The 56,788-nt window shown below is 45.9% G+C and carries 66 protein-coding genes and 1 other annotated feature (2 of these 67 only partly in view); of the genes, 63 read left to right on the forward strand and 3 right to left on the reverse strand.

The genetic code is table 11. From position 1 onward, the window contains the following. The 7 genes from MNQ98_RS10905 to MNQ98_RS10935 all read left to right on the forward strand — a co-directional run. On the forward strand, positions 1-2 hold a 2-nt sliver of the coding sequence (locus MNQ98_RS10905) for an N-acetylmuramoyl-L-alanine amidase (protein ID WP_241933186.1). It extends 343 nt beyond the left edge of the window; a 2-nt sliver of its 345-nt coding sequence is all that appears in the window; its start codon lies beyond the left edge, outside the window; its stop codon straddles the left edge of the window (only 2 of its three bases are visible, at positions 1-2). A gap of 20 nt (positions 3-22) precedes the next feature. Further along, positions 23-778: a pseudouridine synthase gene (locus tag MNQ98_RS10910; RefSeq protein WP_208914582.1), complete on the forward strand. Its 756-nt coding sequence runs from the start codon at positions 23-25 to the stop codon at positions 776-778. Between the two features lie 127 nt (positions 779-905). Further along, positions 906-1,433 carry a redoxin domain-containing protein gene (locus tag MNQ98_RS10915; protein ID WP_241933187.1) on the forward strand — a complete coding sequence of 176 codons (528 nt, stop codon included), beginning with the start codon at positions 906-908 and terminating at the stop codon, positions 1,431-1,433. Further along, the gene (locus MNQ98_RS10920) at positions 1,430-3,124 is read left to right on the forward strand and encodes a cytochrome c biogenesis protein ResB (protein ID WP_241933188.1); all 1,695 of its coding nucleotides are present in this window, start codon (positions 1,430-1,432) and stop codon (positions 3,122-3,124) included. Before MNQ98_RS10915 ends, MNQ98_RS10920 begins: the two co-directional genes overlap by 4 nt. Next, entirely contained in the window at positions 3,121-4,374 is a 1,254-nt protein-coding gene (gene ccsB / locus MNQ98_RS10925; protein ID WP_241933189.1) for a c-type cytochrome biogenesis protein CcsB, read from the forward strand. The genes MNQ98_RS10920 and ccsB overlap by 4 nt, the downstream gene beginning before the upstream one ends. Positions 4,375-4,479: 105 nt before the next feature. Then, positions 4,480-5,196: a response regulator transcription factor gene (locus tag MNQ98_RS10930; RefSeq protein WP_241933190.1), complete on the forward strand. Its 717-nt coding sequence runs from the start codon at positions 4,480-4,482 to the stop codon at positions 5,194-5,196. Continuing rightward, the gene (locus MNQ98_RS10935) at positions 5,197-6,627 is read left to right on the forward strand and encodes an ATP-binding protein (RefSeq protein ID WP_241933191.1); all 1,431 of its coding nucleotides are present in this window, start codon (positions 5,197-5,199) and stop codon (positions 6,625-6,627) included. A gap of 190 nt (positions 6,628-6,817) precedes the next feature. Here the strand turns inward: MNQ98_RS10935 and serA are convergent, their stop codons facing one another. Beyond that, on the reverse strand, positions 6,818-8,410 hold the full coding sequence (gene serA / locus MNQ98_RS10940; RefSeq protein WP_241933192.1) for a phosphoglycerate dehydrogenase: 1,593 nt from the start codon (positions 8,408-8,410) through the stop codon (positions 6,818-6,820). A 163-nt stretch (positions 8,411-8,573) separates the two neighbouring features. Next, positions 8,574-8,800: a binding site (T-box leader), on the reverse strand. Positions 8,801-9,030: 230 nt separating this feature from the next. On the opposite strand from serA, the gene MNQ98_RS10945 reads away from it, so the two are divergent. Genes MNQ98_RS10945 through MNQ98_RS10955 form a run of 3 tightly spaced genes read left to right on the forward strand, consistent with a single transcriptional unit; the run spans position 9,031 to position 10,779 of the window. Beyond that, positions 9,031-9,630, forward strand: a complete 600-nt coding sequence (locus MNQ98_RS10945) for a CPBP family intramembrane glutamic endopeptidase (RefSeq protein ID WP_241933193.1) — start codon at positions 9,031-9,033, stop codon at positions 9,628-9,630. After that, a complete protein-coding gene (locus MNQ98_RS10950) occupies positions 9,617-9,967 on the forward strand; it encodes a hypothetical protein (protein ID WP_241933194.1) in 351 nt (116 codons plus the stop codon). Before MNQ98_RS10945 ends, MNQ98_RS10950 begins: the two co-directional genes overlap by 14 nt. Further along, positions 9,964-10,779: a metallophosphoesterase gene (locus tag MNQ98_RS10955; protein ID WP_241933195.1), complete on the forward strand. Its 816-nt coding sequence runs from the start codon at positions 9,964-9,966 to the stop codon at positions 10,777-10,779. The genes MNQ98_RS10950 and MNQ98_RS10955 overlap by 4 nt, the downstream gene beginning before the upstream one ends. Before the next feature lie 54 nt (positions 10,780-10,833). Here MNQ98_RS10955 and MNQ98_RS10960 read toward each other — a convergent pair whose 3' ends face one another. Next, a complete protein-coding gene (locus MNQ98_RS10960) occupies positions 10,834-11,739 on the reverse strand; it encodes a polysaccharide deacetylase family protein (protein ID WP_241933196.1) in 906 nt (301 codons plus the stop codon). 93 nt (positions 11,740-11,832) lie between these two features. On the opposite strand from MNQ98_RS10960, the gene MNQ98_RS10965 reads away from it, so the two are divergent. From MNQ98_RS10965 to mtrB, 20 genes are all read left to right on the forward strand, one after another. Beyond that, positions 11,833-12,210: a hypothetical protein gene (locus MNQ98_RS10965; RefSeq protein WP_241933197.1), complete on the forward strand. Its 378-nt coding sequence runs from the start codon at positions 11,833-11,835 to the stop codon at positions 12,208-12,210. A gap of 194 nt (positions 12,211-12,404) precedes the next feature. Further along, positions 12,405-13,016: a genetic competence negative regulator gene (locus MNQ98_RS10970; RefSeq protein ID WP_241933198.1), complete on the forward strand. Its 612-nt coding sequence runs from the start codon at positions 12,405-12,407 to the stop codon at positions 13,014-13,016. A gap of 61 nt (positions 13,017-13,077) precedes the next feature. Then, positions 13,078-13,773: a glutamic-type intramembrane protease PrsW gene (gene prsW / locus MNQ98_RS10975; protein ID WP_241933199.1), complete on the forward strand. Its 696-nt coding sequence runs from the start codon at positions 13,078-13,080 to the stop codon at positions 13,771-13,773. Between the two features lie 314 nt (positions 13,774-14,087). Continuing rightward, positions 14,088-15,440 carry a germination protein YpeB gene (gene ypeB / locus MNQ98_RS10980; RefSeq protein ID WP_241933200.1) on the forward strand — a complete coding sequence of 451 codons (1,353 nt, stop codon included), beginning with the start codon at positions 14,088-14,090 and terminating at the stop codon, positions 15,438-15,440. 153 nt (positions 15,441-15,593) lie between these two features. After that, positions 15,594-16,247, forward strand: coding sequence for a flagellar brake protein (locus MNQ98_RS10985; RefSeq protein WP_241933201.1), 654 nt, complete (start codon positions 15,594-15,596; stop codon positions 16,245-16,247). 58 nt (positions 16,248-16,305) lie between these two features. Further along, a complete protein-coding gene (locus tag MNQ98_RS10990) occupies positions 16,306-16,563 on the forward strand; it encodes a hypothetical protein (RefSeq protein WP_241933202.1) in 258 nt (85 codons plus the stop codon). 79 nt (positions 16,564-16,642) lie between these two features. Then, a complete protein-coding gene (gene cmk, locus MNQ98_RS10995; RefSeq protein WP_241933898.1) occupies positions 16,643-17,338 on the forward strand; it encodes a (d)CMP kinase in 696 nt (231 codons plus the stop codon). 3 nt (positions 17,339-17,341) lie between these two features. Beyond that, the gene (locus tag MNQ98_RS11000) at positions 17,342-17,932 is read left to right on the forward strand and encodes a lysophospholipid acyltransferase family protein (protein ID WP_241933203.1); all 591 of its coding nucleotides are present in this window, start codon (positions 17,342-17,344) and stop codon (positions 17,930-17,932) included. Positions 17,933-18,056: 124 nt separating this feature from the next. Continuing rightward, positions 18,057-19,280: a 30S ribosomal protein S1 gene (rpsA, locus tag MNQ98_RS11005; protein ID WP_241933204.1), complete on the forward strand. Its 1,224-nt coding sequence runs from the start codon at positions 18,057-18,059 to the stop codon at positions 19,278-19,280. A gap of 206 nt (positions 19,281-19,486) precedes the next feature. Then, positions 19,487-20,809, forward strand: a complete 1,323-nt coding sequence (gene der / locus MNQ98_RS11010) for a ribosome biogenesis GTPase Der (protein WP_208914565.1) — start codon at positions 19,487-19,489, stop codon at positions 20,807-20,809. Positions 20,810-20,820: 11 nt separating this feature from the next. Beyond that, positions 20,821-21,444, forward strand: a complete 624-nt coding sequence (gene plsY, locus MNQ98_RS11015) for a glycerol-3-phosphate 1-O-acyltransferase PlsY (protein ID WP_241933205.1) — start codon at positions 20,821-20,823, stop codon at positions 21,442-21,444. Next, a complete protein-coding gene (locus tag MNQ98_RS11020; RefSeq protein ID WP_241933206.1) occupies positions 21,437-22,477 on the forward strand; it encodes an NAD(P)H-dependent glycerol-3-phosphate dehydrogenase in 1,041 nt (346 codons plus the stop codon). The genes plsY and MNQ98_RS11020 overlap by 8 nt, the downstream gene beginning before the upstream one ends. 65 nt (positions 22,478-22,542) lie before the next feature. Next, positions 22,543-22,818 carry a stage VI sporulation protein F gene (locus MNQ98_RS11025; RefSeq protein WP_241933207.1) on the forward strand — a complete coding sequence of 92 codons (276 nt, stop codon included), beginning with the start codon at positions 22,543-22,545 and terminating at the stop codon, positions 22,816-22,818. A gap of 146 nt (positions 22,819-22,964) precedes the next feature. After that, complete coding sequence (locus tag MNQ98_RS11030) at positions 22,965-23,144, forward strand: DUF2768 family protein (protein WP_241933208.1); 180 nt, start codon at positions 22,965-22,967, stop codon at positions 23,142-23,144. A gap of 51 nt (positions 23,145-23,195) precedes the next feature. Further along, a complete protein-coding gene (locus tag MNQ98_RS11035) occupies positions 23,196-23,786 on the forward strand; it encodes a hypothetical protein (protein ID WP_241933209.1) in 591 nt (196 codons plus the stop codon). A gap of 33 nt (positions 23,787-23,819) precedes the next feature. Beyond that, positions 23,820-24,176: a 2Fe-2S iron-sulfur cluster-binding protein gene (locus MNQ98_RS11040; RefSeq protein WP_241933210.1), complete on the forward strand. Its 357-nt coding sequence runs from the start codon at positions 23,820-23,822 to the stop codon at positions 24,174-24,176. Between the two features lie 21 nt (positions 24,177-24,197). Beyond that, positions 24,198-24,956: a DUF3939 domain-containing protein gene (locus tag MNQ98_RS11045; protein ID WP_241933211.1), complete on the forward strand. Its 759-nt coding sequence runs from the start codon at positions 24,198-24,200 to the stop codon at positions 24,954-24,956. Between the two features lie 672 nt (positions 24,957-25,628). After that, positions 25,629-27,107 carry a stage IV sporulation protein A gene (gene spoIVA / locus MNQ98_RS11050; protein ID WP_241933212.1) on the forward strand — a complete coding sequence of 493 codons (1,479 nt, stop codon included), beginning with the start codon at positions 25,629-25,631 and terminating at the stop codon, positions 27,105-27,107. A 252-nt stretch (positions 27,108-27,359) separates the two neighbouring features. Then, positions 27,360-27,632: an HU family DNA-binding protein gene (locus MNQ98_RS11055; RefSeq protein ID WP_208914557.1), complete on the forward strand. Its 273-nt coding sequence runs from the start codon at positions 27,360-27,362 to the stop codon at positions 27,630-27,632. An 87-nt stretch (positions 27,633-27,719) separates the two neighbouring features. Beyond that, positions 27,720-27,944: a trp RNA-binding attenuation protein MtrB gene (gene mtrB, locus MNQ98_RS11060; protein ID WP_208914556.1), complete on the forward strand. Its 225-nt coding sequence runs from the start codon at positions 27,720-27,722 to the stop codon at positions 27,942-27,944. A 111-nt stretch (positions 27,945-28,055) separates the two neighbouring features. Here mtrB and MNQ98_RS11065 read toward each other — a convergent pair whose 3' ends face one another. After that, a complete protein-coding gene (locus tag MNQ98_RS11065; protein ID WP_241933213.1) occupies positions 28,056-29,417 on the reverse strand; it encodes a dipeptidase in 1,362 nt (453 codons plus the stop codon). Between the two features lie 231 nt (positions 29,418-29,648). On the opposite strand from MNQ98_RS11065, the gene MNQ98_RS11070 reads away from it, so the two are divergent. The 33 genes from MNQ98_RS11070 to MNQ98_RS11230 form a co-directional block, all read left to right on the forward strand. After that, entirely contained in the window at positions 29,649-30,197 is a 549-nt protein-coding gene (locus MNQ98_RS11070) for a hypothetical protein (protein ID WP_241933214.1), read from the forward strand. Positions 30,198-30,308: 111 nt separating this feature from the next. After that, the gene (locus MNQ98_RS11075) at positions 30,309-31,178 is read left to right on the forward strand and encodes a heptaprenyl diphosphate synthase component 1 (RefSeq protein ID WP_241933215.1); all 870 of its coding nucleotides are present in this window, start codon (positions 30,309-30,311) and stop codon (positions 31,176-31,178) included. Positions 31,179-31,187: 9 nt separating this feature from the next. Then, on the forward strand, positions 31,188-31,946 hold the full coding sequence (locus MNQ98_RS11080) for a demethylmenaquinone methyltransferase (RefSeq protein WP_277883740.1): 759 nt from the start codon (positions 31,188-31,190) through the stop codon (positions 31,944-31,946). After that, positions 31,939-32,811, forward strand: coding sequence for a UbiA-like polyprenyltransferase (locus MNQ98_RS11085; RefSeq protein WP_241933216.1), 873 nt, complete (start codon positions 31,939-31,941; stop codon positions 32,809-32,811). Before MNQ98_RS11080 ends, MNQ98_RS11085 begins: the two co-directional genes overlap by 8 nt. Then, on the forward strand, positions 32,811-33,413 hold the full coding sequence (locus MNQ98_RS11090; RefSeq protein ID WP_241933217.1) for a UbiX family flavin prenyltransferase: 603 nt from the start codon (positions 32,811-32,813) through the stop codon (positions 33,411-33,413). The genes MNQ98_RS11085 and MNQ98_RS11090 overlap by 1 nt, the downstream gene beginning before the upstream one ends. Before the next feature lies 1 nt (position 33,414). Next, positions 33,415-34,278 carry a menaquinone biosynthesis protein gene (locus MNQ98_RS11095; protein WP_241933218.1) on the forward strand — a complete coding sequence of 288 codons (864 nt, stop codon included), beginning with the start codon at positions 33,415-33,417 and terminating at the stop codon, positions 34,276-34,278. After that, positions 34,275-35,249 (forward strand): polyprenyl synthetase family protein, encoded by a 975-nt coding sequence (locus MNQ98_RS11100; RefSeq protein ID WP_241933900.1) that lies wholly within the window; start codon positions 34,275-34,277, stop codon positions 35,247-35,249. Before MNQ98_RS11095 ends, MNQ98_RS11100 begins: the two co-directional genes overlap by 4 nt. Positions 35,250-35,333: 84 nt before the next feature. Continuing rightward, complete coding sequence (gene ndk, locus MNQ98_RS11105) at positions 35,334-35,777, forward strand: nucleoside-diphosphate kinase (protein ID WP_241933219.1); 444 nt, start codon at positions 35,334-35,336, stop codon at positions 35,775-35,777. Positions 35,778-35,805: 28 nt separating this feature from the next. Further along, complete coding sequence (locus MNQ98_RS11110) at positions 35,806-36,612, forward strand: CheR family methyltransferase (protein WP_241933220.1); 807 nt, start codon at positions 35,806-35,808, stop codon at positions 36,610-36,612. A 76-nt stretch (positions 36,613-36,688) separates the two neighbouring features. After that, positions 36,689-36,853 (forward strand): hypothetical protein, encoded by a 165-nt coding sequence (locus MNQ98_RS11115; protein WP_241933221.1) that lies wholly within the window; start codon positions 36,689-36,691, stop codon positions 36,851-36,853. Between the two features lie 146 nt (positions 36,854-36,999). Then, positions 37,000-38,169, forward strand: a complete 1,170-nt coding sequence (gene aroC / locus MNQ98_RS11120) for a chorismate synthase (protein WP_241933222.1) — start codon at positions 37,000-37,002, stop codon at positions 38,167-38,169. A gap of 2 nt (positions 38,170-38,171) precedes the next feature. Beyond that, positions 38,172-39,257, forward strand: coding sequence for a 3-dehydroquinate synthase (gene aroB / locus MNQ98_RS11125; RefSeq protein WP_241933223.1), 1,086 nt, complete (start codon positions 38,172-38,174; stop codon positions 39,255-39,257). 11 nt (positions 39,258-39,268) lie between these two features. Beyond that, on the forward strand, positions 39,269-39,646 hold the full coding sequence (aroH, locus tag MNQ98_RS11130; RefSeq protein WP_241933224.1) for a chorismate mutase: 378 nt from the start codon (positions 39,269-39,271) through the stop codon (positions 39,644-39,646). A 471-nt stretch (positions 39,647-40,117) separates the two neighbouring features. Then, positions 40,118-41,671 carry an anthranilate synthase component I gene (trpE, locus tag MNQ98_RS11135; RefSeq protein WP_241933225.1) on the forward strand — a complete coding sequence of 518 codons (1,554 nt, stop codon included), beginning with the start codon at positions 40,118-40,120 and terminating at the stop codon, positions 41,669-41,671. A gap of 24 nt (positions 41,672-41,695) precedes the next feature. Continuing rightward, positions 41,696-42,736, forward strand: coding sequence for an anthranilate phosphoribosyltransferase (trpD, locus tag MNQ98_RS11140; RefSeq protein ID WP_241933226.1), 1,041 nt, complete (start codon positions 41,696-41,698; stop codon positions 42,734-42,736). Then, on the forward strand, positions 42,726-43,547 hold the full coding sequence (trpC, locus tag MNQ98_RS11145) for an indole-3-glycerol phosphate synthase TrpC (protein WP_241933227.1): 822 nt from the start codon (positions 42,726-42,728) through the stop codon (positions 43,545-43,547). Before trpD ends, trpC begins: the two co-directional genes overlap by 11 nt. A 1-nt stretch (position 43,548) precedes the next feature. Beyond that, complete coding sequence (locus MNQ98_RS11150) at positions 43,549-44,223, forward strand: phosphoribosylanthranilate isomerase (RefSeq protein WP_241933228.1); 675 nt, start codon at positions 43,549-43,551, stop codon at positions 44,221-44,223. Next, positions 44,220-45,416, forward strand: coding sequence for a tryptophan synthase subunit beta (gene trpB / locus MNQ98_RS11155; RefSeq protein ID WP_241933229.1), 1,197 nt, complete (start codon positions 44,220-44,222; stop codon positions 45,414-45,416). The genes MNQ98_RS11150 and trpB overlap by 4 nt, the downstream gene beginning before the upstream one ends. Then, on the forward strand, positions 45,413-46,225 hold the full coding sequence (gene trpA, locus MNQ98_RS11160) for a tryptophan synthase subunit alpha (protein ID WP_241933230.1): 813 nt from the start codon (positions 45,413-45,415) through the stop codon (positions 46,223-46,225). Before trpB ends, trpA begins: the two co-directional genes overlap by 4 nt. Before the next feature lie 21 nt (positions 46,226-46,246). Then, a complete protein-coding gene (hisC, locus tag MNQ98_RS11165; RefSeq protein WP_241933901.1) occupies positions 46,247-47,344 on the forward strand; it encodes a histidinol-phosphate transaminase in 1,098 nt (365 codons plus the stop codon). A gap of 40 nt (positions 47,345-47,384) precedes the next feature. Then, positions 47,385-48,491: a prephenate dehydrogenase gene (locus tag MNQ98_RS11170; RefSeq protein ID WP_241933231.1), complete on the forward strand. Its 1,107-nt coding sequence runs from the start codon at positions 47,385-47,387 to the stop codon at positions 48,489-48,491. 418 nt (positions 48,492-48,909) lie between these two features. After that, on the forward strand, positions 48,910-49,503 hold the full coding sequence (locus MNQ98_RS11175; RefSeq protein WP_208914537.1) for an RNA polymerase sigma factor: 594 nt from the start codon (positions 48,910-48,912) through the stop codon (positions 49,501-49,503). Continuing rightward, positions 49,500-50,105 carry an anti-sigma factor gene (locus tag MNQ98_RS11180; RefSeq protein ID WP_241933232.1) on the forward strand — a complete coding sequence of 202 codons (606 nt, stop codon included), beginning with the start codon at positions 49,500-49,502 and terminating at the stop codon, positions 50,103-50,105. The genes MNQ98_RS11175 and MNQ98_RS11180 overlap by 4 nt, the downstream gene beginning before the upstream one ends. A gap of 43 nt (positions 50,106-50,148) precedes the next feature. After that, positions 50,149-50,736, forward strand: a complete 588-nt coding sequence (locus MNQ98_RS11185; RefSeq protein WP_241933233.1) for a histidine phosphatase family protein — start codon at positions 50,149-50,151, stop codon at positions 50,734-50,736. Between the two features lie 63 nt (positions 50,737-50,799). Further along, a complete protein-coding gene (locus MNQ98_RS11190) occupies positions 50,800-51,651 on the forward strand; it encodes an MBL fold metallo-hydrolase (RefSeq protein ID WP_241933234.1) in 852 nt (283 codons plus the stop codon). A 280-nt stretch (positions 51,652-51,931) separates the two neighbouring features. Further along, positions 51,932-53,062: a hypothetical protein gene (locus tag MNQ98_RS11195; protein ID WP_241933235.1), complete on the forward strand. Its 1,131-nt coding sequence runs from the start codon at positions 51,932-51,934 to the stop codon at positions 53,060-53,062. 57 nt (positions 53,063-53,119) lie between these two features. After that, on the forward strand, positions 53,120-53,626 hold the full coding sequence (locus MNQ98_RS11200) for a gamma carbonic anhydrase family protein (RefSeq protein ID WP_241933236.1): 507 nt from the start codon (positions 53,120-53,122) through the stop codon (positions 53,624-53,626). A gap of 23 nt (positions 53,627-53,649) precedes the next feature. Then, entirely contained in the window at positions 53,650-53,829 is a 180-nt protein-coding gene (locus MNQ98_RS11205; protein ID WP_208914531.1) for an IDEAL domain-containing protein, read from the forward strand. Positions 53,830-53,927: 98 nt separating this feature from the next. Next, positions 53,928-54,359: a DUF2487 family protein gene (locus MNQ98_RS11210; RefSeq protein ID WP_241933237.1), complete on the forward strand. Its 432-nt coding sequence runs from the start codon at positions 53,928-53,930 to the stop codon at positions 54,357-54,359. Positions 54,360-54,534: 175 nt separating this feature from the next. Continuing rightward, on the forward strand, positions 54,535-55,080 hold the full coding sequence (locus MNQ98_RS11215; RefSeq protein ID WP_241933238.1) for a QcrA and Rieske domain-containing protein: 546 nt from the start codon (positions 54,535-54,537) through the stop codon (positions 55,078-55,080). 15 nt (positions 55,081-55,095) lie between these two features. Continuing rightward, the gene (gene qcrB, locus MNQ98_RS11220; RefSeq protein WP_208914528.1) at positions 55,096-55,767 is read left to right on the forward strand and encodes a menaquinol-cytochrome c reductase cytochrome b subunit; all 672 of its coding nucleotides are present in this window, start codon (positions 55,096-55,098) and stop codon (positions 55,765-55,767) included. 19 nt (positions 55,768-55,786) lie between these two features. Continuing rightward, positions 55,787-56,668, forward strand: a complete 882-nt coding sequence (locus MNQ98_RS11225) for a menaquinol-cytochrome c reductase cytochrome b/c subunit (protein ID WP_241933239.1) — start codon at positions 55,787-55,789, stop codon at positions 56,666-56,668. 107 nt (positions 56,669-56,775) lie between these two features. Beyond that, positions 56,776-56,788, forward strand: the 5' end (the start) of a protein-coding gene (locus MNQ98_RS11230; protein ID WP_241933240.1) for a DUF1405 domain-containing protein. The gene runs 623 nt beyond the window's last position; the window shows 13 of its 636 coding nt (coding positions 1-13); it begins with the start codon at positions 56,776-56,778; its stop codon lies beyond the right edge, outside the window.

The raw sequence follows: 56,788 nt of genomic DNA on the forward strand, positions 1-56,788 counted from the left end.
AGAATGAGGTGACCTAACGAACATGGAGAGATTACAAAAAATTATGGCACAAGCAGGGATAGCATCCCGTCGCAAGTGCGAGGAATTGATTTTGCAAGGAAAGGTGCAGGTAAACGGGGAGACCGTAACCGCGCTCGGCACGAAAGCGGATCCCGATCAAGATATGATCACGGTAGCAGGCAAACCGATCAAGAATGAGAAAAAGGTTTATATCATGCTGAACAAACCAAAAGGTGTCATCACGAGCGCTTCCGATCCGGAAGGCCGCAAAATCGTGTCGGATTATCTTAAGGGCGTGAAAGAACGCGTGTATCCGATCGGGCGGCTAGACTATGATACGGAAGGCCTTTTGCTGCTTACGAACGATGGAGAATTTGCAAATTTGCTCAGCCATCCGAAGTATCATGTGCCTAAAACCTACTTGGCTACGGTCAAAGGGGTACCGCACGGAACTGAACTGGACAAGCTGCGTCAGGGAGTGATGTTGGAAGACGGCATGACGTCGCCCGCAGAGGTTGAGTATAAGGATGTTGATCCGGATAATAAACAGTCCGTCATTTCCATTACGATACATGAAGGGCGCAACCGTCAGGTACGCCGTATGTTCGAAGCGATATCACATCCGGTTATTCGTCTAAAACGGATTTCGTATGGCGACTTACTACTGCAAAACCTGAAGCGAGGCCTATACCGTCATCTGACAGCGGACGAAATCAACACGCTGCGGCAGATGGCAAAGTCGGCCAAACCGGAAGGAAGCCAGAGAAGAAAAAGTTAAAACCTGACACATAATATTCAAATTGGAATGCAGCATTTATGACAAATATCGTTATAATTGTTCATAGGATGTTCACACCTGTTGCGAACGATATGATGAATGTCATAGAAAGGATGCTGCTTCTCAAATGGGCGAATCAAAAAAAACGGTTCAAATCATCATACTGTTGGTTATTGTTCTTTTGGGTGCTTATGCTGTGGCTACCGTTGTTATGGGTAATGATGGAATTCCCAAGGAGGGCGACAAGGCTCCTAACTTTCAGCTGTTAGGACTCGATGGAAAAGTGCATACCTTGAAGGACTATGACGGCAAAGCTAAAGTCATTAACTTCTGGGGAACGTACTGTCCGCCTTGTGTGAGAGAAATGCCTGCCCTCCAGGCCCAGCGGGAAAAATGGTTGAGTCAGGGAGTCGAAGTTATAGGTATAAATGCTGGGGAAGACAAAATGACAGTGGAAAATTTTGTTAATCAAACCGGTGTGAAATTCCCCATACTGATGGATCCGAACCGTGAGGCCGTAGGGGACTATAAAGTTGGCGCTATGCCGGCAACTTATTTTGTGTCGTCTAAAGGCGAAATCGTTAACATTACGATCGGAGAGCTGGACTTGAGCACCCTTGATAAACAAATTGAACAGTTGGTGAATGCTAAATGAGCTTGGGATCAAAGCCTTTAATTACGAACACCAAATGTGAATGTGGACATCAGAATCCGCCAGGTACTGTGTTGTGCGAAGCCTGCGGAAAGCCGTTGACCGAGGAAGCGAATGCTCAACCGATTTTGGAAATGCGGTATGACGGTGTGGCGCGCCGTTCACAAAAGTCAAATCCGGGAGTCATAGACCGGGTCTGGAACTTTTTTTCGTCCGTCAAAGTTGCTATCTACTTGATTATTATGACGCTGGTCGGTTCCATGCTGGGTACAATCTATCCACAGGAAAGTTCGTTTCTGAACATCGACCCGTCTGTCTATTACAAGCAAGAGTATGGACAATTAGGACATATTTATTATTTGCTTGGTCTTTCCCATACATATACGTCTTGGTGGTTTGTGCTGCTGCTGGTGATGATCGGTGCTTCTCTCGTCATTTGCAGCATAGACCGGGTTTTGCCGCTTTATAAAGCACTGAGCCGGCAGAAGATACCGAAACATATGTCTTTCCTTACCCGTCAAAAGGTAACTTATCAGACACAGGTGTCCGGAGACGGAGCGGAATGGGTAGAGCGCGTTAAGCCTCTTATCCACAAAAGAGGGTACCGTGTCCGTACCGACGGAGGCACACTGCTGGCGGAGAAGCAGCGTTTCAGCCGTTGGGGACCGTACGTTCTTCATATCGGTCTGATTGTATTTCTTCTGGCTGTGCTTGCAAGAGGCTTGCCTGGAATGCATATGGACGTCCATATCGGGTTTCCTGAGGGCGAAGCGAAAAAAATTCCGGATACGAGCTATTATTTGAAAAATGATGATTTCTCCGTGGAATTTTATACAGAAGACGATATGCCTGATGAGTTCAAAGGGAAGGGCAAAGTGTTACCTAAGGAATTTGAAACGAAGGCCATTCTTTATATGTGTGAAACCGACTGTGATGATCTTACCAAAGAGCCTCAGCTGAAGGAAGTCGCCCGTCACACGATTCATGTAAACGATCCACTGAATTATAACGGACTCAGGGCATACCAGTATGACTATGACTTGACTCCGGTTCTTCGCTCCGTATCTCCAGTGCTTCTAAATACGAAGACGGGTGAAGAGTATGGAAAGTTTAATCTGAACATTAGAGATCCGGAGCGAGAATATAAGGTTGGACCGTATACACTCAAGCTAAAATATAAATATTCGGACTTCGGCTTGAACGACAAAGGTGAACCTGCAAATTTGTCATCCAATCCGAATGCCCCGGCGTTTTTGTTCCAGATTCATGGACCTGATCTGCCAGAGAGCGGAATTCAGTATTTTTACTTCCCGAAACAAATAGATAAAGAACGTTTCCAACAAGATGCACTTAATAGTCAGTTAGCTGGAGGAACGATGCCTCTCAACTTAGATGTGAAAAGCATGGAGGATGTCGATTTATCCGAATCCATCACCTACTTGAACGTACGTATTGATAGAGTGATGCCGTTTATCTGGATTGGAGCCGCAATAGGCATGCTAGGTCTGATCATGGGCTTCTATTTTCAGCATCGCCGGATATGGCTGCGTATCGATAACGGAGTACTGACCTTGGGAGCGCATACGAATAAGAACTGGTTCGTATTGCGTCGGGAAATATCGGCAGTACTCAAGCAAATGGACATCGAAGTGGATGAGAAGTCATTGGAGAATAACAGGGGGAGTAAACCATGAGTCTAGTGGATTTTAGCAGCGACGCTTTTATTGTTGCGTTTTTACTTTATTGTTTGTCGTTTACTTTTTACGGCATGGCCGTATTGGGAAAGCGTTTTAGAAAAAGAGATCCAGAGGCCCACGTAACGAAATGGGGCAAGATTGCGTTCGTTACAGCTTCCATAGGCCTGATTTGCCATCTGGTTTACTTCTTTACCCGTTGGGCGGGATCAGGTCATGTACCTGTGAGTAATATGTATGAATTCATGACGTTCCTATCGATGGCGATCATGATTGCATTTCTGGTATTGTTTTTTCTTTATAAAAAATCGATGCTCGGTTTGTTTGCACTGCCGCTCGTCATTCTGATTATGGCATATGCTGCCGTGTTTCCGCAGGAAGTGCAGCCGCTTATTCCTTCTTTGCAGTCCTATTGGCTGGGCATTCATGTTACTTTGGCTGCGCTCGGTGATGCATTCTTCGCTGTAGGTTTTGTTGCGGGTTTAATGTATCTGCTAAGAACGGTCAATTTTAACGAAAAGGACAAACAATCACGCCGAGAGCAGCGTTGGCTTGAATTGTGCATGTTTGCCATTGTTGTTCTGCTTGGCTTTATCGTATCGGTATACAGCTTCCGGGCTGCAGGTTATCATGCCGAGTTTAACCAGACAAATATTGACCCTGCGACAGAAACTAGTACAATAGTAAAAGTGGATTATGATATGCCTCCACTGGTTGCACCATACAACAGTGAGACGATTAGCATGCAGCCATTCCTTGGGATGAAATCCCCGCTGTTTGAAGCACCTTCATGGATGCACGGCATTAATGCGGGTCGTAAGTTTAATACTGTAGTGTGGTCGGTAGTTAGCGGGATTATCTTATACGGGCTGTTAAGGCTTGTCATTCGCAGACCAATTGCCAAGGTGATTCAACCGGTACTGAACAAGCTGGATCCGGATGATCTGGACGAAATCAGTTACCGTGCCATCGCAATCGGTTTCCCGATCTTTACTCTCGGCGGTCTTATATTTGCAATGATTTGGGCTGATATCGCGTGGGGACGTTTTTGGGGCTGGGATCCGAAAGAGGTATGGGCTCTCATTACGTGGCTCTTCTACAGTGTATATTTGCACCTGCGTCTCTCCAAAGGATGGCAGGGCAAGAAATCTTCGTGGCTTACCGTAATCGGCTTCATAGTTGTTATGTTTACACTGGTTGGCGTCAATTTGATTATTGCAGGCCTCCATTCCTATGCCGGAACGGATTAATATGTTAATGTAATACAGATTGTGATAATAATTCAGAAGGGTCCTCGATTGAGATGGATGAGGACCGTTCTGATTTTCCCTATGATGATGAAGGAGTTGTTACCGATGACAGAGCATGGAAATCGCATCTTGGTGGTAGACGATGAAGAACGTATTAGGCGCTTACTGAAAATGTATCTTGAAAAAGAAGGATATGAAATCGATGAAGCTGAGGATGGAGAAACAGCTCTTCGGAAGGCGACCAACGAAGATTACGGTCTGGTTCTGCTGGATGTCATGCTGCCCGGCATAGACGGCGTTGAGGTATGTTCTCGTCTGCGCCAGGTGAAATCCACCCCGATTCTGATGCTGACGGCAAAAGGCGAAGAAATCAATCGTGTTCAGGGCTTTGAAGTTGGAGCAGACGACTATGTTGTGAAACCATTCAGCCCTCGAGAGGTTATTTATCGGGTTAAAGCGATTTTGCGCCGTTCATCAGCGACAGCTTATTTGTCAAAAGAAACAAACCCAAGCAATAGCATCGTATTTCCTCATCTTGTGATTGAGCATGATGCCCATCGTGTTACTGCCGGGGGACAGGAAATTAGTTTGACGCCGAAAGAATATGAATTATTACATTATTTGGCTTCTTCGCCGGATAAGGTGTTTTCTCGTGAAGAATTGCTAAAGGATGTTTGGAATTATGAATTTTTTGGAGATCTCCGTACAGTAGACACTCACGTCAAGCGTCTGCGTGAGAAGCTTAACAAGGTATCAGCAGAAGCTGCAGCGATGATTACGACAGTATGGGGAGTAGGTTACAAACTGGAGGTTCCCAAGTAAGTGAACTTCTGGAGATCACTCGTCGGCAAGCTGTGGATTACGATTACATGTCTTGTTGCCTGTGTCCTGCTGACACTAGGACTGTTTCTGCTTCCTTATATTGATACCGTATTTACAAATTCCGAAGATATCAAAAGGTTATTTACGTATGCGTCGATTATCGGTTTTTCGATGACGACCTTCTTTGGGTTGTTTCTTCTTACTAAGATCACACAGCCGATGCAGAAGCTGATTCAGGCAGCTAATGCGATCCGTAAGGGTAAGTATGGAACGCGGCTGGATCTTGTCACCAGTGATGAGATTGGCGAACTGGCCAACACCTTCAATCACATGGCCGCTGAACTGGAAACAACGATTCGGAGTCTGAACCATGAAAAGGAGCATTTGGCTAGTGTGCTGCGCAGTATGAGCGATGCAGTGATTACTTTTGATAATAATGGTGATGTTATTTTGGTGAATCCACCCGGTCAGGATATCATGAAAACCTGGCAGGGTCTGCAATGGGATGAAGACCTAGAAGGGGGCGGATGGGCTGCCGATGTCATGCCTGAGCCGCTTAGCGCTTTGTTCTACAAAACCATGCAAGAAGGCAAAGACCAAAGTACAGACCTGCATGTAAAGCAAGGAGTTTGGGAAGCCCACATGGCACCTCTTTACTCGGATGATGTGATTCGTGGTGCTGTTGTAGTTCTGCGCAATATCACAGAGCAGGTGAAGCTGGAGAAGATGCGTACCGACTTTATCGCGAACGTCTCCCATGAAATCCGTACTCCGCTGTCGATGATGCAGGGTTACAGTGAAGCGCTCCTGGACGGTATGGCGACTTCTCCGGAGGAGAGTGAAGAACTGATTCAGGTTATTCATGAAGAGTCGCTTCGTATGGGAAGGTTAGTAAAAGACCTACTGGATCTAACGAGAATGGAGGCTGGTCATTCGGAGCTACTCTGTCGCCAAATGGATGCCGGTGATCTGTGTGAGCGAGTGTACCGGAAATTTGCGGTTCGGGCAAAAGAACGGGATATCGAGTTGCGTTTAGACAAATTGCACCCTGATCTGACTTTAGATTCTGCGGATGAAGACAAGCTGGAACAAGTGTTGACGAATCTGTTGGATAACGCTTTCCGTCACACACCAGAAGGCAAGGTTATCCGTATTACAGCAGACCGGGTGCATCTGCAGTCCGGCGTTGCTCTCAAAATCGTAATTTCCGATCAGGGGGTAGGGATACCTTCTGAAGATGTTCCATTTGTGTTTGACCGGTTTTATAAAGCAGATAAAGCCCGTGTACGTGGAGAATCTGTAGGTACTGGAATCGGACTTGCTATTGTAAAAAATATTGTAGAATCGCATAAAGGTGCGATATCCGTCAACAGTGTGGTTGGAGAAGGAACTGAATTTACCCTCTTTATTCCGGCGGAATTGGTAAAATAACATCATTTATTTACAAAAAACAAAAAACACTCTCGAATACGAGGGTGTTTTTTGTTGAACGATAAACATTAATCTTGTTCTACGTGGAACAAAGGACACACTTTGAGACTTGATGGAATAATCATATTAAAGCCCCCGTTACAGGCAATAAGCTGGTGTTAGTACCTGGTCCCGGGGGCCTTACAGTTCATTAAGTAAGTACGATTTCTTGTGCGGTATTCAGATCGTGAAGCCCAGTAAGTTTTACAAGAACGTCCTTTGGTACATCTTTATCAACAGTGATGAACATGATAGCTTCCCCGCCGATTACTTTACGGCCAACCTGCATAGAAGCGATATTGACGTTGTTTTCACCAAGGAGAGTACCAACTCGTCCGATAATACCTGGCTTATCATTGTGGGAAATCAAAATTTGATGTCCCTCCGGCGCAATATCAACTGGGAATTTATCAAGACGCACGATACGCTCGCCATAACCATGCAGCAATGTGCCGGCAACCAGGCGCTCGCCTCCGTTTTGCGTTTTCAACGTGACGGTCACCAGATTGGTGAAGCCTTTAGTTTTTGGTGTCTGAGATACGACAACGTGTAGATCGCGGCTCTTCGCAAGGTGCATTGCATTAACGATGTTTACTTCACTGCCGAGATGGCGTTCAAGCACGCCTTTTACGATGTAGCGGGTCAGAGCTTGATTGTCCACTTCGGCAAGTTCACCAGCGTAGTCCACATGAATTTCATTAACCGCATGCGCAGTAATCTGAGCAGCGGCGCTCCCAAGTTTTTCCCCGAGAGGGAAGTAAGGTTGCAGCTTGCTCATTACACTTGCTGCTACGAGAGGGAAGTTAACTGCATTTTTAAACGGTTCGTTCCGCAAGATATTCAGTACCTGTTCGGATACATCGATAGCCACGTTCTCCTGTGCTTCAACAGTGGACGCACCTAAATGAGGAGTAACAATGACTTTAGGATGTTTCAAGAACGGGTGATCTGGTTGTGGAGGCTCATGTTCGAATACATCGAATGCAGCACCAGCTACAATGCCCTCGTCAATGGCTTCAACAAGCGCCAGCTCGTTGATGATTCCACCACGTGCACAGTTCACGATACGCATACCTGGTTTCATGACTTCAAACTGCGGTCTTGCAATCATGTGTCTTGTTTCTGGAGTAAGTGGCGTATGGACGGTAATGAAATCCGCATTGCGGATAATGGCGTCAACGGATGCTAGTTTTACCTCCAATTTATCTGCACGCTCTTCAGTCAGAAACGGATCAAATGCAAGAATATTCATACCGAAAGCTTTGGCTCGTTTGGCAACTTCACTGCCGATACGTCCCATTCCCATTACACCGAGGGTCTTGTTACGAAGTTCTACCCCTAAGAATGATTTACGGTCCCATGTGCCGGATACAGTCTTGGCATAAGCCTGCGGAATATGACGGGCTAAAGCAATCATCATAGCGAAAGTATGTTCAGCTGTGGTGATCGTGTTGCCGTCAGGTGCATTGATGACTACAATACCGCGCTTAGTGGCAGCTTCCAAATCGATGTTATCCACCCCGACGCCGGCACGGCCTACTACTTTAAGTTTAGTGCCTGCATTCATAATTCGTTCTGTGACACGAGTCTGGCTTCTGACTAGAAGTCCGTCATACTCACCGATGATGGCAGTGAGCTCATCTTCCGTGAGCCCTGTTTTTTTGTCTACCTGCACATCGGGTGCATCCATCAGCTGCTGGATACCCAAGTCGCTAATCGGATCCGATACCAATACTTTAAACATGGTTTCTCTTCCTCCTCAGTACTCTCTAATGTAATGTGCTGCTAAATATGAATAAGGATTACGCAAAGTGCGTATATCCGTTAAACCCAGGCTCGTGCGACGCGGTGATGCAGCAAAGAAAAAAGTCCATAAAAAAACTCTCGATCCGCATACTACCTCCGTAGTAAGGGACGAGAGTTATTCGTGGTACCACCCTTATTCACTGCCATGACAGGCAGCCTCAAACGGCCTTTTCAGGCCATGATTGGTAACGGATATCATCCGATTACGCCTACTGAAATTCAGCGAAATATCTCAGGATCGCTCAAGCACACTTTTCGTCGCCGATTTGCACCTACCATCGGCTCTCTGGAGACGTATGAAGCGTCTTTTTTCCATCATCGGTTTTAGTCGATTAATTTTTTCATAATGTATCATGTGTCTTGAATCGTGTCAATAGGTATTTGTGAGTGCAACGAAAGGTATGATAAGTGTCCCTGAAAGGCTCGCGCCTTGTAATACGGGCGTTTTATTTGCTATGATGCTTATGCCCACCTAATTTTCGACTGCTCTATATATCTCGTATTTTCGACACACATGTTATTAATTATTTTAACAACAATAAAGATAGGCAGGCTATCATGAAAAAATTCAAAATCAAAATCAAAAAAATTGAGCCGCATCAATTAAACGATCGGCTGCTGCTGATTAATTTATATTTAACTCAGGGGTTAACACTTATCGTCGGCTTAATCTGGATATTGTTTCAGGACCGAAATCCTTTTCAATTGCTTGCTCTGCCTTCAAACGGTCAGTTTGCCCTGTGGGGTCTGGGGCTTGCATTGTCGATGTTTCTGATCGATATGGTTCTGTCCAGAATTGTGCCGGAAAACAGCATGGATGACGGTGGAATTAATGAAATGCTGTTTAGAAAAAGGCCAGTGTGGCATATCGTAATCATTGCTTTTATAGTATCTGTGTGTGAAGAGCTTCTGTTCCGTGGAGCGATTCAACATGCTTTTGGTCCTTACTGGACCAGTATTTTGTTTGCCCTCATACATGTACGTTACTTAAAACACTGGATTCCGACAGGTTGGGTGTTTTTGAGCAGTTATGGGCTAGGGTATATTTATATCGAATCAGGCACACTTTGGGCCCCGATTATTTGTCATTTTGCCATTGATTTAATATCAGGAATGGTGATTCGTTTTCGGAGGAAAGAAGATAATGAACGAGCTTAGCAGAATGGAACGACATCAGAGCCGACACAAAGGCCGGAAAAAAAATAAAGCGGCTGCAAGATCCCAACATAAAGCGGGAATGGAACACGCTCCCTACGCTTCCGAAGGAAGCGAGGAAATAGAGGGACTGAGCAGAACAAGATCAGCTAAATTAAGGGGTAATGATGCTTCTCCAGAGGAGGAAGTCCCACCTTCGAGAACAAGTACATACCCCTCACAACGGGTAAGAATGAGCAAGTGGTTTGTCAATACACTAATCGTACTTTTTATCCTATTGATGGCCGGTCTGCTCATCTGGGGGCTAATCGGTGCACCGCCGCTGGAGGAAATACTTTGATTGTATGGTTAAGTATAGCAGCAGGGGCTATTGCCCTTGGTACATTTGGCTGGATGAGCATAGAAGCTTACGGTTACAGAGTATGGAAAGAAACCGTGGGATCAGATATGCTTCCCGCTTCATTCCAAAACTACCGGATTTTGTTTATGTCCGATATTCACCGTCGAAAGCTTTCAGCGAAGAGGCTTCAAACACTGAATTTAAAACCTGACTGCATCTTACTAGGTGGAGATATTACGGAGAAGGGTGTTCCTTGGAACCGAGTCCGCCATAATCTTGAAGTTTTGTCCCGGATAGCGCCTGTTTATGCGGTTCTCGGTAATCATGATCTAAAGGCAGGAAGGCAGTCCATCGAAGAGCTGCTGAACGATACCGGTACCTCTTTATTGAAAGATAGGACCCTGATGCTGGATAAAAATGGTGAATCCATCGCATTGAGCGGTATAATGCAACCTGCAACACGTAAACATCCCTATAGCTCGTTTAAGGGGTGTCCGAAAAAAGGACAGTATCATATCATATTGGTCCATGATCCAATCTGGATTCAAGAAAAGACAAATATTTCTGCCAATTTGATCTTATCCGGACACACTCATGGCGGACAAATCATTCTTCCGCTGCTAGGAGCTGTACGTCTGGAAGGGTTTTACAAGAAATACAGTGCAGGCTGGTACAATTTTCCTTCTACAGCTTCTTCGCTTCATTCCAATGTACGGTTGCTGATCAGCCGGGGATTTGGCACTTCTCATATTCCTTTTCGTTTAGGATGTCCGTCCGAATTTCATCTTATCACACTGCAAAAAAAGCCTTGATCCTATGTGGGAGGATTCAAGGCTTATATTTTTATATAGACCGTCCGTATGAGATTACCTCATCTTTGGCTCAATGTTTCGTGGATCCACGAAGCTATAACCTTTTTTCTCCAGCTTGGTTAGAAGGGTATCCAGTGCTTCTACGGTCCAAGGAAGCTCATGCATGAGAATATTGCTTCCGGGATGAAGCTGTTCCATAACGTTATTAATGACCGCATCAGGGTTGTTTTTGCTTTTACTTTCCCAGTCCAGGGAACCGTTAGACCAGGTCATGAAGAGCAGGTTATTATCTTTTGCGATTTTTTTGACATCATCTCCACCGGAGCCGAATGGAGGTCGGAAAAATTTCGGTTTCTCTCCGATGGTCTTCATGACGATTTTTTGTACATCCTCAATTTGTTTTTTTGTTTCCTGAAAGTTCTGCTTTCTCAGATCGATATGGTCCCAACTATGATTGCCGATAATCTGACCTCGGTCATGTATCAGCTTCAAAAGCTCAGGATTTTGTTTTACACGATAGCCATTGACGAAAAAGATGGCTTTAGCATCATGCTTATCCAGAGTATCGATAAGATTATTAATCATCGTTTTATCCTTAGGTCCATCATCGAAAGTCAACAGAACAACCTTTTTCTCGGTTACCTCGTCATTAGGCACAATATTGTATACCTTGTTCATGTGATATTGAGGTTGTACAGGTGATTGCTCCTTCTGATTTTTATCAGTCTCACCTTCATTTTTGTCCGTTGGATCTGTTGTAGTTGCTTCGTTAGGGTTCGGATCCTTGTTCGGTGCCTCGACAGTATTCTGGCTTTCATTCGGAGTCTCATTACTTTGGTTCATTGTCGATTCGTTGCCGGCAGGCATCTTAGGAGGTTGATGATGATTTTCTTCTTTTGATCCACAAGCGCTAAGCAATAAGCTGGCTGCAAGTAGCAGCGCCGTTGTCTTTTTAACCATGATTCCATCTCACTTTCCTGTATTTATGCCGCATGAGTTTTTACCAATCCGTGAACACTAGTCATGAGTTTATCATAGAAGGAGGTAATATTTGTGAAGACTTCGTCATTTCTATACGGAGCTATTTTCGGTGCTGCAGCTTACCGTATGATCTCCCGTAATCGCAATATGTCATTCGCCTCAATGTTAAAGGGAGCAAATCTTAGCAATCTGGCTGGTACTGCGAAAGAAAAGATGATGAATTGTAATTCAAATCAGGGCAGTGGACGCCAAGAAAGCGTGCGTCCCAGTCCAGGCGGATCTGATTCATCCAGTTATTCCTCGGGAAATCAGCATGGGGTACAGGCATCGACTAATTCGAAGGCAACTAACCTGAAGCAGGTCAAAGACTTCATCCGTAGTAATCCTGACATCAAGCATGAAGTTGAACAAATTCTTAAAGAAACACATACGGTCATACCGGGTTTGTAAACAATACGGCCGAATTCGAATCATTCCGGGGAATGTGTGGTCCCTTGGAATGATTCTTTTTTTACAGGTACATATTTACGTGCATTTGTGGATATTAAATGATAAAATCAAAAGTATAAAACCATTTTTAGCACGTCATTATCCAAAAATCATAAGTTGTTATAACTTTTTGTTTCACAGAGGAGGATCCTGTCATGAAAATAGAGCGCTTGAGTCAAGATAAGATACGGATTTTCCTCACGTTTGACGATCTGAGTGAGCGTGGGATCCAGAAGGAAGAAATGTGGCAGGAAATACCCAAAGTGTATGACCTGTTTACTGAAATGATGGATCAAGCATACAGTGAGCTCGGATTTGATGCCACAGGCCCATTAGCCGTTGAAGTGTTCGCTCTGCCGGCTCAAGGGATGGTGGTTATTGTAACGAGAGGAAAGTACGATCATCATTTTGGCGGCTTGTCGGAAGATGAAATGCCTGATGAGATTTATGAAATGGAAGTAACTTTGGAACAAAGCGGCAGCATCGTATATGCTTTTAGCGATTTCGAGGTGCTTATTGAAGCCGCCCATATGTTGAAGGATTTAGTCGACGGGGCTGGCACGCTCTATCACTATTTGGATAAATGGTTTTTATGGATGGATCCCGAGCAGTTAAACAGTGAGAAACAGGCTGCAATTATCGCTTTGTTGGCCGAATTCGGGAATTCATCTCCGGTAACAGAAGCTGTGTTGGAGGAATATGGAAAAGTTGTTATGCCTCAGCAAGCGGTACAAACGATCTGCAACCATTTTCCGCGCAGCAAATAATGCAATGTGGGCATGCGAGACGGCCGGACTACAGGCCCGCAACTAACGGAGGGGAAATTCGGTGCTGGTGTTCTCGATCATAGCGTCTGCTTTGGCGCCGGGTCTCGCCTTGCTCACATATTTTTACCTGAAGGATAGGTATGATCAGGAACCGCTGCATATCGTCGTTAAAATATTTTTGCTCGGATTTCTAATCGTATTTCCCGTTATGATATTGCAGCGGGGAATGATATTATGGTTTGGCGATAACCCGGTGGTCAATTCTCTGATCATTTCAGCGGGTGTGGAAGAGTTTTTGAAATGGTTTGTGTTATATCATCTTATTTTTAACCATATAGAGTTTGATGAACCGTACGACGGCATTCTCTATGCGACAGCAATTTCATTGGGTTTTGCTACAGTGGAGAACGTCATGTATGCGTGGTACAGTCAGGCTGCTTTCGGTCCAATGATGATTCGTGCTTTGCTGCCGGTGTCAGGACATGCAATGTTTGGTGTCATAATGGGGTATTACATTGGACATGCAAAGTTCACCGATGGAAAGTCAAGTAGGGGTTTTCTGCTTCTTTCCCTGCTGCTACCTTGGATGTGGCATGGACTTTACGACTTAATCCTCAGTATGATGACTCATTACTGGTTATGGTTTATTATCCCATTAATGGTTCTTCTGTGGTACGGAGGAATGGGTAAAATATCACGGGCAAATAACCGATCACCTTTCCGCATGATTAAGCGGGATGAAGAGGTTAAAACCTAACAATTAAGGACACACTTCATCGTATGGCCTCCGGCTGTGAGCCGGGGAATGGACGATGGAGGTGTCTTTTTTGTTGCGTGTTAAAGTGAAAATTCGCTGCAAAGAGTGTGGAGAGAGATTTGTACTGCGGGGTAGGAAAGAGCATGGACGTATCGAGACGGGATTTAAACAATGCCTGTGCAATAATAAGAATCGGTTTGAGATCGAGGAAGATTTCTGAATTCGTAAGATTTATGTTTTATAGATAATGAATAAGACTTCTTACTTCTAGTCAAACTAACGGCAGTGAATAGAAGAAAGGAGACTTTAGCCACATGTATAAAAGAATAAGTGCCGTATTATTCCCTGTAGTTACAATTCTGCTTATCGGCTCACTAGTGTGGGGGAACCAGGTTAAGGGGGAACGTGATGCCATTGCGATTAATGCGGAGAACCAATATCAGCGGGCTTTCCATGATCTGTCTTTTCATATGGACCGTATTCATTCGGAAATCGGTAACACGTTGGCGGTTAACTCAGCTTCTCAGGGAATGCACCGTAAAGGGTTGATGAACGTATGGCGCATTACTAGTGAAGCTCAGAGCGAGATCAGCCAGCTGCCTCTTACGATGCTGCCATTCAGCAAGACGGATGAGTTTCTATCCAGAATTGCGAACTTCTCTTACAAAACGGGTGTCCGTGACATGACAAAAGAACCGCTTTCAGAGAATGAGGTGAAAACGTTAAAGACGCTTTACACCAATTCCGGTGAAATTACAAAGGATCTTCAGAAAGTGCAGAATTCCGTCATCGCGAAAAATCTACGTTGGTTGGACGTTGACACCGCCTTGTCAAAACAAAAGGGACATGCGGACCATACCATTATTGACGGGTTCAAAAGCGTTAACAAAAAGGTGGAAACATACCCTGAGCTTGATTGGGGTCCATCCGTAAGCAGTATGTATCAACAACGTTCTGTGAAAATGCTCTCTGGAATGCCTGTGACGGAGGAGGATATTACTCGAAAAGCACTTAAGTTTGCTGATGCAGGTAATAACGCGAGCTGTCAGGTAACCGAAAACGGTAAAGGAACGGATTGGGAGTCCTATACCGCAAAAGTACAATCTCCTAATGGGAAACCGCTGAGTATGGATTTCACGCGTAATGGCGGTCTGCTCACTTCCTACACAGACGAGCGCGAGGTTGGAGCGAAGAAAGTTTCAGTTGAGGATGCCATGAACAAGGCTGATCAATTTCTTGCAAATAAAGGATACCGGAATATGAAGGCAGTCTCCGCCGACCCTTACGATAATCTCGTGAACTTCACTTTTGTTCGTGAACAGGATGGAGTGCTAATTTATCCGGAAAAAATGACAGTTAGATCTGCTTTGGATAATGGCGAAGTTGTCGGTTTTCAAGCAAGTGATTTCGTCTATGAGCATAAAGATAACCGAGAAATACCAGAAGCAAAGATAGATCTTGCTGAAGCCAGAAAGACATTGAATACAGATTTCAAAGAGCTTTACAACCGCAAAGCTCTGATCAAAAATGATCGGAACGAGGATACACTTTGCTATGAGATTGGCGGAAGGATTAACGGATCTCAATATCGATTGTATATAAATGCGGATACCGGATTGGAAGAAACGGTGGAAGTTGTCAAAGATGCACAAGCTGGCATAAGTTAAATGGAGTTAAAAGAATCAGGCCATCCGAGAATCATTCTTGGTGGCCTGTTTGGTGTTTGGTTCGACCCCTTAAATTAAGAATTTATTCTTCACCGCCAATCGCACATGTTATAATAAATTTTGTTGATATTATCCAGGTAGAAGGTGAAAGGTTTGTATCCTAAAGTTAATGAAGTGCTGTACATTCAGATTGATACCGGGGACGAGAAAGAAGCCAGTCATGTGTACAAATCGAGAATTTCTGAAATTCATGATGACTTTATTTATATGGAGGTCCCATTACAGGAGAGAACAGGCCGTTTGAAAAAATTGTACATGGGGGACGAGTTGTCCATATACTTTTTGACTGAAGGTGGAGTGAAGAACTTTTTTAACTCCTATGTATTGGGTTTTCATGAGGATGTAATTCGTATGGTGCGAATCCGAAAACCTGATCCGGAAGAAATCACGAAAATTCAAAGACGCAGTTTCCTCCGGGTCCAGGCTGAGCTGGAGATTGCTGTAAGTTACAATGACGGCAGACGTTTTTTATCCAAAACCGAGGACGTTGGCGGTGGAGGCGTTTCATTTTATGTCGAATCTGATCAAAAGCTTAGAGAGGGCGACTTGTTATCCTGTTGGCTGCTTGTCCCGTACAAGAACGGTTTTTTGGAGCATGTGCCATTTGAAAGTGAAGTGGTTAGAGTGAAAAAACTTCCGAATACAAGAAGCCTGATTATGCTCAAGTTTAACAGTATTGTAGATATGGAAAGGCAGAAGCTAATACGCTTTTGCTTTGAAAGACAGTTTGATTTTAGAAATCGCTAGAATAAATTAGAACCCGTAGCGGCACGCTAACCTGAAAAAGGTAAAGGTGGTGCCCAAAATGACGGGTCCTGACGATAAAAATTTCAGCACAGGAGAAGAACTTTTTAATTACGCGAACTATCTGGGTCAACTGGTACTGAAGAGTCTCCCCTGGCTGGGAATCATGGTGCTGATCGTCCAGCTTCTGCTGCATATTGACTCTGTCAGACCGTTTCTATCCTCCGTGTATCGAATGGAAGGAGTACCGGTCGACACCCGAAATGTAAAGGATTGGATGGATGAAAAAAAGCCTTCTTTTTTGCATCACTCTAGTTAGTGTGGTATAATTTTCACGTCGCAGGCAATGCCTGCTTTTTTCTTGAGGCTCATGTTTGAGGAGGAATGCCCCGTTGATTATGCAGGGGACTGGTCAGATTGACAGAATAAATATTGCCATTGATGGACCTGCAGGGGCAGGCAAAAGCACGATTGCCCGTATGGTGGCGAACAGGCTTCAGTACATCTATGTTGATACGGGAGCTATGTATCGGGCAGTGACGTGGTTTATGCTGAATGAAGGAATTTCGTCAGAAAATTACGGAAAAGTGCTTCAGATGTCACAAAATATGGTAATTGAATTAAAACCGCATGAAAATGGACAGGTGGTTCTGCTGAACGGGGAGGATGTAACGCCTTACATCCGGTCGCACCAGGTCAGCTCGGTAGTGTCCCAATATGCGCAGATTGAAGGACTTCGCACCCAGTTGGTTCATCTCCAAAGACAAATGGCTTTGCGTAAAGGCGTCGTAATGGATGGACGCGATATTGGAACAACGGTTTTGCCAGATGCCGAAGTCAAAATTTTCATGACGGCCAGTGTCAAGGAACGAGCTCTCCGCCGGTTTAAAGAATTGGGTGAAACGGAAGGAGTATCACTGGAACAACTTGAAATGGATATCGCAAAACGTGACCGCCTTGACGAGGAACGTGAGGTGTCGCCGCTGCGCTGTGCCGAGGACGCAATCGTTCTGGACACGACACAGATGACTATTCATCAGGTTGTCGATACGATACTTTCTTACTGTATATCTCAAATGGATGGGGAGAAATAAGACATGATTTATGTGTTCTGCAGAGCGGTGGTTCGCGGTTTGTTCGCCGTGCTTTACCGGTTTGAGTCCGTCGGTGTACATAACATTCCTGCGGAGGGCGGAGTACTGATCTGTGCCAATCATATCAGCCTAAGGGATCCGATCTCGGTAGGTATTCATGTGAAGCGGCAGGTCAAATTTATGGCCAAGGCTGAGCTGTTTAAGATTCCGGTGTTTGGCTGGTTAGTTACGCAGCTTGGAGCATTCCCGGTGAAACGGGGCGGCGTAAGCAAAGATTCGATTAAGACATCACTGAAGATTCTCCGCAATGGCGAAGTGATGGGTATATTCCCTGAAGGCACTCGTAACTCTGATGCGGAAGCAGCTAAACGTGGTGCAGCAAGCTTTGCACTGCGCAGTGGTGCTACGGTCGTACCAGCAGCCATCGTAGGGGAATATAAGCTTTTCCGAAAGACAAAGATTATTTACGGGGCGCCTATTGATTTGTCTGCTTACAAAGATGACAAATCACCTGAGGCCTTGAATGAAGCTACTGCACTTATTATGCAAAGTATTACTGAGATGCGGGCTACAGAGAAGCCGACCGTGAATTGATGTTTTTACCGTTTCATGTATAAAATACATGAATAAGATGGAAAGCTATTACAGCAATTATGTTTTGAACTTCGCGTATATGCGGGTTTAAATAAATGGGGTTTGAATTGAGGAGGTTATTGACATGTCGGAAGAAACAAAAAATCAAGAGGCTGTTGAAACACAAAGCCAAGATCAGCTGGACCAAATCGTATCCTTGAAAAAAGGGGACACCGTGAAAGGGACGATCGTCAAACTGGAGGACAACCAAGCTTATGTAAGCATTGGATATAAATATGACGGCGTAATTCCTGTTCGCGAGTTGTCTGCTGTTCAGCTGGACAACGCATCTGATGCGGTTCAGGTAGGCCAAGAAGTGGAGTGCAAGGTTGTCAGCATTAATGATGACAAGGAAAGCCTTGTTCTTTCTAAACGCGCGATTGATACGGAAATCGCTTGGGAGTCACTTGAGAAGCATTTTGCTGATCAAGATGCCATTGAAGTCGTAGTTGCTGATGTAGTTAAGGGTGGACTCGTAGTAGATGTGGGTGCACGCGGTTTTATCCCGGCTTCTATGGTTGAGCGTCATTTCGTTGAAGATTTCAGCGACTACAAAGGTCGTACGCTCCGCGTAAAAGTTAAAGAACTGGACCGTGAGAACAACAAAGTTATCCTTTCCCAAAAGGATGTTCTTGAAGAAGAGTTTGAAGCAAACAAACAAAAAGTAATGGCTGACCTTAAAGAAGGTCAAGTGCTGGAGGGAACTGTTCAGCGTTTGACTCAGTTTGGCGCATTCGTAGATGTAGGTGGCGTGGACGGTCTGGTCCATGTATCCGAAATCGCTTGGAGCCATGTTGAGAAGCCATCCGATGCTCTATCCGAAGGAGATAAAGTAACGGTTAAAGTTCTGAAGGTTGATCCTGAAAAAGGGAAAATCAGCCTCAGCATTAAAGCTGCTCAACAAGGTCCTTGGGAAACGGCTGCAGACAAGTTCAACACAGGTGACATAGTTACTGGTGAAGTAAGACGTCTGGTTAACTTTGGTGCATTTGTAGAATTGGCTCCGGGTGTTGAAGGTTTGGTGCACATTTCTCAAATTTCCCATAAACACATCGGTACTCCACAGGAAGTTCTGAAAGAAGGCCAAGAGGTTCAGGTTAAGATTCTGGACATTAACGTGGATGAGAAGCGTGTTAGCCTGAGCATTAAGGAAACGGAAGAAGCGCCTGCGTCATCTCCAAGACCTGAAAAACAGTCCAAAGGCCCTAAAATTGACCTGAAAGACAATCCGAATGTATCCTTGAACAATCAAGGTATGAGCGTAACACTTGGAGAACGTTTCGGCGACAAATTGAGTAAATTCAAGTAAGTCGGGAAAAAATGACCGGTCAACAGACCTATCATAATTTAGTCGGCGGACCCAGTATTGGGTTCGCCGTTTGTTTTTTCAGGTTTTCCCGCATATGGATGCGGGAAATAGGGAATGAACATAATAGAAACGAGAGATGAAAGGTTAGCCAATTGTAACGTTTTTTGCTATTATGATAATCGTAAGCATTGACAGGAGGAGTGAATATGGCAAGACCCGTAGTGGCTATTGTCGGGAGGCCGAATGTCGGTAAATCGACAATATTTAATCGGCTAATCGGTGATCGGCTAGCCATCGTTGAAGATAAACCGGGGATTACACGTGACCGGATATATGGCGGAGCCGAGTGGAACGGTAAGTTGTTCAGTGTGATCGATACCGGTGGTATTGAGATCGATGGCGATGATATGATTTTGAGATCCATCCGTTTGCAAGCTGAATTGGCTATTGAAGAAGCAGATGTGATTGTGTTTATGTGTGACGCGAAGACAGGAGTCACCAGTTCCGATGAAGAAGTAGCGCAAATATTGTTCCGTTCGGGTAAGCCGGTAATACTGGCTGTTAACAAAGTGGACAATATGAAGAGAGCAGAAGATATATACGAGTTTTACAGCCTCGGTTTCGGTGATCCTGTTGGTATATCGGGAAGCCATGGAACCGGTATTGGTGATTTACTTGATGCTGTAGTCGAAAATCTTCCTGATTTAACAGATGACGAATATGATGAAGATGTAATCAAGGTTGCTTTAATCGGCAGACCGAATGTCGGTAAATCCTCACTTGTGAATGCGATTCTTGGTGAAGAACGTGTTATTGTAAGTGATATTGCGGGCACGACACGTGACGCCATCGATACCCCATTCGAGAAGGATGGCCAGCGCTATGTGTTGATTGATACAGCTGGAATGCGTAAGCGTGGCAAAGTTTATGAGACAACTGAAAAGTACAGTGTTATGCGTGCAATGCGTGCGATTGAGCGTGCTGACGTAGTTCTCGTGCTTATTAACGGTGAAGAGGGCATTATCGAACAGGACAAACATATTGCTGGGTACGCTTATGAAGCTGGTAAAGCGTCTATATTTGTTGTGAACAAATGGGATGTCGTTGAAAAGGACGATAAGACCATGCAGCATTTTGAGAATAAAATACGTGACCATTTCCTGTTCATGACTTATGCACCGGTGGTATTTTTATCAGCCAAAACAAAACAGCGTTTGCAGAAACTGCTGCCTGTGGTGAAGCATGTTGCTGAGCAGCATACTCTACGAGTGCAGACTCACTTGCTGAATGACGTTATTTCGGACGCGGTGGCTATCAATCCTCCACCAACCGATAAAGGGCGGAGATTACGTATTAACTATGCAACTCAGGTAGCAGTGAAACCGCCGACGATGGTTGTATTCGTAAATGATCCCGAAATAATGCACTTTTCATACGAACGGTACTTGGAGAATAAAATAAGGGCAGCATTTAATTTTGAAGGGACACCTATACGTATATTTACACGGCGAAAGTCCGATGAGAGTTAGGGGAGAGTAGCTTGGTTCTAAACATCGTTGCGATTATTTTATGTTACCTGCTGGGCTCTGTGAGCTTTAGCGTGCTGCTGGCGAAACTTCTTAAAGGGATTGACATTCGTCAGCATGGTAGTGGAAATGCGGGAGCAACTAATACGCTGCGGGTGCTCGGTAAAGGTCCTGCCATTCTCGTACTCGCTCTGGATGTACTCAAGGGCATCGCAGCGGTATGGATCGGCAAATGGCTTGGGGGCGACAGTGGATGGTTGCCGGGATTATGCGGAATAGCTGCCATTGCAGGACATAATTGGCCTTTATATTTCCGCTTCCGCGGTGGTAAAGGGATAGCAACCGCAATTGGCGTGTTAGCCTCACTTTGCTTTCTACCGGCTCTCTACGCAGGAATTATCGCGATTCTCTCTATCGTATTTACTCGCTATGTTTCACTGGGATCGCTCATTTTTGTAGTGCTGACACCTGTTTTTCTAATAATTATGAGCTTTCCTTGGCCGATATTCTGGACCAGCCTAGTTATCTGTATCTTTGCAATTTGGAGGCATCGTAGCAATATCACAAAACTTGTTCAAGGCCGAGAAAACAAGCTTGGCTCCGGCGGTAAAGGTAAAGGAGGGAAACGCGTTGTCTGACAAGGTGGCTGTATTGGTCGCTGGCAGTTGGGGAACGGCCCTAGCCAGTGTGCTAGCCTTTAATGATTTAGAAGTAGTCGCATGGACGAGAAATGCTGAACAAGCTAAAGAATTAAATGAGGAGCACACTAACAACCGCTACTTGCCGGATATTAAGCTGTCACCTCGTTTACGAGCTACAACGGATATGGGCGAGGCAGTTTCGGGTGCGGTTGCAGTTCTGATTGTGGCGCCATCCTCAGCCATGCGCGAAGTGTCCCGTCAGCTTAAAACCTATTGGACTGAAGATATGCTAATCATTCATGCGACCAAAGGTTTTGAAACGGAATCTTTAAAACGCATGTCAACTGTCATCTCCGAAGAACTGGGCTGCGAGGAAGGTAGCGTTGTTGTCCTCTCAGGTCCGAGCCATGCGGAGGAAGTGATCCGAAAGTGCCCGACAACTGTCGTTGTGGCATCTTCGGACAGTAAGGCAGCGGCAGCAGCGCAGGATTTGTTCATGAACGCTTATTTCCGCGTTTACACGAATCGCGATATGATCGGTGTTGAACTTGCCGGAGCACTGAAAAACATTATTGCCTTGGGTGCGGGGATGTCAGATGGTCTAGGCTTTGGCGATAATGCAAAAGCTGCGCTGTTAACGAGAGGTCTGGCAGAAATATCCCGTATCGGTGTTGAGATGGGTGCGAATCCGCTCACCTTTGCCGGACTCGCTGGAATAGGTGACCTTGTCGTTACCGCAACAAGCCGTCATAGCCGTAACTGGCGTGCAGGTTCTCTACTTGGTCAAGGTAAAGGGCTTGAGGAAGTGCTAGCGTCTATGGGCATGGTCGTAGAAGGGATTCGTACGACGAAGGCGGCTCATGCGATTTCTGAGAAATTTGGTGTTCAGATGCCAATCGCTGACCAGCTGTACCATGTTCTATTTAAAGATCGTGATCCACGGAGTGCGGTGGAAGCGCTTATGGGACGTGATCCGAAGACAGAAATGGAAATTATGCCGCAAGAAATTTGGGAACAGTGGCATACCTAGCTTATTCACCTTTCGGTCCCCAGCCTCATATATTAATTTGAGGATTACCGGGAGGAGGGGTGGAAATGAGCAATAACTTTCCCAAAGATGTGTTAAGCGCGATTAACAAGAAAAGCGGCAAACAGATTTCATCGGGGGCTGTCAAAAAGCTGGCTGGAACGGTTAAGCCGTCTACGATGCAGAATGAAGCCCAGCTCCGCCAACTGATCAAGCAGGTATCAGCAATGGCAAATGTGCCAGTGAGCGAAGAGACCATTAAAGAAATTGTTGGCGCTGTAAAGAAGAGCGGGATGAATCCAAGCAATATGGAAGCTTTAATGAAAATGATGATGAAAAAGTAGGACGGCATTCGTCCGAATATAGGAGCAGAAGACCGTCGTCCTACCGGATGACGGTCTTTTGTTCTTTTTTTCGATGTGAGAGTAAGATGAATTCGTGATATAATAGGTTGAAATATTTTGCCTAAGAGATTGGAGCGGATTGTGGCATGGATCCAATGCAAAAAATGTGGCTTTCCTTGATTGCGTTATTGATTATGGGATTGTCTGTATTTCTGGTTACCTTTGCCCGAAGCAAAACGAAAGGTGTTATACGAATGGGCTTATCCCTCGTAGCTTTCGTCATGATGCTCGTCGGGTTTATTACCGGATTGGCCTCTATTACATAGTCGATTGTATGCTTCAACAGATCCGAATGTGGATGAAAGATGGGGTGTAACATGAGACTGAATCATTTACCCGGTCTGACGAAACCGCTGCTTATTACAGCTGAATCCTTAAACCGGGCAGAGCAGGTCTGGCTGTTAGGCGGCAGCTGCTCGCTGCTATTACAAGGAGTTAAACTGGAGAAGGCTCCGCGTGACATTGATATTTATGCGGATGCGGGCGGAATCTCTAAGCTTCACAGAGAACTGAATTTCTGGGCTGAAGATACGCCACACCTTGATGAAGAGGGAATGTACAAATCCGTTTTAAGCCATTATGCAATTGAAGGTTATCCTGTTGAGTTGGTAGGCGGTTTTTCTGTAACGTCACATGATTCAGCTTACCATGTTGAGGTTGAGCATCTGCTCTATGACTGGGCACCCGAGAATCGGATTCAAGACGTTTCTTTCCGGCTTATGCCACTCTCCCATGAGTTGGTTTTTAATGTGTTGCGTGACCGAGAGGATCGGTATAAAGCTATTGCAGATGTGATCTTGCAGCAATCAGAAAATCATGCAGAGCTTCTTAAGATGATCCTTTCTCGCAATAATTGGAGTCAAAGTCATCTGTCCATAATTCACAGATTGACAGATATAACGCTGTGAAAATCTATACATATTCCGGAAGGAGGGGATAAGGTGGACTATGAGGTTACTTTTCAGCCTGATGGCAAGAAGGTTAAGGTTCGCCCGAACACCCATGTTCTGGATGCTGCACGACGCGCAGGAGTAAGAATTCCTACTCGTTGCGGTGGCAAGATGGGATGTTTGATGTGCAAGGTTCATATTCAAGATGGAGAGCAGGAGAGCTGTCTGCCGCCGAAAGAAGCGGAACGAAGAAAACTCGGTTCCCTGCTGGGACAAGGTATGAGACTTTCCTGTCAGACCGTGATTACAGGTAATCTGACCGTTACCGTTCCCGAGGACCCACTTAAAGCAGCGGTTCGTAAACAACTAGAAGCTGCGAGGAGAGGGGAATATGACGAGTTTATTTAATGCTAGTAAAGGATGATGCAGTTGAAACGGATATTTCCAAAAGGTAAAGCAAGGCCCGCCGGGACCATAAAGGCTATTTCTGCGACGGCCGTTTTTATGCTTATGACCGTGTTAATGACGGGATGCATGTACTCTGATGAGAATGAGCAGGAGAGACAAGTTTCTTATCGTGAAAGTGTAAAGCGCGTACAGTCCGCGGTTGACGATTTCTATAAAGAACAATCTATTCTTCCGATTTTAACGGCTGGAGAAGAGGTTCCGCGTTATGAAAAATACAGAGTAGATTTTGAAAAACTTAAAAATATGGGGTATATGGATGAAATTCCGAGCACGGCTTTTGAGAAGGGTGGCAGCGGATATTTCTTAATCATTAATGAGGAAAAAGAGCCAACCGTGAAAGTGATGGACTTGAACATTGCCCAAAAGGTTAACGATATTCAAATGTCGGTGAACCGGTTCAAGACTGCTAATAACGGTAAACTTCCGGCTGGAGCCGAGCTGTACCCTGGATTTACAACCGTTGATCTCTCGAAGACTGACGTCAAGAATATGAAACTCAAAAGTATATATTCTGGTCAAGAAGTCACTTTCATGATGGATTCGAAAGGTACAGTATACGTCGATTACGCCTTTGATATCATGCAAGCAATTCAGAAAGAAGATGCTGAGCCTAAAGAGGGTGAGGATTTGAGAGTTTACCTTGAATATGCTTCTTATTATGTTCCTGTCAAATCAGTTCCTTATTTCTGGAAGGATAAACAGCCTGTTGCTAAATTATAAATTTAGTCTTTTGTTGAGATTGTTATAGGATTAAGCATAACGCAGGGATAGCTCTCAAAATAAACCAAGCAGACCACCAAATTATCATTTTTTGGGGGCCTGCTTTTTTATTACTCGTTTTGAAGTGGAAATGCACGAAGCAGCGGAGAGGACGAATCGATTCCAGAAAAGCGGTAGCGGTAAAAGCTTTCCAAAGGAAAGTTCGCATCGAAAGTATACGCTCCTTTGTCTCCGAATTTCTTCTGCTAAAAAATAAATTAGGAATTTCGAGGGCAAGAGAGATTGGAGGAATGATTCGTTCTCGTAGCGAAACTCTTCTGAAGTTTTGTATTCTTTATAGGCATAATAGAAGTTTTGAGAGCATATCCATAATCGGAAAGCACAGTTCGGGTTTCGCTGGGTGCCCGGCAGGTTTCACAAAAAAACAGGACGGACATATCCGGGCAACCGTCATATTTTGATTCCCGGTACATATGATGTTACTAGTCCAAATGCATGTACGAGTTACGCCGCTTTGCCGTTTCCATGTCTCTTTCGGATACCGGCGGCGGACTGCTGGCGGCGTGGTAAAGGCTGCTCAATTGTTGCAATGGCTTTGGCTGTGAGATGGAACACGAAGCGGATGCTCTTAAAGCATTTTTCCTTCGGAGTAATTTGAGGAGGGGATCTCTTTTGGAAAAAGTGGACATTTTTAAGGACATAGCCGAACGAACTGGAGGAGACATATACTTAGGTGTCGTTGGTGCTGTCCGGACGGGAAAATCAACCTTCATCAAGCGGTTCATGGAAACGGTCGTGCTTCCGAACATAACGAACGAAGCTGACCGAGTAAGGGCTGTCGACGAGCTGCCGCAGAGCGCTGCTGGTAAGACGATCATGACAACGGAACCGAAATTCGTACCGAACAATGCGGTGCAGATCAAAGTAACCGAAGGGCTCGAGGTAAATGTACGTCTTGTTGACTGTGTAGGTTACGCTGTAGAAGGAGCTAAAGGCTACGAGGACGAAAATGGACCGCGTATGATTTCCACCCCTTGGTTCGAGGAGCCAATCCCGTTCCAGGAAGCTGCGGAAATCGGTACACGCAAGGTCATACAGGAACATTCGACGCTCGGCGTTGTTGTTACAACGGACGGTTCGATTGCAGAAATTCCCCGCAGCTCTTATGTAGAGGCTGAAGAGCGGGTAATTGCCGAGTTAAAAGAGGTTGGTAAGCCGTTTGTGGTCGTTATCAACTCTACCCGTCCGAGGAGCGAGGAAGCCCTTCAGCTTCGCAGTGAGCTGTCTGCCAAGTATGACATTCCAGTAATGACTCTTAGCGCAGCGTCTATGACTGAAGATGATGTAACTGGTGTTCTTCGTGAAGTATTGTACGAATTCCCGGTTCACGAAGTTAATGTTAATCTGCCGAGCTGGGTAATGGTGTTGAATGAAAACCACTGGCTCCGTAGCAACTATGAAAATTCCGTGCGTGACACGGTAAAAGATATTCGCCGTCTGCGTGACGTGGATCGTGTAGTCAGTCAATTCATGGAATATGACTTTATCGACCGCGCAGGACTCAGTGGCATGAACATGGGGCAGGGTGTGGCTGAAATTGATCTCTTTGCACCCGATGAGCTGTACGATCATATCCTCATGGAAGTGGTTGGCGTTGAAATCCGCGGGAAGGATCACCTACTGCAACTGATGCAGGAGTTCTCCCATGCGAAACGCGAATACGACCGATTTGCCGAGGCGCTGGAGATGGTCAAGACGACCGGATATGGTATTGCCGCCCCGTCACTGGCTGAAATGGCGCTTGATGAACCTGAGTTGATCCGTCAAGGAACGAGATTTGGCGTTCGGTTGAAAGCTACGGCTCCGTCCATTCATATGATCCGCGTGGACGTAGAATCCGAATTCTCCCCAATCATCGGCACGGAGAAGCAGAGCGAAGAGCTGGTACGTTATCTAATGCAGGACTTTGAGAACGATCCGATCAAGATTTGGGAGTCTGATATTTTTGGACGGTCGCTTCATTCCATCGTCCGGGAGGGTATCCAGGGCAAGATTGCCATGATGCCGGATAATGCCCGCTACAAGTTGCAGGAAACGCTGGGTCGCATTATTAACGAAGGTTCGGGCGGATTGATTGCTATCATTCTTTAGTTCAAGAGATCTTTTGTGAAAGACAACCGCAGATCGGCTGCTGAAGCTGATTTTCGGTTGTTTTTTCCTGTTTTGATGCCGAAGAGAGGTAAAACGCTTGAAATTATGATTTGACTGTATTACTATAAGTTTGTTCCGCGTCATGCATCAGAATGCAGCGAAGGGTGAAAATGCCCGGTGTACGTATATTTTGCGGTAAAACGGAAACAGTGAATACCAAGTGAAGAACATCCTTATTAGGGAGGTGAAAGAATGAATAAATCAGATCTGATTACACAGGTGGCTGAATCCACAGAGCTTTCTAAGAAGGACGCAACTAAAGCGGTTGACGCTGTTTTTGATGCTATTTCCGAAGCGTTGCAAAATGGAGATAAAGTCCAATTGGTAGGTTTCGGAAACTTCGAGGTGCGCGAGCGTTCCGCACGTAAAGGCCGCAACCCGCAAACAGGTGAAGAAATCGAAATCCCTTCGAGCAAAATTCCTGCATTTAAACCTGGTAAGGCGCTCAAAGACGGAATCAAATAAAGATTTCTACATATTACCTAAAAAGCAGAGGCCCGTGAATTCGTTCACGGCCTTTTCTTTTCACAAGGATTGGGGGAGGACACGGTTATGGAAGATGTAAAAAACGGTGACTATTTTGTCGTTAAGGCTCTGGAAAACGGTGTGCAGGTGATCGGGCTGACCCGGGGACAGGATACTCGTTTTCACCATACCGAAAAACTCGATAAGGGCGAGGTTATCATTGCCCAGTTCACAGACCATACCTCTGCCGTCAAAATCCGTGGAAAAGCGGAAGTCATGACCAAGCACGGCAAAACAGAAGCAGGCATGTAATATCAATCAAACCTGTACTGGAATTAAAGAAACCCTGTGCCTTTAAAAAGGACAGGGTTTCTTTTGTGGTCAGGCAGCCAATTCCTCGCTGTCTTTCCTTAGATGCCTGCGTTAGATCAACTTCAAATAATTCACAATCGTCAGCAAGCCATGATCAAAGTTTTCCAAATTAAAATGCTCATTCGGCGCATGCAAGTTTTCGTCCGGCAAGCCGAAGCCCATCATGACCGCCGGCGCGTTTAGCGTGCTGGACAACTTCTCAACGATCGGTATCGAGCCGCCATCTTTTGTAAACAGTGCGCGCGTGCCATATACATTCTCGAAAGCATCAGCTGCTTTTTGCAGCATCGGATGAGATGGATCAATGTTGAACGCAAATGCCTTTTCCTTAGGCGTAAACGTCAGCTTCGCACCTACAGGGGTGTTAGCATGCAAATGCGCTTCAATGGCATCCAGCACTGCTTGTGGGTCTTGGTCCGCGACCAGACGGCATGTGATTTTCGCATGAGCTTCCTTTGGAATGACAGTCTTGCTGCCTTCGCCCTGGAATCCGCCATATACACCGTTGAGTTCCAGCGTCGGGCGTGCGCCAATGCGTTCCACGAAGGAATAGCCTTCTTCGCCAAACAGAGAATCCAGATTGAGATCTCTTTGAAGCTGTTCTTCATTGAACTGCTGTTTAGCGAATTCCTCGCGCATTTCGGGTGATAGCTCTTGAACACCGTCATAAAATCCTTTTACACTCACACGACCGTTCTCATCATGAAGCGATGACAATAAGGAGACGATCGCATGCAGCGCGTTCGGCACGCCACCGCCGTATGTACCGGAATGCAGGTCGGTATTGGCCGTTTCAAGGGACAACTCCAGCGAGCACAGACCGCGAAGTCCTGTAGAAATAGCAGGTTTGCCCGGAGCGAGCAAGGAGGTGTCGGAAATCAGGATCGCGTCTGCTGCCAGCTTGTCTTTGTTTTTTTCCAAATAAAGCGGCAGGTTGGGACTGGAGACTTCCTCTTCACCTTCGATACAGAACTTGATGTTGACGGGCAGCTCTTGTTCCTGCTTAAGAATCGCTTCCACCGCTTTAACATGAAGGAACAGCTGGCCTTTATCGTCGGTAGCGCCTCGTGCGAACAGCTTTCCATTACGGATCGAAGGCTCAAATGGCGGGGTTTCCCACAGGTGAAGCGGGTCCACCGGCTGTACATCATAATGGCCGTATATCAGCACGGTCGGCTTACCTTCAGCATGCAAATAATCTGCGGTAATGATTGGATGTCCCGTGGTTTGATGAATCTCAACATGCTCAAGTCCTGCTTCAGTCAGTTTGTCCGCGAGCCACTCCGCTGCTTTGGCAACGTCGTCCTTGTGCTCTGACAGTGCAGAGATACTGGGAATCGATAACCATTCTTTCAGCTCATTCAGATGGGTTTCGCGATGTTCAGCAAAGTATGCTTTATAATCAACGCTCATAATTAATGAATCCTCCTTTAATTTACAATGGCATCGAAATGTGCCGTTCCTTATTATTCTATCTTTTTTTGAGTAAATACGAAACAAAGATATCGTACCCATATATAGTTGAAAAATAGGATGTCCTAAGAGAACCTTCAGTATAAGAAGGCATAGCTTGCATTATTAATTTGTACAATGAGGTATGGGCTCTACAAGAGTGGATGAAAATAAGGTAGAGGAGGTTTATGCATGAGACGATTCATACCGGTTCTAGGATTATGGATTCCAGCTTTAGTTACTGCATTATTTCTCTTGCTGCTATCTGTCGTGCATTCCGTTAGCGGAGCAGAGGAGCGGAGAAGCGTATCTGCTTTTAAACCTGAAGATGTGCATACGAGTTTGTCTGATGCCAACCTGGTGGATAGTCTTAGCTCATTGCCTCTGGCTTTAAGAATAGGTAAAGCCGACTGGGATAACGGAACTCTGTCCGTCGATCTGAAAATAATGGAGGAATTGAAGTCGGTCAGAACGGTTTACAACGACCTTGCAAGTATCATTTCATTCAGCTTTGAAGACAAGCAAAATGTAAAACAACTTTATCTCAGGTTTGTAGCCATAGATCCTTGGACCGGAGCCCGATATTTGATGCTGGCCGCAAATGTTAGACGAAATGAATGGGATTTGTCTCTTTTACAGGAACTGAAGCAAATGGAGAATGAGCCATTTTCAGAGAGGTTGGTTCAAGGTTTTCATCTTACATTAACAAATGTGTGGGCAAAGCAGTTCATCACAGATTAAAACGGGTAAAATAGTATACAGCGGGCATGTACGCGCTGGAATGATGTGTTATAATAGATTAGATTGTGAGTAAAACTGAACTAAAGAACATCAAGTGCACGGAGGCTGAGGATGAAACCGTATCGCGTTCCCGAGTTAGCAAAAAAGTATTTAAACTATGACATGATTCAAACCCACACGGAGCTTCCGAATTTCCCGGATGCCCGCGTTCATTTGTTATACATATTTTTACAGTGTTCCAATCGGAATGTAACGGAACGTGATGAGCTGTATGCGCTGGTTACTTCATTGGTTCAGGTGGGACTGGATACGCACGAGAGCATTGATACAACTGAAAGCAATCAGGGAGAGAAGATGATGCGCTCCAGACAGCTGAAGGTGCTGGCTGGGGATTATTACAGCAGCCGGTTTTATCATTTGCTGGCTCAGACCGGAGACGTCGAAGCCATCGCTTTGCTGAGCAAAGCTGTCAGTGAAGTTAATGTATTGAAAATGAATCTGTACGGTAAAATGAAGGGCATGCTTCTGTCGGCAGAAGAATATTTACGCCACATGGTACAGCTGAACATGCAGCTGTTTCTTTCTTTTACACCACTGATCGAGTCTTCATTTCGGGGGAACTGGAAGACACTGCTAAGTGAAATTACCCACTGTGAGACGATTTTGCGCGAAGTGGATCGCTGTATTTCTCCGGAGGACGGCAGAAATGGTTATGGTTATTGGTACATGCTGGACCGGGCCAATGAAGAAGAGAAGAAATTGCTGACCGCGAAAAAACTGGATTCGAAAGACTGGAAAAAGCTGATGCTGAAGCATAAGACGGCTGACAATCTGCTGGACAAGTTGCGTCAGTCCGTAAGCACAGTACAAACACTGATACCGGCCTTCAATGGGGAAGGACCATCTGCACAGATCGGTCAGATCCTGGAACCGTTTATTCAAAGGCTCAGTAGATACCGGTCAGCAGTAAGGGAAGGATAGGTGACTCGGATGGAGAACAATGCAGTTAAGTCATCCATGAAACATGATGAAAGCAACAAACCGAAAGAGCAGTACGTTCATTCCGTTTTCGAAAATATTGCCGGCAAGTACGACATCATGAACGACATCCTCAGCTTCCGTCAGCATAAGCGCTGGCGAAAATTCACGATGAAGAAAATGAACATGCAGCATGGGGATACAGCGATTGATTTGTGTTGCGGTACTTGCGATTGGACCATTAGCATGGCAAATGCCAGCGAATCAGGTCATATTGTCGGACTTGATTTCAGCGAAGGAATGCTGAATGTTGGCAGACAGAAGGTTAATAAGGGAGGTCTGGATAAGCAGATCACTCTTGTTCAAGGAAATGCAATGAGTCTCCCTTTTGAGGACAACCGCTTTGATTATGCGACCATCGGTTTTGGTTTGCGTAACGTTCCTGATTACGTGAAAGTTCTAGAGGAAATGCAACGCGTTGTCAAGCCTGGCGGTATGGTTGTTTGTCTTGAATTGTCGAAGCCAACATGGCAACCTTTCAAAGGATTGTATTTTTTTTATTTCCAAAAATTACTGCCGCTTATGGCTAAATTGTTTGCAAAACGGTACGAGCAGTATAAATGGCTCCCTGAGTCGCTTGCGCTTTTTCCGGGCAGGAAGGAGCTTTCAGAAGTTTTCCGTAAGATCGGACTTAACCATGTAGAAGCCTTTCCCTTGACCAGCGGAATTGCAGCATTACATATTGGGATCAAGGAGAATATGGATGTTTAAGAAAATCGTAGCATATTTAGAGATGATAAAAGTGGAGCATACGTTATTTGCTCTACCTTTCGCTTTTATGGGTGCAATTCTGGGTTCTGCAGCGGTATTTGACCACTTGCCCTCGTGGGGTGATATTGGTTGGATCTTTCTGGCGATGTTCGGAGCCCGGAGTGCTGCCTTTGGACTGAATCGAATATCAGATCAATACATAGATGCCAAAAACCCACGCACAGCTGGACGAGCAATACCTGCAGGTCGGTTAAAGCCGATTGAAGTAATCCTTTTTATTATCGTTTCCTTTGCCGTTTTCTTCTGGGCTACAGCCGAACTGGACCCATTTGCCTTTCGCTTACTGCCAATTGCTATTTTTATGCTTATATTTTATTCCTACACGAAACGTTTTACCTGGTTGTGTCATGTGGTACTTGGCCTCACGACGGCACTTGCTCCACTTGGCGGATGGGTAGCTGTAACCGGACAAGTGGACTATAAAGCGATCATATTTTATGTGGCGCTTGCGTTTTGGACGGCCGGATTCGATGTGGTTTATGCATGTCAGGATCAGGAGTTTGACAGCAAAGAAGGTTTGTACTCCATTCCTTCACGTTTCGGTCTGCAAAAATCGCTCTGGTTCGCACGAGGCTTTCATGTTATTACCGCAATCGGTTTTATCGTATTGTTTTTTGTGACACCGCTTAGCTGGTGGTATTTAGCGGGAATGATTATTGCCTGTGGCATTTTGTTTTATCAGCATTACATTCTGTCCCCTAAAGATATGAGCCGGTTACAGACCGCCTTCTTTACGATGAATATCACGCTCAGCATTATATTATTCGTATTCACCCTGATTGATCTGGCGGTGAGATATATTTGATGGACACGGGCCGGAGAAAAAGTTGGATTGTTGGCATAACTGGTGCGAGCGGCTCTATTTACGGCGTCCGTTTGACGGAATGTTTATTACAGCTTGGGTATGACGTACACTTGGTTATTACGAACGCAGGCTGGCGCGTGTTGAAGGAGGAGCTTGACTGGCCGGCAGCAAGCCGGGAAGCTGTTCTTGAAGCGAAGTTTGGAGGTGCGAACGGAAAGGTGTACTATCATCCGATAGCAGATATCGGTGCCACTATCGCTAGCGGTTCGTACCTGGTGGAAGGCATGGTCATAATGCCATGTTCGATGGGCACCCTGTCCTCTGTGGCTCACGGAACCTCTGATAATTTGATGGCCCGCGCGGCGGATGTTATGCTGAAAGAAGGAAGAACGCTGGTGCTTGTACCTAGAGAAACGCCTCTGCATGCGATCCATTTGGAAAATATGCTGAAGCTTGCTAATCTAGGGGTCAAAATAATACCAGCGATGCCGGCCTTTTATTTTAAGCCGCAGAGCCTGGACGACCTTGTGAACTTTCTGGTCGGGAAAGTACTCGACAGCCTTCGTATCGAACATCAACTGTTTAAAAGATGGGGTGACTAACATGCCGGGAGTAGACAAGAAGACCGTGATCGGCAAAATCAGTTATACCAACGCGTGGCCTCTATTTTATTATGTGGAACCTCAACTATTGGGGACTCCTGCTGAGATGTTGGCTGAAGTGCCGTCCGTTTTGAACGAAGGGATGAAAAACGGAGATATCCATATAGGTGCATTATCCTCTTTCGCATACGCCGAAGCAGCAGATAAGCTGCAACTGCTCCCTGAATTATCAGTGAGCGCCAACGGATCGGTGAAATCGATACTACTGTTTTCCCGTGGTCCTGTTGAATCGCTCAAGAGCGGTACCATAGCGCTAACCAATACATCGGCTACGTCGGTTAATCTATTGAAAATATTGATGGAAAAGGCGCTTGACGGAGCACCTGAATACAAGACGATGGAGCCAGATCTCGACACGATGATGGAAAGTGCAGACGCGGCTTTGTTAATTGGCGATAACGCAATTAGAGCTTCGTGGTACAACAAGAAGTACCATGTAACCGATCTTGGAAAATGGTGGAAAGAGTGGACGGGCTGCAGCATGACCTTTGCCGTCTGGGCAGTGAACCGCAGTGCCGCTGCCGACAATCCCGAAGCTATGGCGGAAATTGCTTGCATGTTCCGGGACAGCAAACGGCGAAGTCTGGAAGATCTCCGTCCAATTGTAAATGAAGCTATTAGCCGGATCGGGGGTACCGAGTCATACTGGCACGGATATTTCAATAACTTATGTTATGATTTCAATGAAATGCAGCAGGAGGGGCTCCGCTTATATTTTAAATATGCATATGAGCTTGGCTTGCTGAAACATGATGTGACACCGGAGTTATGGAGAGAAAATATTGTGATGCGGGTGAAGGAATGAAACGACTGGACATTTTCGGAGCACTGAAAAAAGATATGGATGTTATCGAAAAAGAGCTGTACCGCAGCATAGAAGGCGATGATCAGCAGCTGACGGAAACCTCACTGCACCTTCTTAAGGCAGGCGGCAAACGGCTGCGTCCGGTCTTTGTGCTAATGGGCGGCAAATTCGGAAATTACGACATCGATAAACTCAAATATATTGCCGTTCCACTGGAACTGATTCACAGCGCTTCTCTTGTACACGATGATGTAATAGATGACGCGGATATGAGAAGAGGCAAGCCAACAGTTAAATCCAAATGGGACAACCGTATAGCCATGTATACAGGGGACTATATTTACGGTAAAGCGCTGACTCTTACAACGAATCTGAACAATCCGGAAATCCATCGTATTTTATCCAAAGCGATGGTTGAAATGTCGATCGGTGAAATGGAACAAATCCGTGACTTTTTCAATTGTAATCAGGATGTAAGACGCTATCTGCTGCGCATCCGCCGCAAAACCTCAATGCTGATTGCTGTGAGTTGTCAGCTGGGTGCAATGGCTGCACAGGCAGATCGCGTAGTTTCCAGTAGCATGTATCGATTCGGATACAATGTGGGAATGGCCTTTCAGATTCAGGATGATCTTCTCGATTTATGCGGTACGGAGAAGCAGATTGGCAAGCCGCCAGGCAGTGACATGCGCCAGGGTAACATAACGCTGCCTGTCATTTATGCGCTTCAGGAGCCTGAATTGAGACAACGGCTGTTGAAAGAAATCGAGCGGATTCATGCTTTGAATGGTCAATGTGATGTTAGCGAAGCTGTAGGGATGATCAGATCAAGCACAGGAATTGCCCGATCCGAAGAGCTTGCCGACCGTTATATCCGTAAAGCGCTTGATGCGCTGGATTCACTGCCAGATATCAAGACCAAGAAGCAGCTGAAGGATATTGCGCATTTTGTTACAAAGCGTTCATATTAGACTTTAATCTACAACCGTCTTTCTGTTAAACTACGTTTGAAGAATGTAACATCACATGTATGAAAATGGAGAGTGATGAAGCCAATGGAACGTACTTTTTTGATGGTTAAACCAGATGGTGTTCAGCGGGGACTGATCGGAAGGATCGTAAGCCGGCTGGAGGATAAAGGTTTTAAATTGGTTGCAGGTAAATTTCTTCAGATTTCCGACGAGCAGGCAAAGCGTCATTATGCTGAGCACGTCGGAAAAGATTTCTTCGGCGAATTGGTAGGATTTATAACTTCCGGCCCGGTATTCGCCATGGTATGGGAGGGCGATGAGATTATTACCTTATCCCGTCAGTTAATTGGCAAGACGAAAGTTAAGGAAGCGCTGCCAGGTACGATCCGCGGTGATTTTGCTGCACACACACCGCACAATCTGATTCACGGCTCGGATTCGCCGGAAAGTGCGGAACGTGAGATTGCAAACTTCTTCAGCGCTGATGAGTTGGTGCAATACGAGAAGAGCATCTCTCCATGGACTTAAATATTCTTAATCATTTCAGGACGGTAATATGAAGGATAATGAACAATTAGTGCAAGATAAAGATTATATCGGTTTTATTCGAAGCATTGAGTTAAGCACAGGGATTAACCTTGCAGATTATAAAGAGACTCAAATGAAACGGAGATTGACTACCCTACGACTCAAATATGGTTTTCAGACGTTTACATCATTCTATGATGGCATGATGAAGGACAAGGCGCTGTTTCACGAATTTTTGGACCGCATGACCATTAACGTCTCTGAGTTTTGGCGGAATCCCAATCGGTGGGAGGTTTTAAGGGACAAGGTCCTACCAGAGCTGATGGGTATTGGTTTCGCACGATTGAAAATATGGAGCGCTGCCTGTTCCACTGGTGAAGAGCCCTATACACTTGCGATGATTCTTGCGGAAAAGAAACTGCTTAGCGCAAGTACTATCCTGGCAACAGACATTGATGATGGGGCACTCGCTAAAGCGAAACAAGGCCTGTATCTGGAGCGATCGTTGAAGGATGTTCCTAAAGCGGTCGCCGAAAAGTATTTCACGGAGGATGGGCCGATGTACCGCTTCGATGAGCAGTTGAAGAAGGAAGTGCGATTTCAGAAGCAAAATCTTCTGACAGACCGTTTCGATACCGGCTTTGACTTGATTGTGTGCCGCAATGTGATGATCTACTTCACGGAAGAGGCAAAGCATAAGCTCTATCAGAAATTCGCAGCCAGTTTAAGACCCGGTGGAGTCTTGTTTGTAGGCAGTACTGAGCAAATTTTTAATCCTGGCCAATACGGTCTGGAGACGGCAGAAACTTTTTTTTATCGAAAAAGCAGATCCTGACCCTGTCTGCATAATTGAGCGCTGAGTATCCGATAATAGGAATGATATATCCAGCATTCAAGTGGAGGTCAGGGGAATGGATAAACGAAAGGTTATTGCCGCATACCGGCGTGGATTGTTCAGTGTGCAGGAGTGCGGTCAAATTCTTGGATTGGAAAGCTTACAGTTCAGTGCACTGCTGGGTCCGCAGCAACCTGCCGGGAACGGTCATTGGAAAAGGCCGGTACGTCACTTAAAATAAGTTTTGCTGATCAGCGCTTCTCTTCTGTTTAGGGGAGCGCTTTTTGGTGCACTGTCCTTTCTTGTCAAAGAGTTGGACCTATAATATAATGAGCAGAAGATATTGACGGATTTTAGTGGTTTACAGTTTAAAAGGGGGAAAGCACCATGAGTATACGATTTTTGACTGCAGGGGAGACACACGGCCCTCAGCTAACGGCGATCATTGAAGGATTGCCAAGTAATCTGAAGCTTGATATTGAGGCTCTGGACTTTCAATTGCACCGGAGACAAAAAGGTTACGGCCGCGGACGCCGCATGCAGATTGAGAAGGATACAGCACAAATTGTTGGCGGAGTACGCCATGGTTATACAACAGGAGCGCCAGTAGCGCTTGTAGTGGAGAATAAGGATTGGACTCACTGGCGCAATATTATGAACATCGAACCAATCGAAGGAACAGACGAAGAAAAAAGACGGGTGCACCGTCCTCGTCCAGGTCATGCGGATCTGAACGGCGGTCTGAAATACAACCTAAAAGATCTCCGTAATGTGCTCGAGCGCTCTAGTGCCCGTGAAACGACTGTCCGTGTCGCGTGTGGTGCGATAGCACGCCAGTTCCTTGAACAGTTTGGTATTAAGGTCGCCGGCCAGGTTATCCGGATCGGTGAGATTGAAGCACCGGCTCACGATCTTTCAATTGATGAGTTGATCGAACGTACTGAAGCCTCTTCTGTCCGTGTTGTAGATAAAGAGACGGAGAAAAAGATGGAAGAGTACATAGACTTGATCAAGAAAGAAGGAGACTCCATCGGAGGAATCGTAGAGTGCATCGTAGAGGGTCTACCGGTTGGACTTGGTAGCCATGTCCAATACGATCGGAAGCTCGACGGGAGAATAGCGCAGGGTGTTATGTCTATCAATGCGTTCAAAGGCGTGGAGGTCGGCATCGGCTTTGAAGCCGGGGAGCTTAGAGGTTCTAAAGTTCATGATGAAATCGTGTACACCGAAGAGCGGGGATACCACCGTGCAAGCAACCGTCTTGGAGGGTTTGAGGGCGGTATGACGAATGGTATGCCGATTGTAGTCCGGGGCGTAATGAAGCCGATTCCGACACTGTACAAACCGCTGCAAAGTGTGGATATTGATACGAAAGAAGCCTTTACGGCACAGGTAGAGCGCTCAGATGCATGCGCTGTACCGGCAGCAAGCGTAGTGATGGAGCATGTGGTGACATGGGAAGTGGCAAAAGCTTTCCTGGAAAAATTCGGCGGTGATTCGATGGAAGAAATACATGCCAACTACAACAATTACCTCGCTCAATTGGAGAGATACTAAGTATGAGAACTCTACAGGTCGAACTAGGAGAACGATCATACCCCATTTATATCGGCTCAGGCTTGCTTCAGAAGATCGGTGAACTGAGCTTGGAGCACGGAATCAGCGCTAAAAGTCCACACCTGATCGTTACGGATGAACAGGTCGCTCCCCATTATTTGCGGATGGTGGAAGACCGGATGGCTGAAGCGGGTTTCACGACTGTTTCCCATGTGGTACCAGCAGGAGAAACGTCCAAGTCACTAGCAGTGTTTGAGCAAGTGATGACGACGGCGATACAAGGCAAGCTGGACCGCAGCTCTGCTGTATTTGCATTAGGTGGCGGGGTAGTGGGTGATCTGGCTGGATTCGTGGCGGCTACATACATGAGAGGCGTTACTTTTGTGCAGATCCCGACAACGATCCTTGCCCATGACAGCAGTGTAGGTGGTAAGGTTGCGGTTAATCACCCCTTGGCCAAAAATATGATTGGCGCGTTTCATCAGCCGGTGATGGTATTGTACGATGTAGACACACTGTCATCGCTGCCTGCACGCGATGTGTCAGCAGGATTGTCTGAAATGGTAAAGCATGGACTTATTCTTGATGAAGAGTTTGCTTATTGGTGCCGGGATCATGCATCTGAACTGCTTTCACTAGATCCAGAGGCGCTTGCTTACGGATTGGAACGCGGCTGTGCAATCAAGGCAGATGTTGTTTCACAGGATGAACGGGAAGGTGGCCTTAGAGCCATCTTAAACCTGGGTCATACGATTGGTCATGCGATCGAAGCGGTGGGAGGCTACGGCCGATTCTTGCATGGTGAAGCCATATCCATTGGAATGGCAGGGTCGGCGCTACTCGCCGAAACTTTGGGTAGAGGAAATCATCTGTTTGAGCAAACCAGAGAAATGCTGAGCGCTTTAAATTTGCCTGTTGTGCTTCCGTCCGATGTATCGGTTGACGAAATTATGGACGCTATGCAGCATGATAAGAAATTTACTGAAGGACGAATGGTCTTTATTGTGCCCGACCAAATCGGTAAAGTCAGTATTGTTAATGATGTACCGGTAAACGCAGTCCGCTCGGTCGTTGAACAGCTGAAATAGGAGGGATAACGATGATGAATCGTGGTATTCGCGGAGCGACAACGGTAAAGCAAAATGATGAACAGGAAATTTTAAAGGAAACAGTGCTTCTTCTAGAAGAGATTGTAAACCGAAATGATGTGAAGCCGGATGATATTTGCAGCGTCTGGATTACAATGACACATGATTTGGATGCTACCTTCCCGGCGAGAGCCATTCGAGCACTAGATGGTTGGGACTTGGTTCCGCTTATGTGCTCTGTAGAAATTCCGGTACAGGGAAGCTTGCCGCGCTGTATCCGTCTAATGGTGCAGGTTAATACAGAGAAGAGTCAGAAAGAAATCAAGCACGTATATTTGAACGAGGCGCAGCGGTTGCGTCCGGATTTGTCGGCATCTTCGTCTTCCTGATCAAAATTTAGGGTTGCCATGAACAGGGAGGATCCTGTATATTGGTATCAGAATAGCTGAGTAGAGTTTAGATGAGTATAGTTTAGCAGAGAAGAGCAGAGTAGCTTAGGTTTCACCATGAAAAGATAAGAGAGTACTGTACATTATTAGTGCGTGTTCAAAAAGGTCGGTTTTCAGCACCGGAAGGACCGGTTGAATTCAAGATTCGATGCCGAGCCCACTTCTTGATTCACTTCGTGATCAAAAGCGGACTTTTTGAACAACCTCTATTACTGAAATATGAGCCAATACTATGGTCGGGTTGTTTATCATACAAACCGTGTCATAGATATTTGAGGCATCGTTTTGGTCTTGTATAGTTTGTATCACTCTTGTCTGCGCTCTTTTTTATATACTTATCCAGTATAGACCTCTACTTCGGTAGAGGTCTTTTTTGCATTCTTAATACATTTGAAGAAGGAGGGATTGGTAATGGCAAACCCATCAATGGAACAGGTCGTATCCATGGCAAAACAGTATAATTTGATACCTGTCGCTGTCCGTTTACTGGCGGATATGGAGACACCGATCCGTATATTTCAGCGGTATGCACAGCGGGAACGGGCATTTTTATTAGAAAGTGTAGAGGGCGGCGTGCAGTGGGCTCGTTACTCGTTCATCGGCACCGATCCTTTCCTTTTAATCTCAGGTAAACAAGGTCACATCGAAGTGGAAATGAGCGGTGAAGTAACTCAACTCAAAGGTAAACCAGTAGAAGAGCTAAAAGCCTTGCTTCGTTCGTACAGAAGTCCGCAGCTGGATGAAATGCCCCCGTTTACAGGCGGTGCAATTGGATTTTTCGGCTATGATCTTCTTCAGTATTACGAAAAGCTGCCCGGTCATGCTTTGGATGATCTGGGTATGGACGACATTCGGTTTATGTTCTGTGATCAGATCATCGTATTTGATCATGTGAAACAGCAGATTCTTTTAATTGGCAATGTGCATGTAAAACCTGGAGATACCGATGAGGATATAAGGCAGGCGTATAGAATTGTATGCCGCAAACTGGAAGATACAGCTGAACAACTGCAGGAGCAGGGACCGCGCGAAAATGTGAATTCTCGTGGCATTCCTTCGGATGTGGAACTTGGAAATATCCAGTCCAATATGACTAAGGAAAAGTATATGGACAATGTGGATCGGGCAAAGGAATATATCCGGGCCGGCGATATTTTTCAGGTAGTGCTGTCCCAACGCTTCCACATTGACACGGAAGTTTCCCCGCTTCATGTGTACCGGGTGCTACGTACACTGAATCCGTCGCCGTATATGTACTACTTGAAGATGGATGAAGAGATCATTGTCGGTACATCGCCTGAAGCGTTGGTTAAAGTCGATGGCAGACGAGTCGAGACGAGACCGATTGCCGGCACACGTCCCCGCGGGGTCGATGAGTCATCTGATAGAGCGCTGGCAGAAGAGCTGCTGCAGGATGAGAAAGAGCGGGCGGAGCATTTGATGCTGGTCGACCTTGGGCGAAATGATCTGGGACGTGTCTCTGAGTTCGGAACGGTCAAATGTGATTCTTTTATGGAGATCGAGCGGTACTCTCATGTCATGCACATCGTGTCAGGGGTGTCAGGCAAGCTGAGTGAAGATAAGGATTTCTTTGATGCTTTTCTATCCTGCCTTCCTGCTGGAACGGTGTCGGGTGCTCCGAAGCTTCGGGCTATGGAGATCATTGCAGAGCTGGAGCGGGAAGCAAGAGGAGCATATGCCGGAGCCATAGGTTATCTTGGTTTTGCTGGAAATATGAATTCATGTATCACGATTCGTACGATCATTTTCCGCGAGGGTAAAGCTTACGTGCAGGCTGGAGCTGGAATTGTGTGGGACTCTGTGCCTGAGAAAGAATATGAAGAAACTGTCAATAAAGCAAAAGGGATGCTAAAGGCAATCCGTGTTGCTGAAGCGATGTTCCCGCCGGATGTAAAGCCTGAGAGTATAATCAACCAGGATTACCTGTACGAATATACACCTTAAAAATAATTGGAGGAGGAGAGACATATGAACATTATGGAACCTGTACAGTCCAGTATTTCAAAATTGATTGAGGGCCGTAACCTGGAGCGCAGTGAGGCGAGGGAGGTCATGCAGACCATTATGGAAGGCAAAGCGACCCACTCGCAGATTGGAGCTCTGCTTACGGCTCTCCGCATCAAAGGAGAGACCGTGGATGAAATTACAGGCTTTGCTGAAGCGATGCGAGGCTCTGGCGGACGTGTCATTACTGAGCGAAGCCGACTGCTAGATACATGCGGAACAGGAGGCTCTGGAATCCACAAGTTCAATATCTCCACTGCCTCCGCGATTATTTCATCCTCCGTGTCCGTTCGCGTAGCGAAGCATGGTAACCGCTCGGCTTCTGGACGTGCCGGAAGTGCTGATGTGCTGGAGGCACTAGGTGTAAATATTCATTTGACAGCAGAGCAGGCTAAGCGTTGTTTGGATCAGATCGGGATCTGTTTCCTGTTTGCCCAAATTTATCACCCTTCTATGAAGCACGCAGCAGCACCTCGAAAAGAACTTGGAGTAAGAACCGTGTTTAATATGCTCGGTCCTTTGACCAATCCTGCTGGTGCGGACCGGCAGCTCCTTGGTATTTATGATCTTGATAAAACGGAAACGATCGCTCAAGTGCTGAAAGAATTGGGATTGAAACGGGCTATGGTCGTTACGAGTCATGATGGATTGGACGAAATCAGTATCTCTGCACCTACTCGCGTGTCCGAGCTCCGTGGCGGGGAAATTCGCACGTATGACATTCATCCGCATGATTTAGGCCTCGCTGTTCATCCAATGCAGTCAATTCTAGGTGGAGATGCTGCAGAGAATGCTGCGATTATTGGAACAGTGCTCCAAGGCGAAAAAAGTCCTTATAGGGATATCGTGCTTGCAAACGCCGGAGCTTGCATTTATGTTTCAGGGTTGGCAGACAGTCTGGTGGAAGGCGTCAGCAAAGCCGCAGAAGCTATTGATTCGGGAGTGGCACAAGCTAAACTGGAACAGCTTATCACGATGACGGAGGAATTAAATTATGTATCTTGATCGAATTGTTGCAACCAAACGGGAAGAAGTAGCCAAACTTCATCAGTCTTTTTCGGTTGAAGAAGCGTTAGAAAAGATTTCTGCACTTTTGCCTACGCGTGGGTTTATCGAAGCGTTATCCGAACGGCGGAAAAGAGGGATGGGACTTATTGCCGAGGTGAAAAAGGCCTCTCCCTCGAAAGGGTTAATTAGGCCGGACTTTGATCCGGTTACGATAGCCAAAGCTTATGAATCTGCCGGTGCAGATTGCTTGTCAGTACTGACGGATGAGCAGTATTTTCAAGGAAGTGGAGAGTATCTTGCAATGGTTCGGGAAGCGGTCAGTCTTCCGTTGCTGCGTAAGGACTTCATTATCGATGCAGCTCAAATTTATGAAGCACGTCTGTTAGGCGCAGATGCGGTTCTGCTCATAGCGAGCATTCTGGAGCCGTCCCGGATCGCTGAATTTATGTCGACCGCATCCTCTATCGGGCTTGATTGCCTGATCGAAGTTCATAATCGCAGCGAACTGGACTCGGTACTTCAATTGGAGTCAGCTAAGCTGGTAGGTGTCAACAACCGCAATCTGCATACTTTTGAGACGTCATTAAGCACGACAGCAGAGCTTTGCAAAGATATTCCAGAAGGTGTGATTTTAATCAGCGAGAGCGGGATTTCGGGAAGTGAAGATATTTCATATCTGGCTTCAACCGGCGCTCAAGGTGTATTAATCGGCGAACATTTTATGCGTAAGGAAGATGTAGAGCAGGCTGTTGTTGATCTAATGGGGCCTTTACCGCAAGGTCAGGCAAGTGATAGGGGAGTGTATTAGGATGACGAATACAGCCGTAAAAATATGTGGACTTCAAAGCGTTGAAGTGCTAAAATCGATGATAAACTTACCTGTGGATTATATCGGATTTGTTTTTGCCAAGAGCCGCCGTCAGGTTATTCCTGAACAGGCTACTGAACTCAACGAAGTGTTGAAGCAGTGGAAGAGCGGAGCAACACCTTCCTCCGTTGGCGTTTTTGTTAACCCTTCCTTGGAGGAACTAAGAGAGCTTTTTAACACGGTAGAACTGGATGTCGTGCAACTGCACGGACAAGAATCACCGCAATTTTGCCGGGAAGTGAAAGAAAGCTTCTCGGTTTCCATTTTTAAGGCAGTCTCCGTAAAGAGTGGAGGCTCACCGGAGGAACATGTGTCTGAGCTGGAGCGTTACATCGGATGTATTGACGGCCTCCTGCTGGATACTTACGATCCGGTTTATGGCGGCGGCTCAGGCCAGACCTTCGCTTGGGACGCGATACCGGTCTATAAGGCTTGGACACGCGCACAAGGTATTCCTTTGTTTGTGGCGGGGGGACTTGAACGATCGAACCTAGGAGAATTGTTAACATTGTATCACCCGGATGGCGTGGACGTATCCAGCGGGGTTGAAAGTGCCCCGGGTGTAAAAGATATAGCAAAGGTGACAGCATTCGTGGAAAGGGTGAAATTCAAATGACATTGCTACCGGATCGCAACGGTCGTTTCGGTTCCTTCGGGGGACGATTCGTACCGGAGACGCTGATGAACGCGCTGATAGAGTTGGAAGAAGAATATAACCGATATGCGGAAGATTCCGCCTTTAAAGAGGAGATTGCTTATCTATTGAAGCAGTACTCCGGCAGGGAAACACCGCTTTATTATGCCGAACGTCTCAGCAAGCATCTTGGCAAAGCGAAGATTTACTTGAAGAGAGAGGATTTGAATCATACGGGAGCCCACAAGATCAACAACGCGATTGCTCAAGGTGTTCTCGCGAAGCGGATGGGTAAGCAGAAGGTCATCGCTGAGACAGGTGCAGGTCAGCACGGAGTCGCAACGGCTACAGTTGCAGCTTTACTCGGTCTGGAATGCAAAGTGTTTATGGGCGAGGAAGACACTAAGCGCCAGCAGTTGAACGTTTTTCGGATGAAAATGCTCGGAGCGGAAGTAGTGCCTGTAACATCCGGCAGCAAAACTTTGAAGGACGCTGGAAATGAGGCACTCCGTTATTGGGTTAGCAACGTGGAAGATACGTTCTATGTATTGGGCTCGGCGGTCGGTCCTCATCCATATCCGATGATGGTTCGAAACTTCCAGCGAATTATTGGTGATGAAACGCGTCGTCAGATCCTGGAAAGTGAAGGTCGCCTGCCAAATACAATTTTTGCACCGATCGGCGGGGGGAGTAACGCAATTGGCATGTTCTATCCTTTTTTGGAAGACAAGGAAGTAGCTCTCGTAGGTGTCGAAGCTGCAGGCAAGGGTGTGGATACAGAGTTTCATGCAGCTACGATGAGCAAGGGAACGCAAGGCGTATTCCAGGGCTCCATGAGTTATCTGCTGCAAGATGAGTACGGTCAGGTGAAAGAAGCTCATTCCATCTCGGCTGGACTTGATTATCCGGGAGTCGGTCCGGAGCACTCATACCTGAAAGATATCGAGCGGGTGCGCTATGTGCCGATTACGGATCAGGAAGCACTCGATGCCCTTCAACTGCTTTGTAGAACGGAAGGTATTATTCCAGCATTGGAGTCAGCCCATGCCGTAGCACAGGTCGTCAAGATGGCTCCGGAATGGAATGAAGATGACATTGTAGTTATCTGTCTCTCCGGACGTGGCGATAAGGACGTGGAGTCTATTATGGCTTATACGGGAGGTAAATCGATATGAACCGGATGGATGTAACCTTTGATCGACTGAAGGGGCAAAATAGAACCGCATTGATACCTTTTTTGACCTGTGGTGATCCGAGCGTTGAATTAACGCTTGATATTATTGCTGAGCTTGAAGCCGCTGGAGCTGATATTGTTGAACTTGGTGTGCCATATTCCGATCCGCTTGCGGATGGTCCTGTAATACAGCGGGCTTCCCAGCGTGCATTAAAAGGGCATGTCACGATACGCACATGTATGGAGACGGCCCTACGGGCAAGGAATGCAGGCAGCGAGCTTCCATTTATTTTGTTTACTTACTATAACCCGGTTCTTCAAATGGGATTGGATGTATTCTTTGAAGAAGTTATTGCGCATGATATCAGTGGTTTGATCATTCCGGATCTGCCCGTGGAGGAAGCTGGCGAGATCAAGCGTCGGTCCAAGGATGCTGGAGTGCATCTTATCCCGCTTGTGGCACCGACTTCACATGAACGAATTTCCAATATTGTGAGCGACGCTGACGGGTTTATATACTGTGTATCCTCGCTTGGTGTAACAGGAGAACGCTCAGATTTTTACAGCGGAATTAATGGGTTTATCGAGACGGTGAAAAAATATAGTAAAGTTCCAGTGGCCATCGGCTTCGGTATCTCAAGCGGGGAACAAGTAGCCAGATTCTCTGAAATTTGTGATGGTGTCGTAGTAGGCAGTGCCATTGTTCGTCAAATCGAAGCCAACATTCCTCTGCTTGAGCAGGAGAGCACGAGGGAAGAGGGACTTTTGCAAATCCGTCAATTTGTGTCACAATTAAAAGGAACAGAATAATACGAAAGGTGAGATGATATGATGAAGCCTAAAGCGAATATTGTGAATCTCCCGGTATACCAACCCGGGAAACCAGTTGAAGAGGTAAAACGGGAATTCGGTCTAAGTGAAGTCATTAAACTGGCTTCCAATGAGAATCCTTACGGCTGTTCGCCTCTAGCGAAAGAAGCCATTATTGCTGAGCTTAGCAACCTAAGCATGTATCCAGATGGAAATGCGACCGAATTGAAGGAGGAGCTTGCTTCCGTCATGGGCGTGAACAAGGATCAGATCATATTCGGATGCGGATCGGATGAAATCATTGCACTCATTACGCGTGCATATCTTGAGCCTGGTGACGAAACGATCATGGCTGATCAGACCTTTTCTGTGTATAAAACCAATGCCGACATCGAAAATGCCGTAAGTATTGAAGTACCTCTGGTTGATGGCACCCATGACCTTGATGCTATGCTTGCCGCTATCAGTAATAGAACCAAAATCGTATGGATTTGCAATCCAAACAATCCCACGGGAACAATCATTTCAGAAGATAAGCTTCTTCGGTTTATGGATTCGGTACCTTCGAATGTTATGGTTGTACTGGATGAAGCTTATTCAGAGTTTGTAACGGATTCTTCTTATCCGAAAAGTTTGAAACTGTTGTCGCGTTATCATAATCTTGTGGTTCTCCATACATTTTCCAAAATCTACGGTCTGGCATCGCTCAGGATCGGCTATGGCATCGCTCAGGCTGACGTTATCAGCTTGATTAACCGAGTGCGGGAGCCGTTTAATACGGGACGTCCAGCTCAAGCGGCTGCGAAGGCGGCACTTCATGATCAGAAATTCGTAGAGAGCTGCCGACAAAGCAATGCCGAAGGTATTGTGTACTTGCAAAAAGAATTCGACCGGATGGGACTTCAATATTTTCCAGCGCATGGAAACTTTATCTTGGTCGATGTCCAAACCTCCGGAAGTGATGTATTTAAATCGCTGCTGAACAAAGGGGTAATCGTCCGCTCTGGCTTCGCCCGCTACCCGAACTATATTCGTGTGAGTGTGGGGACACCGGAACAAAATAAAGCGTTAATCGGAGTGTTGGAGCAAGTTCTGCGTGACGTAAAGTCGCCTGTCTAACGCTTTTACGCAATCTTGAAAAGAGTGAGAGAGAGAAAACATGACAACAAATACTATAACTAAAGTAGCTATATTCGGCGTCGGACTCATTGGTGGATCTTTGGCGCTTTGTTTAAAAGGAAAACCAGGCATAACCGTTACAGGTTATGCCCATACCCAGGATTATGCAGATCAAGTCATCGCCCGGGGAGTCGTCGACCAGGTGACATTGTCGCCTGAGGAGGCCGCCCGGAATGCTGACTTTATATTTTTGTGCGTACCTGTCGGCAGCCTTGAGCATTATATAACCCTTCTCAGTGGCTTACAGCTGAAGCCCGGCTGTATCATATCTGATGTAGGCAGTACCAAAGCAAGTATTACAGACTGTGCTGAAAGGCTTGTTCTGAAAGATGCTTGCTTTATCGGTGGGCACCCCATGGCGGGATCTGAAAGATCCGGCGTTAAAGCGGCTTCATCGCTGCTGTTCGAGAACGCGTATTACGTACTGACTCCAGCAGAGAATGTGCCTGGGGACAAGGTGGATTCTCTAAGCGTTCTGCTGTCTCATACCCGTGCACACATTGTAACGGTAGAGCCACAGCTACATGATCAAATTGTTGGAGCGATCAGTCATCTACCGCATATCATCGCTGTAGCACTCGTGAACCAGATATGCAGTTACAATGAGGATAATCCGTTGTATCAGACCTTGGCAGCCGGAGGCTTCCGTGACATTACCCGAATTGCATCCAGCGATCCAGTGGTATGGCGCGATATCCTTCTCAATAACCGGAAGGTAATGATGCCGCTGCTTAGAGACTGGAATGATGGGATTCTGCAATTTATGGCTATGCTGGAAAGCCAGGACGGCTCTGCCATTGAAGATGCTTTCCGCCGGGCAGGAGAGTTCCGGGACGAACTGCCAGAAAGACGGAAGGGTGTAATCGTGTCTCGATATGACCTGTATCTGGAAGTGCCCGACCACCCTGGAATCATCGGCCGGATAACGACAGAGCTTGGTCAGAAGAATATCAACTTAAGTAACATTCAGATTATCGAGAGCAGGGAAGATGTACCGGGTGTACTTAGGCTGTCTTTCCAAAACGAGCGCGAGCTGGAGAGAGCAAAAGATCTACTGCAGTCGCACGGATATACTGTATACCATTAACAAACCAACCTTTTTTTTGAATTCAGGAAAATATTTTCTTTATTACTGTTGACAAAATGAAAACGGATACATATAATAAAAGTACAGTATGGTTTCTCTCCACTCCTATCCAATACATTGCACGATTGTGCGACCGCCTTCCTTAAGGGAGGCGGTTTTTTTTATTTGTATACCCTTACAAATCCAGGTGTGTTATTTCGTAACTCTATCAAACTGAACTTTTCTCCAAAATATGCTACAATGATAGAATAGTATTGTAGAAGATTTGGGGAAAATGCCAAATACATAGAATAGTCTGACATCATGCGGCGTAAGATATATGGTTTTACGGCAGCTTTGTGGATCCCTGATCAAAGAAAAAATAATGCTCTCTACAGGGGATGAGACACACAAATGGCGAGGGGGAATAAAAAATCATATGACGGATTCCCAGTTAATATTTGAGATCAAACAAGGAAACGTTGATTTATACTCAGAATTAATGCGAAGGTACCAACGAAAAATATTAGCTTTTGTATATCATATGTTAAAAAGCTCTAACTTGGAGCTAATAGCTGAGGATTTATGCTCGGAAACGTTCTACAAAGCTTTCCGCAGTTTGCACTCATTCCGCGAGGTGGACGCTTCGTTCTCAACCTGGCTATATACGATTGCACGCAATACCGTGCTCAGTGAGCTCCGTAAGCAGCGCAGGGGCACCCTTCCATTGGAAGAAAGCGGCGTCGTTCCAATCGCTCCACTGGAAATTGCACCGGAGCAGGCAATTCTTCGCAGCGAGCGGGTAGCTTTAGTACGTGAAGCAATCAATAATTTACCGGAAAAACAGCGCTCGGCGCTTATTTTACGTGAGTACGATCAGTTGGATTATCAAGAAATTGCAGACATTTTAGGACAAACCGTTAGCTCGGTTAAATCCTTGTTATTTAGAGCACGGGGCAGTGTAAAGATACAACTTGAGCCTTATTTCGCTGAGCCGCTATATACGGAACTCGAAGGGATGAGCAGCAGATGAATTGCGAGGAAGCCCAAGAGCTGATGGGGTACGTCTGGGATCTCCCGGACAACGATCTGAGGCGAATCAGGCTGAGACAGCATATACATACATGCCGCTCATGTGCGATGGAATATGAAATGTTTGAAGAGAGTCTCAGTATCATTCATGAACTGGAACATGAAGAATTAGAAGCAAGGGCTGAGAGTATCAACCGAAATGTTATGGATCGTATATATCGTGATTTTCCTCGGCTCGTTGAAGAGAATGAAAAGGGGAAATCCGTTGGGCGTATATTCCGTAAACGATTAATACTCATGATTTCCGGTTTTGCCGCTTTGTTTGGCAGCAGTTTTTTATATTTCGCTTTCAGGGGTAATACTAAAAAACTACAACCTGAAATGCCGGTCACAGGTATTCTCCCAACCGGTGTGGCGGGAGACGGTTCGATTATTACGGAGGGTCAAAAATATAAAATTCCAGGGACTAACAGCGGTATTATTGATCCCTTGGTAGTAGGTATAGATCCAAGTCAGCCGCAGTACTGGATGATTTTGTCTGTGCTGGGTGTAGGACTTGCACTGTTTTTCTTAATGAGACTAAACCGAGTCGTAAGACGTTAATATATCTTTTCTAAAATAATAATGTTATGGAGGAGGCTCAAGGATGCTGATCGGCTTTATACGTCACGGTCTGACAGATTGGAATGCTATTGGTAAAATTCAAGGGCAGACAGATATTCCGTTGAATGAGGAGGGGCGCCTTCAGGCACGCTTGCTTGGAGAACGTCTGCTACAAGAACCGTATAAATGGGATTTTATCGTCAGCAGCGGTTTATCACGTGCAGAAGAGACGGGGTCCATTATAGCCTCCATGTTGGACATTCCCATGCTTGAGCCTGATCTCCGCCTGCGTGAGCGGGCATACGGTCAGGTGGAAGGACTTACCGCCTCTGAGCGCGAGATACGTTTTGGAAAGGAATGGAAGCACCAGGATTTGGGACAGGAGACGGATCTGGACCTTCAAGCAAGAGGAATGGAATTTCTGGAAGAAATGTGGAATAAGTATCCCAAAAGTAATATGTTGGTTGTCAGTCACGGAGGCTTTCTTGCCCAACTGTACGGCACGCTGTACAAAGACCGCATTGTAGAGAGAATCGGAAATCTGTCTATTACAATACTAGAGAAGAAGGATGTCGACTGGGTTCCGCTGCTGTTTAACTGTACGAGACATCTATTGGAGAAACAACACTGATCCGAACATTTTCGATCCGTTTATGTAGTCGAACAATTTGATGAGTTAAGGAGATTAAACTAAATGCAGCAATTAGTTAGAGTATCGGAGCGTTTCGTCTACTTGCCGCCTTATCAGGAAACGGATCGGCCTGTGCTGGCTGCGATTTCGGGAGATAAGTATACACTGATCATCGATGCGGGAAACTCTGCAGACCATGCGAAGCTGTGGCTTTCTCAATTAGGTGAGAAGAACATTAAGGGAGACTGGCTTGTTTTAACACATTGGCATTGGGACCATGTTTTTGGCCTGAGTGAAATGAATATGCCTAGTATATGTTTTACCGGGACATTAGACCGTGTAAAGGAAATGCAGCTGTTATCCTGGGAAGACAGTGCTTTGGACGAACGTGTAAGAGAGGGCAGTGAAATACCTTTTTGCGCAGATGCCATAAAAAAAGAGTTCCCTGAAGAAAGAGACATCATGATTCCAACCCCTGATATGACATTTACTTCAAAAATGTCACTTAATTTGGGCGGAGTTACTTGTGTTATTGAACATGTTGGTGGCGATCATTCGCCTGACTCTTCCATTATCTATATACCTGAGGAGAAGATTCTTTTTCTCGGGGATTGTCTTTATGCCAATATGTACGCAAAAAATTGGTGTTATACGGTGGAGAAGGTAACCAATATGATCGCTAAGCTTGAACAATATGACACGGAAATAGCTTTCTTGTCTCATGGAGAACAGCCCATGACAAGGGAAGAATATCGGGCGTATCTCGATCTGCTATCAAATTCGGCGAAGCTGACGGTGCGCTTTAAAGGAGATACAAAGCTCGTTCCGGAAGAGATGTCTGCTATGCTCCAGAGACCGCTGAATGAACTTGAGACGGAAACGATACAATTTTTCATAAATGGTTATATGCAGTAAAAATGCCTTAAGCCATAGTAACAATTAGAGACTCCTTTGAGGGGTCTCTTTTTTGGTATGCTGATCTGTCGGTTCAGCAATGATATTCTAGCAATGTTTAGAGTTGCATAAAAATGAAGTAGAAGGCAAAATTTCTAAAAAATAAAATCGCAAAAAGTTGTGATTTAGATGTTTACAATGACCGAAATCCGTTAAAAATGTGGACAACAGCACGTTGGAACATGTATCAAATGGGCTGAACATCCCCATAATGGAAGTAAAACGGTGAGGGCGATGGAAGATGAATCTAGCGGATATGCTCACTTATGCCGACATTGGACAACTAAGCAACATAGCTAACTACTATGATTGTGATTGCAAGCGGAATTCTAAGCATGATCTGATACAGAGCATCTTGATCAAGCTTGGCCGGAGAGATTTTTTCGAGGAACAGATTGGACAGTTGTCTGATTCGGATCTCAGGTTTCTGAACAGTCTTGTGTTTGATGCCCGCAGCGGTTACAGCCTGGAAGAATTGACAGCGACGATTCGGCACGCTTCAGAGGAAGTGGTTGTGGAGAAAAAGGGAAAGCCCGTTAAGACAGAAAGCCCAAGAGAAACCGTGGCCAGATACCGCCGAAGCGGTTGGCTGTTTAACGGTTTTACTCACTCGACGAAATACACCTTTCAGGTGCCGTCTGACTTGAAGCATCGTTTTCGAGATGTGCTCGGAGCAAAATTGCAAGACGGACTACAGCATTCTCCGGAGCCAACCGCCTATCGGGACGAGCAGGGATTGGTTTCAACGGACATGCTTCTGCTTTTAAAGTTTGTAGAGGGACACGAAATCGAGCTGAATGCGGAAGGATTTATGTATCGCCGCTATCAGCAGCAAATGATGAGCTCGCTTCACATCACCGAGCCTTTAATTTCCAAAGGGGCTTGGAGGTTCGGTTATGGTCGGTCTTGTACGGAATATCCCGACAGATTTGCTCTTCTTTATGATTACGCTTATGCACGGCAATGGTTCAGAGAATCGGGAAACCGTCTCGTTCTATCTGACCGGGGCAAACAATTCCTTGGAGAAGGAAATCAAGTAAGCGTGATACAGATATTCCGCTTCTGGTTAAGACTTTATAAAGGCGCCGTTCCTAATCTCTCCTCCCTAGTATATTGGATAAGCCAATGTGCAAAAGATTGGGTAACCACGGCATCTCTTTACGAGTCGCTGGGTTGGTTAATCCGCCCTTTCTATTATGACACTCCCCAAACGATCATGGATCAGCGCGTAATTCGAATGCTTATGCATTTAGGAATGCTGCGGATCGGGGAGAGCGAACAGTCAGGCACCGTTATTCGAATGACGGCACTCGGCCTGAAAGCTGCTGAAGCATGTCTACATATCGGCGATTCCGAAGATCTGCTCCATTGACAAAACAAGGCTCAAATTGCTACAATCACTCCCACAAATTAAAGGGGTGATCGAGTGATGAATTTAGAGTACAAGGGTATTTGGCCGTCCATACATCCTTCTGTTTTCGTAGCAGAGGGTGCGAAAAATATCGGGGACGTGACGATCGGAGCCGATTCGACGGTATGGTTCAATGCTGTGCTGAGAGGCGACCTGGCTCCCATTATCATTGGTGACAGATGCAACATCCAGGACGGAGTTGTAGGTCATGTCAACACAGATCAGCCTCTAATTCTTGCCGAAGAGGTGTCGGTTGGTCATTCGGCAATCATTCACGGGTGTACGATCGGAAAAGGTTCGCTTATCGGGATGGGTGCCATTTTGTTAAACGGTGCTGATATTGGTGAATACGCTTTAATCGGTGCAGGAACAGTGGTAACAGAAAATAAAGTAATCCCACCCTACACGCTTACTCTTGGCACACCTGCCAAAGTGATTCGTGAACTGACAGAAGAAGATTTGCTTCGAATGAAGCGAACCATGGAAAGTTATGTGCAGAAAGGGAAAGAATACAGGCAATTCTAATACACGGTTGGAGGTGCATCCTAATGGATAAAATGAAGGTTACTTACGAAGTCATGTTAAGTCTGGCTGCGGAGATGGTATGGGACGAGGCATTGCGAAAGCATCGGAGTGAGGAACTTTACAAGGGGATTGACGAGGCGCTGGCTTCGGGCGACGAGTTGGCTTTCCGAAACCTGACGGATGAACTGAGGACTTTAAATTGAAGAAATGCTCTCGCATTTCTTCTTTTTTTTGCCAAAACCGGTATCCAAACGTATAATGAAGAAATTAAAGAAATGGAAGATGAAAGGATGCCAACTAGATGAAATTCAGTGAAGTAGATGAACAAACTTGGCCAGAACTGCAGACTTATTTTGATACCTGCCTGATCCCCTATACCGGATTGACAGGACATGAAACCCCATGGGAGGCTACTGCATCACTTGAGAGGCTCCGGGACTTTATGGATTTAGTTGAAGTGCCCTTTAAAGGGAGAGTTGTTACATATCCAGCGATGCAGTACGGAGGAACGCCAGCATTGCAGCTTCTAAACGACATTTGTCACAAAGTCAAATCTACGGGCTTCATCCATGTGGTTGTCATGACAGCGGATTGCGACCTTGATATTAAGGATATTCCTGAAAGCGCATTAGTCCTTTCCCAGACTAGACTTTTGGCATCTGGAGATATGCCGATTTCGGCAGCTGTAACGAAGCTAATTAGTGGACTTTGGCAAAAAGAGGACGAGTTGTAATTGTGACGAAAAACCGACAATTTCATGTGTAGTCGTTGGAAGGGGTACCAAATTTGGGGTTCAAATTCTTGACGGTCCGAGGTGCCTAATATATTATTATTATGACCTAGTACGTCGTGTGATATTAATCATTGAAAACACTTTAAATGGTTGAAAAAAGGGGGTTGAACACAGAATGAGTCACAACCACAATGACGAGCATGAAGAGTCGCACAAACCACCCCGACTGAAAGAAATGTCCCGCAGACAGTTTCTTACTTATACGTTGGGCGGCGCCACAGCTTATATGGCGGGTGGAGTGGTATTACCGATGCTCCGGTTTGCCGTGGATCCAATTCTTCAAGATAGAGAAGAAGGGGCGTTCGTTAAGGTAGCTGAAGTGAGCAAGATTACCAATGATCCGCAAGAGTTCCATTTTGAGTTGAAACAGCAAGACGGCTGGTATGCCAGCAAAGCTTCGCTAACGGCCTGGATCCGAAAGAATGATAAGGGAGAAATTCTAGCACTTTCACCGATCTGTAAGCACTTGGGCTGTTTGGTCGGATGGAATAACAACAAGAATCATCCGAACGAGTATCACTGTCCATGTCACGGCGCTCGTTATACACCGGATGGAAAGAACCTTTCCGTTGCGCCTAAGCCGCTGGATATGTACACAGTAAAAGAGGAGAATGGCTGGATTTACCTCGGAGAAATCGTACCAAATACCGTAGTGAAATAGGAGGCGTAGATTCGGATGTTGAAGAATGTCTACAACTGGATTGACGAACGTCTCGATATCACGCCGATCTGGAGAGACGTTGCGGACCATGAGGTTCCGGAGCACGTTAACCCCGCGCACCATTTCTCCGCGTTTGTTTATTGTTTCGGCGGCTTGACGTTTTTCATCACAGTAATCCAGATTTTGTCGGGTATGTTCCTGACGATGTATTATGTACCAGATATTATAAACGCTTACGCCAGTGTGGAGTTCTTGCAGACGAAGGTGGCATTCGGCCAAATCGTCCGCGGCATGCACCACTGGGGAGCAAGTTTGGTCATCGTAATGATGTTCCTACATACAATGCGTGTATTCTTCACAGGTTCCTATAAGGCGCCTCGTGAAATGAACTGGGTTGTTGGTATGCTGATCTTCTTCGTCATGTTGGGGCTTGGTCTGACAGGCTACCTCCTTCCTTGGGATAACAAAGCATACTTTGCCACCAAGGTTACATTGGAGATCGCGAACTCCGTTCCTTGGCTCGGACCGATTATTAAAGAACTGCTGCAGGGCGGTACCATTGTAGGTGCCGAAACGTTAACCCGTTTCTTCGCCATTCACGTGTTCTTCCTTCCGGCTGTACTGCTCACCCTATTGGTAGGGCACTTTATCATGATCCGCAAACAGGGTATTTCCGGACCACTATAAGAAGAAGGGAGGCATAATTATGGCACACGGTCACAAACCTGATGAAAAAGTAGTATACGTAGGCGATTCCCGCGTACGCAAAGGCAACGGTTTTATCATACCGCCTGACTATACGGCATATCCCGGAAAGTCGGAAGCGTTCATTCCGAACTTCCTTTTGAAAGAATGGATGGTAGGTGTCGTAGTTCTGGTAGGATTTCTAGTGCTGACCATATCGGAGCCTGCACCACTTGGCTATCCGGCTGATCCGAGCGCATCCGTTATCCCGATGCCGGACTGGTACTTCCTGTTCTTGTATGAGTACCTGAAGCTTCCATATGCATCCGGTGATTATGTGGTTCTCGGTACACTGGGTGTTACCGGAGTAGCCTTTGGAGCTCTCCTGCTGGTACCTTTCCTGGATACAGGAAAAGAACGCCGCTTTTACAGACGTCCGATCACGTCGTCTTTGATGTTCCTTTCGATCCTCGCTATTATTTACCTGACCAACACGGCATGGACACATTACACGCACGAGCTGGAAGCTGCCGGACAAAAACCGGAACATATTCAGCGTGAAGAGGAAGCGGAAGAGAAGCATGCACAGGGACTTCCTACATCCAATGCGAAGCAGCCTGAATCGCAAGAGGTTGCCATCGTGGATAAGGATAATCCGGCTATGGAAACTTACAAGAAAGCAACGTGTATCACATGTCACGCTGCTGATATGAAAGGCCAGGGCAATGCACCTGCACTTCGCGGTGTAGGTGATACTCTTGATAAAGAGGCGATCGCCGGGGTTATCAAGAACGGTAAGGGTGGCATGCCTCCAATGCATGACACGGCAATTGCTGCCGGCGTTACCGAGCAAGAACTCGACCAATTGGCCGAATGGCTTGCCAGCCAGAAAACTGCAGAGTAAAATAATGAATGACACCTGATCGTATCTTACGGTCAGGTTTTTTAATGAACAGATTGAAAATCTTTAACTCATCTTATTATAGAATAAATAGAATAGGAGGGCGCAGGTTGTCTGTTACAT

It is taken from the genome of Paenibacillus sp. N3/727 (assembly GCF_022637315.1).
GTDB classification, from domain to species: Bacteria; Bacillota; Bacilli; order Paenibacillales; family Paenibacillaceae; genus Paenibacillus_AQ; species Paenibacillus_AQ uliginis.

Excerpts from the sequence above, each read along its gene's own strand:
- qcrB (WP_208914528.1), top strand. The coding sequence starts at position 55,096 with ATGTTGAAGAATGTCTACAACTGGATTGACGAACGTCTCGATATCACG.
- trpE (WP_241933225.1), top strand. The coding sequence starts at position 40,118 with ATGGCAAACCCATCAATGGAACAGGTCGTATCCATGGCAAAACAGTAT.
- MNQ98_RS10910 (WP_208914582.1), top strand. The coding sequence starts at position 23 with ATGGAGAGATTACAAAAAATTATGGCACAAGCAGGGATAGCATCCCGT.
- MNQ98_RS11150 (WP_241933228.1), top strand. The coding sequence starts at position 43,549 with ATGACGAATACAGCCGTAAAAATATGTGGACTTCAAAGCGTTGAAGTG.
- MNQ98_RS11075 (WP_241933215.1), top strand. The coding sequence starts at position 30,309 with ATGAAACCGTATCGCGTTCCCGAGTTAGCAAAAAAGTATTTAAACTAT.
- hisC (WP_241933901.1), top strand. The coding sequence starts at position 46,247 with ATGAAGCCTAAAGCGAATATTGTGAATCTCCCGGTATACCAACCCGGG.
- ndk (WP_241933219.1), top strand. The coding sequence starts at position 35,334 with ATGGAACGTACTTTTTTGATGGTTAAACCAGATGGTGTTCAGCGGGGA.
- MNQ98_RS11185 (WP_241933233.1), top strand. The coding sequence starts at position 50,149 with ATGCTGATCGGCTTTATACGTCACGGTCTGACAGATTGGAATGCTATT.
- MNQ98_RS11030 (WP_241933208.1), top strand. The coding sequence starts at position 22,965 with ATGGATCCAATGCAAAAAATGTGGCTTTCCTTGATTGCGTTATTGATT.
- trpB (WP_241933229.1), top strand. The coding sequence starts at position 44,220 with ATGACATTGCTACCGGATCGCAACGGTCGTTTCGGTTCCTTCGGGGGA.
- aroH (WP_241933224.1), top strand. The coding sequence starts at position 39,269 with ATGATGAATCGTGGTATTCGCGGAGCGACAACGGTAAAGCAAAATGAT.
- MNQ98_RS11065 (WP_241933213.1), bottom strand. The coding sequence starts at position 29,417 with ATGAGCGTTGATTATAAAGCATACTTTGCTGAACATCGCGAAACCCAT.
- MNQ98_RS11115 (WP_241933221.1), top strand. The coding sequence starts at position 36,689 with ATGGATAAACGAAAGGTTATTGCCGCATACCGGCGTGGATTGTTCAGT.
- MNQ98_RS10970 (WP_241933198.1), top strand. The coding sequence starts at position 12,405 with ATGAAAATAGAGCGCTTGAGTCAAGATAAGATACGGATTTTCCTCACG.
- trpC (WP_241933227.1), top strand. The coding sequence starts at position 42,726 with ATGTATCTTGATCGAATTGTTGCAACCAAACGGGAAGAAGTAGCCAAA.
- MNQ98_RS11175 (WP_208914537.1), top strand. The coding sequence starts at position 48,910 with ATGACGGATTCCCAGTTAATATTTGAGATCAAACAAGGAAACGTTGAT.
- MNQ98_RS11000 (WP_241933203.1), top strand. The coding sequence starts at position 17,342 with ATGATTTATGTGTTCTGCAGAGCGGTGGTTCGCGGTTTGTTCGCCGTG.
- MNQ98_RS10950 (WP_241933194.1), top strand. The coding sequence starts at position 9,617 with ATGAACGAGCTTAGCAGAATGGAACGACATCAGAGCCGACACAAAGGC.
- MNQ98_RS10990 (WP_241933202.1), top strand. The coding sequence starts at position 16,306 with ATGACGGGTCCTGACGATAAAAATTTCAGCACAGGAGAAGAACTTTTT.
- MNQ98_RS11095 (WP_241933218.1), top strand. The coding sequence starts at position 33,415 with ATGCCGGGAGTAGACAAGAAGACCGTGATCGGCAAAATCAGTTATACC.
- MNQ98_RS11210 (WP_241933237.1), top strand. The coding sequence starts at position 53,928 with ATGAAATTCAGTGAAGTAGATGAACAAACTTGGCCAGAACTGCAGACT.
- MNQ98_RS10930 (WP_241933190.1), top strand. The coding sequence starts at position 4,480 with ATGACAGAGCATGGAAATCGCATCTTGGTGGTAGACGATGAAGAACGT.
- MNQ98_RS11055 (WP_208914557.1), top strand. The coding sequence starts at position 27,360 with ATGAATAAATCAGATCTGATTACACAGGTGGCTGAATCCACAGAGCTT.
- rpsA (WP_241933204.1), top strand. The coding sequence starts at position 18,057 with ATGTCGGAAGAAACAAAAAATCAAGAGGCTGTTGAAACACAAAGCCAA.
- aroC (WP_241933222.1), top strand. The coding sequence starts at position 37,000 with ATGAGTATACGATTTTTGACTGCAGGGGAGACACACGGCCCTCAGCTA.
- mtrB (WP_208914556.1), top strand. The coding sequence starts at position 27,720 with ATGGAAGATGTAAAAAACGGTGACTATTTTGTCGTTAAGGCTCTGGAA.
- serA (WP_241933192.1), bottom strand. The coding sequence starts at position 8,410 with ATGTTTAAAGTATTGGTATCGGATCCGATTAGCGACTTGGGTATCCAG.
- der (WP_208914565.1), top strand. The coding sequence starts at position 19,487 with ATGGCAAGACCCGTAGTGGCTATTGTCGGGAGGCCGAATGTCGGTAAA.
- ypeB (WP_241933200.1), top strand. The coding sequence starts at position 14,088 with ATGTATAAAAGAATAAGTGCCGTATTATTCCCTGTAGTTACAATTCTG.
- MNQ98_RS11205 (WP_208914531.1), top strand. The coding sequence starts at position 53,650 with ATGGATAAAATGAAGGTTACTTACGAAGTCATGTTAAGTCTGGCTGCG.
- MNQ98_RS11180 (WP_241933232.1), top strand. The coding sequence starts at position 49,500 with ATGAATTGCGAGGAAGCCCAAGAGCTGATGGGGTACGTCTGGGATCTC.
- cmk (WP_241933898.1), top strand. The coding sequence starts at position 16,643 with ATGCAGGGGACTGGTCAGATTGACAGAATAAATATTGCCATTGATGGA.
- trpD (WP_241933226.1), top strand. The coding sequence starts at position 41,696 with ATGAACATTATGGAACCTGTACAGTCCAGTATTTCAAAATTGATTGAG.
- MNQ98_RS11100 (WP_241933900.1), top strand. The coding sequence starts at position 34,275 with ATGAAACGACTGGACATTTTCGGAGCACTGAAAAAAGATATGGATGTT.
- MNQ98_RS10915 (WP_241933187.1), top strand. The coding sequence starts at position 906 with ATGGGCGAATCAAAAAAAACGGTTCAAATCATCATACTGTTGGTTATT.
- MNQ98_RS11190 (WP_241933234.1), top strand. The coding sequence starts at position 50,800 with ATGCAGCAATTAGTTAGAGTATCGGAGCGTTTCGTCTACTTGCCGCCT.
- MNQ98_RS11170 (WP_241933231.1), top strand. The coding sequence starts at position 47,385 with ATGACAACAAATACTATAACTAAAGTAGCTATATTCGGCGTCGGACTC.
- aroB (WP_241933223.1), top strand. The coding sequence starts at position 38,172 with ATGAGAACTCTACAGGTCGAACTAGGAGAACGATCATACCCCATTTAT.
- MNQ98_RS11110 (WP_241933220.1), top strand. The coding sequence starts at position 35,806 with ATGAAGGATAATGAACAATTAGTGCAAGATAAAGATTATATCGGTTTT.
- MNQ98_RS11195 (WP_241933235.1), top strand. The coding sequence starts at position 51,932 with ATGAATCTAGCGGATATGCTCACTTATGCCGACATTGGACAACTAAGC.
- MNQ98_RS11215 (WP_241933238.1), top strand. The coding sequence starts at position 54,535 with ATGAGTCACAACCACAATGACGAGCATGAAGAGTCGCACAAACCACCC.
- MNQ98_RS11080 (WP_277883740.1), top strand. The coding sequence starts at position 31,188 with ATGGAGAACAATGCAGTTAAGTCATCCATGAAACATGATGAAAGCAAC.
- ccsB (WP_241933189.1), top strand. The coding sequence starts at position 3,121 with ATGAGTCTAGTGGATTTTAGCAGCGACGCTTTTATTGTTGCGTTTTTA.
- MNQ98_RS11025 (WP_241933207.1), top strand. The coding sequence starts at position 22,543 with ATGAGCAATAACTTTCCCAAAGATGTGTTAAGCGCGATTAACAAGAAA.
- MNQ98_RS11035 (WP_241933209.1), top strand. The coding sequence starts at position 23,196 with ATGAGACTGAATCATTTACCCGGTCTGACGAAACCGCTGCTTATTACA.
- MNQ98_RS11225 (WP_241933239.1), top strand. The coding sequence starts at position 55,787 with ATGGCACACGGTCACAAACCTGATGAAAAAGTAGTATACGTAGGCGAT.
- MNQ98_RS10945 (WP_241933193.1), top strand. The coding sequence starts at position 9,031 with ATGAAAAAATTCAAAATCAAAATCAAAAAAATTGAGCCGCATCAATTA.
- trpA (WP_241933230.1), top strand. The coding sequence starts at position 45,413 with ATGAACCGGATGGATGTAACCTTTGATCGACTGAAGGGGCAAAATAGA.
- MNQ98_RS11070 (WP_241933214.1), top strand. The coding sequence starts at position 29,649 with ATGAGACGATTCATACCGGTTCTAGGATTATGGATTCCAGCTTTAGTT.
- MNQ98_RS11200 (WP_241933236.1), top strand. The coding sequence starts at position 53,120 with ATGAATTTAGAGTACAAGGGTATTTGGCCGTCCATACATCCTTCTGTT.
- MNQ98_RS10920 (WP_241933188.1), top strand. The coding sequence starts at position 1,430 with ATGAGCTTGGGATCAAAGCCTTTAATTACGAACACCAAATGTGAATGT.
- MNQ98_RS10960 (WP_241933196.1), bottom strand. The coding sequence starts at position 11,739 with ATGGTTAAAAAGACAACGGCGCTGCTACTTGCAGCCAGCTTATTGCTT.
- MNQ98_RS11090 (WP_241933217.1), top strand. The coding sequence starts at position 32,811 with ATGGACACGGGCCGGAGAAAAAGTTGGATTGTTGGCATAACTGGTGCG.
- MNQ98_RS11085 (WP_241933216.1), top strand. The coding sequence starts at position 31,939 with ATGTTTAAGAAAATCGTAGCATATTTAGAGATGATAAAAGTGGAGCAT.